49 protein-coding genes and 1 other RNA gene (2 of these 50 running past the window's edge) are annotated in these 57,671 nt (G+C 35.1%); 39 read left to right on the top strand and 11 right to left on the bottom strand.

Annotated elements, in window-relative coordinates:
- The 6 genes from ACQ76T_RS17425 to rpoN form a co-directional block, all read left to right on the top strand.
- A protein-coding gene (locus ACQ76T_RS17425; protein ID WP_431344531.1) for an LA_2272 family surface repeat-containing protein crosses the window boundary here: on the top strand, positions 1-258 show its 3' end. 384 nt of this gene lie to the left of the window's left edge; the window shows 258 of its 642 coding nt (coding positions 385-642); its start codon lies beyond the left edge, outside the window; the stop codon is at positions 256-258.
- 6 nt (positions 259-264) lie between these two features.
- Entirely contained in the window at positions 265-804 is a 540-nt protein-coding gene (locus ACQ76T_RS17420) for a hypothetical protein (protein ID WP_431344530.1), read from the top strand.
- A gap of 6 nt (positions 805-810) precedes the next feature.
- The gene (locus tag ACQ76T_RS17415; protein WP_431344529.1) at positions 811-1,884 is read left to right on the top strand and encodes a fatty acid desaturase family protein; all 1,074 of its coding nucleotides are present in this window, start codon (positions 811-813) and stop codon (positions 1,882-1,884) included.
- A 144-nt stretch (positions 1,885-2,028) separates the two neighbouring features.
- The gene (locus ACQ76T_RS17410) at positions 2,029-3,747 is read left to right on the top strand and encodes a helix-turn-helix domain-containing protein (RefSeq protein ID WP_431344528.1); all 1,719 of its coding nucleotides are present in this window, start codon (positions 2,029-2,031) and stop codon (positions 3,745-3,747) included.
- 664 nt (positions 3,748-4,411) lie between these two features.
- Positions 4,412-5,860 (top strand): asparagine--tRNA ligase, encoded by a 1,449-nt coding sequence (asnS, locus tag ACQ76T_RS17405; RefSeq protein ID WP_431344527.1) that lies wholly within the window; start codon positions 4,412-4,414, stop codon positions 5,858-5,860.
- Positions 5,861-6,019: 159 nt separating this feature from the next.
- On the top strand, positions 6,020-7,483 hold the full coding sequence (gene rpoN, locus ACQ76T_RS17400) for an RNA polymerase factor sigma-54 (protein WP_431344526.1): 1,464 nt from the start codon (positions 6,020-6,022) through the stop codon (positions 7,481-7,483).
- 59 nt (positions 7,484-7,542) lie between these two features.
- Here rpoN and ACQ76T_RS17395 read toward each other — a convergent pair whose 3' ends face one another.
- From ACQ76T_RS17395 to ACQ76T_RS17385, 3 genes are read right to left on the bottom strand one after another with little or no spacing between them, the layout of a single operon-like run.
- Positions 7,543-9,162 (bottom strand): AMP-binding protein, encoded by a 1,620-nt coding sequence (locus ACQ76T_RS17395; RefSeq protein WP_431344525.1) that lies wholly within the window; start codon positions 9,160-9,162, stop codon positions 7,543-7,545.
- Between the two features lie 58 nt (positions 9,163-9,220).
- The gene (locus ACQ76T_RS17390) at positions 9,221-9,895 is read right to left on the bottom strand and encodes a beta-carotene 15,15'-monooxygenase (protein ID WP_431344524.1); all 675 of its coding nucleotides are present in this window, start codon (positions 9,893-9,895) and stop codon (positions 9,221-9,223) included.
- Positions 9,888-10,379, bottom strand: a complete 492-nt coding sequence (locus tag ACQ76T_RS17385; RefSeq protein WP_431344523.1) for an RNA polymerase sigma factor — start codon at positions 10,377-10,379, stop codon at positions 9,888-9,890. The genes ACQ76T_RS17390 and ACQ76T_RS17385 overlap by 8 nt, the downstream gene beginning before the upstream one ends.
- Before the next feature lie 176 nt (positions 10,380-10,555).
- Between ACQ76T_RS17385 and rnpB the strand changes: the two genes are divergently transcribed.
- An RNA gene (gene rnpB / locus ACQ76T_RS17380) (RNase P RNA component class A) lies at positions 10,556-10,880 on the top strand.
- A gap of 97 nt (positions 10,881-10,977) precedes the next feature.
- Here rnpB and ACQ76T_RS17375 read toward each other — a convergent pair.
- Both ACQ76T_RS17375 and ACQ76T_RS17370 read right to left on the bottom strand, forming a co-directional pair.
- Positions 10,978-11,847, bottom strand: coding sequence for a polyphosphate kinase 2 family protein (locus ACQ76T_RS17375; RefSeq protein WP_431344522.1), 870 nt, complete (start codon positions 11,845-11,847; stop codon positions 10,978-10,980).
- Between the two features lie 232 nt (positions 11,848-12,079).
- Positions 12,080-12,544, bottom strand: a complete 465-nt coding sequence (locus ACQ76T_RS17370) for a DUF1573 domain-containing protein (protein WP_422693795.1) — start codon at positions 12,542-12,544, stop codon at positions 12,080-12,082.
- A gap of 129 nt (positions 12,545-12,673) precedes the next feature.
- Here ACQ76T_RS17370 and ACQ76T_RS17365 point away from each other — a divergent pair, with 129 nt between their 5' ends.
- The 5 genes from ACQ76T_RS17365 (at position 12,674) to ACQ76T_RS17345 (ending at position 18,545) form a co-directional block, all read left to right on the top strand.
- Complete coding sequence (locus tag ACQ76T_RS17365) at positions 12,674-15,289, top strand: valine--tRNA ligase (protein ID WP_431344521.1); 2,616 nt, start codon at positions 12,674-12,676, stop codon at positions 15,287-15,289.
- Positions 15,290-15,375: 86 nt separating this feature from the next.
- Positions 15,376-16,011: a DUF4241 domain-containing protein gene (locus ACQ76T_RS17360; RefSeq protein WP_431344520.1), complete on the top strand. Its 636-nt coding sequence runs from the start codon at positions 15,376-15,378 to the stop codon at positions 16,009-16,011.
- 68 nt (positions 16,012-16,079) lie between these two features.
- Positions 16,080-16,970, top strand: coding sequence for a ribokinase (locus ACQ76T_RS17355; RefSeq protein WP_431344519.1), 891 nt, complete (start codon positions 16,080-16,082; stop codon positions 16,968-16,970).
- A gap of 88 nt (positions 16,971-17,058) precedes the next feature.
- On the top strand, positions 17,059-17,904 hold the full coding sequence (locus ACQ76T_RS17350) for an alpha/beta hydrolase family protein (RefSeq protein ID WP_431344518.1): 846 nt from the start codon (positions 17,059-17,061) through the stop codon (positions 17,902-17,904).
- On the top strand, positions 17,901-18,545 hold the full coding sequence (locus tag ACQ76T_RS17345; protein WP_431344517.1) for an HD domain-containing protein: 645 nt from the start codon (positions 17,901-17,903) through the stop codon (positions 18,543-18,545). The genes ACQ76T_RS17350 and ACQ76T_RS17345 overlap by 4 nt, the downstream gene beginning before the upstream one ends.
- On the opposite strand, the gene ACQ76T_RS17340 is transcribed toward ACQ76T_RS17345, so the two are convergent.
- Positions 18,542-19,774, bottom strand: a complete 1,233-nt coding sequence (locus ACQ76T_RS17340) for an outer membrane beta-barrel protein (RefSeq protein WP_431344516.1) — start codon at positions 19,772-19,774, stop codon at positions 18,542-18,544. The genes ACQ76T_RS17345 and ACQ76T_RS17340 overlap by 4 nt on opposite strands.
- Positions 19,775-19,842: 68 nt before the next feature.
- Here ACQ76T_RS17340 and ACQ76T_RS17335 point away from each other — a divergent pair, with 68 nt between their 5' ends.
- Complete coding sequence (locus ACQ76T_RS17335; RefSeq protein WP_431344515.1) at positions 19,843-20,442, top strand: hypothetical protein; 600 nt, start codon at positions 19,843-19,845, stop codon at positions 20,440-20,442.
- A 46-nt stretch (positions 20,443-20,488) separates the two neighbouring features.
- On the opposite strand, the gene ACQ76T_RS17330 is transcribed toward ACQ76T_RS17335, so the two are convergent.
- Both ACQ76T_RS17330 and ACQ76T_RS17325 read right to left on the bottom strand, forming a co-directional pair.
- Positions 20,489-20,719, bottom strand: coding sequence for a hypothetical protein (locus tag ACQ76T_RS17330; protein ID WP_431344514.1), 231 nt, complete (start codon positions 20,717-20,719; stop codon positions 20,489-20,491).
- Positions 20,720-20,837: 118 nt separating this feature from the next.
- Positions 20,838-21,728, bottom strand: coding sequence for a DUF72 domain-containing protein (locus ACQ76T_RS17325; protein ID WP_431344513.1), 891 nt, complete (start codon positions 21,726-21,728; stop codon positions 20,838-20,840).
- Between the two features lie 322 nt (positions 21,729-22,050).
- Between ACQ76T_RS17325 and ACQ76T_RS17320 the strand changes: the two genes are divergently transcribed.
- A complete protein-coding gene (locus tag ACQ76T_RS17320; RefSeq protein ID WP_431344512.1) occupies positions 22,051-25,236 on the top strand; it encodes a TonB-dependent receptor in 3,186 nt (1,061 codons plus the stop codon).
- A 255-nt stretch (positions 25,237-25,491) separates the two neighbouring features.
- Here the strand turns inward: ACQ76T_RS17320 and ACQ76T_RS17315 are convergent, their stop codons facing one another.
- From ACQ76T_RS17315 to ACQ76T_RS17305, 3 genes are all read right to left on the bottom strand, one after another.
- The gene (locus ACQ76T_RS17315) at positions 25,492-27,159 is read right to left on the bottom strand and encodes a ribonucleoside-diphosphate reductase subunit alpha (RefSeq protein WP_431344818.1); all 1,668 of its coding nucleotides are present in this window, start codon (positions 27,157-27,159) and stop codon (positions 25,492-25,494) included.
- Between the two features lie 46 nt (positions 27,160-27,205).
- Complete coding sequence (locus tag ACQ76T_RS17310; protein WP_431344511.1) at positions 27,206-27,496, bottom strand: hypothetical protein; 291 nt, start codon at positions 27,494-27,496, stop codon at positions 27,206-27,208.
- A 169-nt stretch (positions 27,497-27,665) separates the two neighbouring features.
- Positions 27,666-28,640 (bottom strand): ribonucleotide-diphosphate reductase subunit beta, encoded by a 975-nt coding sequence (locus ACQ76T_RS17305; RefSeq protein WP_431344510.1) that lies wholly within the window; start codon positions 28,638-28,640, stop codon positions 27,666-27,668.
- 424 nt (positions 28,641-29,064) lie between these two features.
- Here ACQ76T_RS17305 and ACQ76T_RS17300 point away from each other — a divergent pair, with 424 nt between their 5' ends.
- The 25 genes from ACQ76T_RS17300 to ACQ76T_RS17180 form a co-directional block, all read left to right on the top strand.
- Positions 29,065-29,754 carry an ABC transporter ATP-binding protein gene (locus ACQ76T_RS17300; protein WP_431344509.1) on the top strand — a complete coding sequence of 230 codons (690 nt, stop codon included), beginning with the start codon at positions 29,065-29,067 and terminating at the stop codon, positions 29,752-29,754.
- A gap of 93 nt (positions 29,755-29,847) precedes the next feature.
- Complete coding sequence (locus tag ACQ76T_RS17295; protein WP_431344508.1) at positions 29,848-31,077, top strand: ABC transporter permease; 1,230 nt, start codon at positions 29,848-29,850, stop codon at positions 31,075-31,077.
- Between the two features lie 59 nt (positions 31,078-31,136).
- Positions 31,137-32,408 (top strand): ABC transporter permease, encoded by a 1,272-nt coding sequence (locus tag ACQ76T_RS17290; RefSeq protein WP_431344507.1) that lies wholly within the window; start codon positions 31,137-31,139, stop codon positions 32,406-32,408.
- Between the two features lie 77 nt (positions 32,409-32,485).
- Positions 32,486-33,697 (top strand): efflux RND transporter periplasmic adaptor subunit, encoded by a 1,212-nt coding sequence (locus ACQ76T_RS17285; protein ID WP_431344506.1) that lies wholly within the window; start codon positions 32,486-32,488, stop codon positions 33,695-33,697.
- Between the two features lie 142 nt (positions 33,698-33,839).
- Positions 33,840-35,354 (top strand): glycosyltransferase family 39 protein, encoded by a 1,515-nt coding sequence (locus ACQ76T_RS17280; protein ID WP_431344505.1) that lies wholly within the window; start codon positions 33,840-33,842, stop codon positions 35,352-35,354.
- Between the two features lie 112 nt (positions 35,355-35,466).
- Positions 35,467-36,372, top strand: a complete 906-nt coding sequence (locus ACQ76T_RS17275) for an NAD(P)/FAD-dependent oxidoreductase (RefSeq protein WP_431344504.1) — start codon at positions 35,467-35,469, stop codon at positions 36,370-36,372.
- 151 nt (positions 36,373-36,523) lie between these two features.
- Complete coding sequence (glyA, locus tag ACQ76T_RS17270) at positions 36,524-37,789, top strand: serine hydroxymethyltransferase (RefSeq protein WP_431344503.1); 1,266 nt, start codon at positions 36,524-36,526, stop codon at positions 37,787-37,789.
- A 57-nt stretch (positions 37,790-37,846) separates the two neighbouring features.
- Positions 37,847-38,305, top strand: coding sequence for a regulatory protein RecX (locus ACQ76T_RS17265; RefSeq protein WP_431344502.1), 459 nt, complete (start codon positions 37,847-37,849; stop codon positions 38,303-38,305).
- A gap of 353 nt (positions 38,306-38,658) precedes the next feature.
- Positions 38,659-40,587, top strand: coding sequence for a polysaccharide biosynthesis protein (locus ACQ76T_RS17260; protein ID WP_431344501.1), 1,929 nt, complete (start codon positions 38,659-38,661; stop codon positions 40,585-40,587).
- A 35-nt stretch (positions 40,588-40,622) separates the two neighbouring features.
- The gene (locus tag ACQ76T_RS17255; RefSeq protein WP_431344500.1) at positions 40,623-41,444 is read left to right on the top strand and encodes a polysaccharide biosynthesis/export family protein; all 822 of its coding nucleotides are present in this window, start codon (positions 40,623-40,625) and stop codon (positions 41,442-41,444) included.
- Between the two features lie 6 nt (positions 41,445-41,450).
- Complete coding sequence (locus ACQ76T_RS17250) at positions 41,451-43,847, top strand: GumC family protein (RefSeq protein ID WP_431344499.1); 2,397 nt, start codon at positions 41,451-41,453, stop codon at positions 43,845-43,847.
- Positions 43,847-45,142, top strand: coding sequence for a nucleotide sugar dehydrogenase (locus ACQ76T_RS17245; RefSeq protein ID WP_431344498.1), 1,296 nt, complete (start codon positions 43,847-43,849; stop codon positions 45,140-45,142). Before ACQ76T_RS17250 ends, ACQ76T_RS17245 begins: the two co-directional genes overlap by 1 nt.
- A 6-nt stretch (positions 45,143-45,148) precedes the next feature.
- The gene (gene lhgO / locus ACQ76T_RS17240; RefSeq protein ID WP_431344497.1) at positions 45,149-46,339 is read left to right on the top strand and encodes an L-2-hydroxyglutarate oxidase; all 1,191 of its coding nucleotides are present in this window, start codon (positions 45,149-45,151) and stop codon (positions 46,337-46,339) included.
- 40 nt (positions 46,340-46,379) lie between these two features.
- Positions 46,380-47,507, top strand: coding sequence for a DegT/DnrJ/EryC1/StrS family aminotransferase (locus tag ACQ76T_RS17235; RefSeq protein WP_431344496.1), 1,128 nt, complete (start codon positions 46,380-46,382; stop codon positions 47,505-47,507).
- A 13-nt stretch (positions 47,508-47,520) separates the two neighbouring features.
- Entirely contained in the window at positions 47,521-48,093 is a 573-nt protein-coding gene (locus ACQ76T_RS17230) for an acyltransferase (RefSeq protein ID WP_422693766.1), read from the top strand.
- A gap of 6 nt (positions 48,094-48,099) precedes the next feature.
- Positions 48,100-49,137 carry a Gfo/Idh/MocA family protein gene (locus tag ACQ76T_RS17225; protein WP_431344495.1) on the top strand — a complete coding sequence of 346 codons (1,038 nt, stop codon included), beginning with the start codon at positions 48,100-48,102 and terminating at the stop codon, positions 49,135-49,137.
- Positions 49,127-49,762, top strand: coding sequence for a PIG-L deacetylase family protein (locus tag ACQ76T_RS17220; protein WP_431344494.1), 636 nt, complete (start codon positions 49,127-49,129; stop codon positions 49,760-49,762). The genes ACQ76T_RS17225 and ACQ76T_RS17220 overlap by 11 nt, the downstream gene beginning before the upstream one ends.
- A 7-nt stretch (positions 49,763-49,769) precedes the next feature.
- Positions 49,770-50,696, top strand: a complete 927-nt coding sequence (locus ACQ76T_RS17215) for a hypothetical protein (RefSeq protein WP_431344493.1) — start codon at positions 49,770-49,772, stop codon at positions 50,694-50,696.
- 2 nt (positions 50,697-50,698) lie between these two features.
- Complete coding sequence (locus tag ACQ76T_RS17210; protein ID WP_431344492.1) at positions 50,699-51,976, top strand: lipopolysaccharide biosynthesis protein; 1,278 nt, start codon at positions 50,699-50,701, stop codon at positions 51,974-51,976.
- Between the two features lie 10 nt (positions 51,977-51,986).
- A complete protein-coding gene (locus tag ACQ76T_RS17205; RefSeq protein ID WP_431344491.1) occupies positions 51,987-53,312 on the top strand; it encodes a hypothetical protein in 1,326 nt (441 codons plus the stop codon).
- Positions 53,312-54,484 (top strand): glycosyltransferase family 4 protein, encoded by a 1,173-nt coding sequence (locus tag ACQ76T_RS17200; protein ID WP_431344490.1) that lies wholly within the window; start codon positions 53,312-53,314, stop codon positions 54,482-54,484. The genes ACQ76T_RS17205 and ACQ76T_RS17200 overlap by 1 nt, the downstream gene beginning before the upstream one ends.
- Positions 54,485-54,513: 29 nt before the next feature.
- Positions 54,514-55,662, top strand: a complete 1,149-nt coding sequence (locus ACQ76T_RS17195; protein ID WP_431344489.1) for an N-acetyl sugar amidotransferase — start codon at positions 54,514-54,516, stop codon at positions 55,660-55,662.
- Positions 55,659-56,273 carry an imidazole glycerol phosphate synthase subunit HisH gene (gene hisH / locus ACQ76T_RS17190; RefSeq protein ID WP_431344488.1) on the top strand — a complete coding sequence of 205 codons (615 nt, stop codon included), beginning with the start codon at positions 55,659-55,661 and terminating at the stop codon, positions 56,271-56,273. The genes ACQ76T_RS17195 and hisH overlap by 4 nt, the downstream gene beginning before the upstream one ends.
- A 6-nt stretch (positions 56,274-56,279) precedes the next feature.
- Entirely contained in the window at positions 56,280-57,041 is a 762-nt protein-coding gene (locus ACQ76T_RS17185; protein WP_431344487.1) for an AglZ/HisF2 family acetamidino modification protein, read from the top strand.
- A gap of 54 nt (positions 57,042-57,095) precedes the next feature.
- On the top strand, positions 57,096-57,671 hold the 5' portion of the coding sequence (locus ACQ76T_RS17180; protein ID WP_431344486.1) for a polysaccharide biosynthesis protein. It continues 459 nt past the right edge of the window; the window shows 576 of its 1,035 coding nt (coding positions 1-576); it begins with the start codon at positions 57,096-57,098; its stop codon lies beyond the right edge, outside the window.

Below are 57,671 nucleotides of genomic sequence, written 5' to 3'. Positions count from 1 at the left end.
AGTCTTTCAAGTAATATCAGCACATATGCTGTAACCAATGGAATGTCTGTTTCTCCTTTTTTCAATTTACATCATGAGATGAATGGAGTTTCTGTAGCACCTTTTGCAAATGTAGGGCAGAAGTGCAGAGGAATTCAGATCGGCTTGTACAATAAATGTGAGGACTTCCGGGGAATACAGATCGGGATGTGGAATGAGAACGGGAGAAGAAAATTTCCTCTGATCAATTGGAATTTCAAAAAACAAAAAAATACATAAAACATTATGAAAAAGCTTACCGGGATACTTTTTACATGGGTTTTGATGCTCAATTCATGCATCAGTTTTAGTGGCGGGATGATAAAGCATGATGTATCGGTGATCGGAAAAGGAAATGCTGTCAGCATTGATGGAAATTATGAATGTAAAGGATATGACGGACTAGGAGAGATGACTACTTCTTTTACCTTACGAAACTTTAGTAGAAATGGTTATCATAAGTTCACCGTAAAGTCAATTCCTTTGGATAACAAGGAAGCTTATGAACTTCAGTTCAAATTTTTGAAAGGTGATACTCTTGCATTTTCTGCAAAACACCAAGTTCGTCTTAAAAATGGTTTTTTCATGGTAGATAATTATAAATCGGGTTGTAGTGGAATTCCTTATTTATATGGAAGCTGTGAGAAATCTCAATCCCGCATCGGTTTAACAAAAGACGGAAATCTTTTAATCCAAAGTTATTATCACAGCAGTGGTGGAATCTTCCTGTTCTTATGGTCGGGACATACATCGCATACTGTAGAAAAGTACAGAAAAATTAAATAAAAAAACATGAAAGCGAAAATCAAATTTAAAAAAGCAACGTCTCCTTTTTATGCAGAACTGCGTGAAGAAGTGAAATTACTGCTTACCGAGAAGGTGATTAGGAAAGCCAACAGATTACTTATTATAAAATTTATATCATATACTGTTATTTTTCTGCTTTTGTATGGTAATCTTTTTAATCCTTATATGAAAGGTAAGACTTGGGCTGTCATTCTCAATTATACTTTATTGGGACTTACGGGAATACTGTTGGCTTTTAACTGTTCTCACGATTGTGTTCATAATACATTCTCGAAATATAAAAAAATGAACCAATTTATTTACTATATAACATTTAATTTACAAGGAGTGAATGCAAGGTTGTGGAGGAAAAGACATATTACCTCTCATCATGTTTTTCCCAATGTAGACGGATGTGATGCCGATATTGATGATAATATTTTTATCCGACTTTCTGCTCATCATCCTATAAGAAACATACATCAGTATCAGCACTTTTATGCCACTTTGCTGTATTGTTTTTATACGCTGCACTGGATTTTTATTAAAGATTTCATTTATTTGAGGAAGAAAGAATTGGGAAATCTGAGAAATCAGAACCATTCATGGAAGTCTGTAGTAGAAGTGGTTGTTCTGAAGCTTGCTTACTTTACTTATATGTTAGTCCTTCCTGCAATTTTTACGGGTATTCCTGGAACTACCATTATGATATCTTTTCTGATCATGCATCTTACAATTTCTTTATTTTTTGTATTGACTTTAATCATTTCTCACCTAAGTCTTGAGACCGATTTTCCAATAGCGGATGAAAATGGCTGCTTACCCTACGACTATTATGAGCATCAGCTTGCTGTATCTCTGGATTATCACCCAACCAACCCATTGGCAAACTGGATTTTCGGAGGGTTCAATTCCCATGCAGCTCATCATCTTTTTCCGGGTTTGCCTCATACTCTGTATACCATTATCACTCCTGCGATTAAAAAAGCGGCTGTCAGAAACAACTTTCCCTATCATGAAAAGAGTATTGCTGAGGCCGTAATCTCTCATTATCAGTATCTCTGGAAATTGAGTAAATGATTTTTTCTGTGGACTGTAGACTTTCAGCATGTAATTAAAACTAATTTTTAATATAAAAGACGCGTAATATCCATGAAAAAGAAGATAAGAAGCACAGATGTACTGAATAAAAATAATATTTTTGTAATATAGCCTGAATAAGTAATGAAAAAAAAATATCTGATACTATTATTAATTGTGTGTAACCTGTTTCGTGCACAAATCAATATCATAGAAAAAGGTATCTCAGAAAAACATTCTTATCAGGAACTGGAAAAAGAATTCTATAGTGGAAAACTTGAAGATGCCGCTAGCAGACAAAAATTAGCAAAGTATTACCTTAAGAAAGCTAAATCTGAGAAAAGTAATCAAAATATTGCAGAAGGATATGTAATGCTGCACTTTGATGAAACTTTACCTAATGCCTTAAAATACCTCGACAATTTACAACAGCTCACCAAAAATTCTAAAGAAAATACGTATCCTGCCAGAACTTACCTTCTAAGAGGGAATCTTTATTTCAGGACAGAGAATCTTCAATTGGCTCTTAATAATTATATCCTAGGACTGAAATATGCAAAAGAAAAAAAGAATAAACGACAGATTGCTTTGGCACACATCAGTCTCGCTTACCTGAATAATTATATAGGGAAACATGCAGAAGCAGCCAAAACGCTGAGACATTATGCGTATGATGCCGATTATATGCATAAGGATGAGAAAAATAATCTCAAACTGAGTTTGGCAGATGCCTACATAGAAATCAATAAAATGGATTCTGCCTATATTCTGATACAGGAAGCTCTGAAGGAGTCGAAAAAAGAAAACGACACTTACCGATACTACGAAAGTCTTGGACTGCTGGGAAATTATAATTTACAATCGAAAAACTATCAGAAAGCCATTGAAAACCTTCAGGAATGTAAAAAACACTTCTTTGCTGCTAAAGAGCAAAGCAGGAGAAGCGAACATTACACCCTCTTCAATATGGGAAAAGCCTATGATGGATTAAAAGAAAAAGAAAAGGCAACAGATTGTTTCAGAAAGATCGACTCTATGATTCTCAAAACATATTATATGTATCCGGAACTCAGAGAAGTATATACCTATCTTATTAAGTATTACAAAGAAAACAATGATATAGAAAAACAGCTGTATTATGTAGATCGATTTCTGGCAGTAGATAAAGTTCTGGATACCCAGTTCAGATATATCTCCCGAGAACTTCCCAGAAGGTACGATGCTTCGGAGTTGCAGCAGGAAAAAGAATCAATTACCCATGAACTTCAAAAAAGAAAGAACCTTTTCTATGTTGTTCTCAGTCTACTGCTGATATCGCATTTATTATTCATCAACGTTTATTTTAAGTATAAGAAATCTGAAAAGAAATACAAAAAAATTGCCCAGGATCTTATTCAGTCTGTCAATGAAAACAGAGTGAGTGAAAGAATGGAGTTGAAAAATGAAATCTCTGTTCAGGATATAACCACTTCAGAAGACAAAACAACAAAAGTAATTTCCGAAGATATCGTTCAGACGATTTTAAAAGAATTGGAAATCTTCGAGAGCAAAGATCAGTTCTTAAACAAGGGAATCACCTTAGGGAGTCTTGCTAAAAAGGTAAAAACCAATTCCAGATATTTATCCGAAATTATCAATACCTATAAAGGGAAAAATTTTGCAACTTATCTCAATGATCTCCGCATTGACTATGCCATCAACAGATTGGCCAATGATCGAAAATTCAGATCATATAAGCTGCCTTTTATTGCAGAAGAATTGGGATACAATAATGAGCAGGCTTTCACTTTAGCCTTCAAAAAAAGAACAGGAACACCTCTTTCTGTTTATTTAAAAGAAATTGAAAATATGGAAGTGATTTGATTTTAATGTGTTTATTATCAGTGTTTTGAATTATATAAATTCATGATTTTATGCCTATAGATTTATGAATTTATAGACCATTTGCTTGTTTCGTCATTCCCTTTTACCGCATCTTTGCTTCAGAGGTAAAAACACAATTATTGATATTTTGTAGATGCGCACTACAAGATCTTTACATCAAAAAATAATCAGTAAAACTTTCGGCCAGAAGAGATATTGATAAAAATTTGTAAGAAAATTATAAAGACAAAATCATGAAGTAAATAGTAAAAAAGTTAGAAACGTAAAAACGATAATCATTTAGTATAGTATAAATCGAGTAAAGAAAAACAGACTGTAAATATCCAGTTATCATTTAAAACTAATAACCATTTTTTTATACTAAAAACCATTTCCATGAAAACTCAAAGTAATTAATTTTTATCCTTTTCTTAAAGTGATGAAATGAATGTTTCAATTCAGATCAACGATTTTTTAAGAAACATTGATGTGAAATTCAACTTTAAAAATGAAGACGGAAGAGCAGAAAAATAGACAGTTTTTTTTAGCTGTAAGTTTAAATACTTGATAAATGATTTTTAAAGACAGCGTAACCATGAAGTTGCGCTGTTTTTTTGTAACTTTGCCCACATTAATTTTTATATAAAAAATTTATCATCAACAAATGAAAAAGCAAACGATCAAAGAAATCCTAAAGGATTACAAGAAAGTATTACATCATGACATTACAGTTTACGGATGGGTAAAATCATTCCGTGCTAATCGCTTTATTGCACTTAATGATGGATCTACGATTAATAATTTGCAGATAGTTGTTGATTTCGAAAATTTTGACGAGGCAATCATCAAAAATATCAGTACAGCTTCTTCCCTTAAAATAGTAGGAGAAGTGGTAGAAAGCCAGGGAGCAGGACAGTCTGTTGAAATTATTGCTAAAAAGATCATCATTTTAGGAGATAACTTTACAGAAGAACTTCAAAGTACCATTCTTCAGCCTAAAAAACACAGTTTGGAAAAACTTCGTGAGCAGGCACACTTAAGATTCAGAACCAATTTGTTTGGGGCGGTTTTCAGAGTACGTCACGCAGTAAGCTTTGCCGTTCACTCATTCTTCAACCAGAACCAGTTTTTCTACATCAACACTCCGGTAATTACAGGAGCAGATGCAGAAGGAGCGGGAGAAATGTTCGGAGTAACCAACTTCGATCTGAACAATATGCCGAGAACTGAAGAAGGGGAAATTGATTTTGCACAGGATTTCTTCGGAAAGAAAACCAACCTTACCGTTTCCGGTCAGCTTGAAGGAGAAACTGCAGCGATGGGATTGGGAAGAATTTATACTTTCGGACCTACTTTCCGTGCTGAAAATTCAAACACAACAAGACACCTTGCTGAGTTCTGGATGATTGAGCCGGAAGTAGCTTTCAACAACCTTGAAGATAACATCGATCTTGCAGAAGATTTCCTTAAATATGTAATCCAGTATGTATTGGATCACTGTAAAGATGATCTTGCATTCCTAGACAACCGTTTTGCTGAAGAACAAAAGACAAAACCGGAAAAAGAAAGAGCAAAAGAAGGTCTTATTGAGAAACTTGAAAATGTAATTGCCAAACGTTTTAAACGCGTAAGCTATACAGAAGCTATTGAGATCCTAATGAACTCCAAGGAGAACAAAAAAGGAAAATTTGCTTACCCTGTTGAAAGTTGGGGAACAGACCTTCAGTCTGAGCATGAAAGATTTTTAGTTGAAAAACATTTCGAATGCCCGGTGGTATTGTTTGATTACCCAAAAGAAATCAAAGCTTTCTATATGAAACTGAACGATGACAACAAGACCGTTGCAGCAATGGACGTTCTTTTCCCAGGTATCGGAGAAATCATTGGAGGATCAGAAAGAGAGGCAAGATTGGATGTATTAAAACAGAAAATGGCGGAGATGCATGTAGATGAGCACGAACTTTGGTGGTATCTTGATACCCGAAAATTCGGTTCTGTACCGCATGCAGGCTTTGGATTAGGGCTGGAAAGACTGGTTCTTTTTGTAACCGGAATGACCAATATCAGAGACGTTATTCCTTTTCCAAGAACGCCGAAAAGCGCTGAATTCTAGAACAATAAAAAAAAGCCTTATCTACGGATTAAGGCTTTTTTTATTATTTAATAGTTTATTATATTTAATGTATAAAGCAAAAATCATGCTAAATGCGTTTTTTATCAAATAAATTTATTAAATTCGTAGAATATGTTATGTTAAAACGCAAATAAGAATATGCTTAAACAACACTTACAACTCAAATTAGGACAGAAGCTGGCCCCTCAGCAGATCCAGTTGATGAAGCTTATTCAGCTTCATACTCTTGAATTTGAAGAGGAGTTGGAGAGAGAGTTAGAAGAAAATCCTGCCTTGGAAATTGCCAAGGAAGATTCTAAAGAAGATGATTATTCTTCTTTGGAAGATGCTTATCAGGATGAGGGTACGGAAAGCATTGAAACAGATTTCGACGTCAATGAATATATCTATGACGATGAACCAAGCTATAAAACCGCATCCAGTAACTACTCTCCGGATGATGAAGAATTCGATAACGAGAGCCTTCTTACGGAAGGACAGTCATTATACGATTATCTGATGGAGCAAATCCATTTGGTAAATATCAGTGATGAAGATCTGAAGATTGCAGAGTACCTTATTGGTAATCTGGATACAGACGGATATCTGAGAAGAGAGATCAAGTCTATTGTAGATGATCTTGCTTTCTCTCAGGGAATTTATACCACCAAAGAAAGAGTGGAGGACATCCTTGAGAACTATATTCAAAAGTTAGATCCATCAGGAGTCGGTGCAAGAGGTCTTCAGGAATGTCTGTTGTTACAGATTGAAAAGAAAGTAAGCTCTGATAAAGCGGTTTCTCTGGCGGCGAATATTTTAAGACATCAGTTTGATGCTTTAACGAATAAGCATTATAACAAGATTATTCAGAAGTATGATATTGAAGAAGATGATCTTAAAGATGCACTGGATGAAATTTCCAAACTTTCACCTAAAGTAGGTGGCAATTTTGATACACAGACTATTACGATCAATCAGGAAATTATTCCGGATTTTGTAATTCAGGTGAAAGACGGGCAGGTGATTCCTATGCTAAACAGCAAAAATGCACCTACATTAAGAGTTTCCGAAGAATATAAAGATATCCTGACTACTTATTCTCATGATAAAAATTCATCCGAGCATAAGCAGGCTGCATTATTTATCAAACAAAAACTGGATGCTGCCAAATGGTATATAGACGCCATCAACCAACGTCAGAATACCTTATTGCAGACCATTACGGCAATTGTGAAGTTCCAGAAGGATTATTTCATCACAGGAGACGAAAAGTCGCTGAAACCAATGATCTTAAAAGATGTGGCAGATATTACCGGTTTTGATATTTCTACCATTTCAAGAGTGGTAAAAAGTAAATATGCCGATACTCCTAATGGTATTGTATATCTTAAAGATTTATTCTCAGACAGCTTAACGAATGATGATGGAGAAGAAGTTTCTACTAAAGAAATTAAAACCCATCTTCAGGAAGTAATCAGTAAAGAAAATAAAAGAAAACCACTTACAGATGACGCTTTGGTGGTGATCCTAAAAGAACAGGGCTATAATATTGCCAGAAGAACTATTGCAAAATACCGTGAACAGCTAAATATTCCGGTAGCAAGGTTAAGAAAAGAACTTTAAAATATCATAAAAAAGCATTTCAATTTGAAATGCTTTTTTATTTTTTCAAGAGTAAAGATCTAAACTCTGATCTCCAATCCAAGTTCTTTCATAGAAATTTCCCGCATTTCTACCTTTCTTATTTTTCCGGAAATAGTCATTGGGAATTCATCTACAAACTTCCAGTACTTCGGAACTTTATAGTGAGCGATTTTTCCTTTGCAGTATTCCAAAAGCTCTTCTTCTGTAATCGTAAATCCTTTCCTTACCTTTATCCAGGCCATTACTTCCTCTCCAAATTTTTCACTCGGAACTCCAATGATTTGTACATCCAGGATATGGGTATAGGTGTATAAGAAGTCTTCAATTTCTTTGGGAGATATATTTTCACCTCCACGAATAATAAGGTCTTTAATTCTTCCTGAAATGGTAATATAGCCGTCTTTATCCATTACAGCCATATCTCCGGTATGCATCCAGCGGGCGTCATCCAGTACTTTTCTGGTGTTTTCCGGGTCGTTCCAGTATTTCAACATCACGGAGTAGCCTCTTTTACAGAGTTCACCATGTTCACCACGTTTCAGGATTTTTCCGTTTTCATCTATAATTTTTATTTCAAGATGATCCTGAACAGTTCCTACGGTACTTACCTGCTTTTCAAGCGGAGTTCCAATCAATGTTTGGGTAGATACGGGGGATGTTTCTGTCATTCCATAGCAGATGCTCATTTCTTTGATATTCATAAGATTTTCCACTTTTTTCATGATCTCTGGTGGGCATACTGATCCTGCCATCACTCCGGTTCTTAAACTTGAAAAGTCGTAAGTTTCAAAATCTTTTACCGCCAGTTCTGCGATAAACATTGTGGGAACGCCATATAAAGAAGTGCATTTTTCGTCGGAAACGGCTTTTAAGGTAATCTCAGCATCAAAACTGTCATTAGGAATTACCATACAGGCGCCATGAGCAGTACAGCATATATTTCCGATAACCATTCCAAAGCAGTGATAGAAAGGAACGGGGATGCAGACACGGTCTTTTTCGGTATATTTCAGCCTTATCCCGATGAAATAACCGTTATTTAAAATATTATGATGGGAAAGGGTTACTCCTTTCGGGAAACCTGTCGTTCCTGAAGTATACTGAATGTTCACAGGGTCATCAAACTGTACGTGTTCTTCAAAGCTGTGAAGAACCTCATCAGAAATATTCTGGCCATTATTCACAAATTCTTCCCAGTTATCATCAAAGAATATCTCATGCTTTAGAGTGGGACATACTTCTTTAGCATATTCCACCATTTCTTTGTAGTTGCTGGTTTTAAAGCTTAAAGCAGAAAAAATAAACCGTACTTCGGACTGGTTGAGTACATAAGTAAGCTCATGAGTTCGGTAAGCAGGGTTGATATTTACTAAAATTGTTCCTATTCTGGCCGTAGCATATTGAAGAAGAACCCATTCGTAACGATTGGAAGACCATATTCCAATTCTGTCACCGGCTTTTGCTCCCAAAAACAGCAGGGCTTTGGCAACAGCAGTGGTCTGATTATAAAATTCCTGATAAGTAGCTCTGTAATTCTGATGAACAGAGACTAAAGCTTCTTGGCGGGGATATTTTTCGACAGTCTTTTTCAGATTACCTCCGATGGTCTGTCCTAATAATGGAACTTCAGAAGCTCCATACACATAAGATAAGGGCATAGTTTAAGATTTGGTGGAATAAAATTAATAATTATATCCCGAACTATGCCTATGTATACTAATTTTCCTGAGAATCTATTTCTTTCAGCTGATGTAGATTTTTATCAAGTTTTTTAATGATTGTACCATATACAAGTCTGTAATACAGCCAGATCAGAGAAATCCCAAGCAAAGTACTTACGGTAAGCCCAACAATGGTAATGGTAAGATCAGCATTGCTTGGCTGTACATTTTGAGAATTTAATGTATAAAATATAAAAGCAGCCAATACAAATGTAAAGGAAATAAGCAGCACAATACTGATTAAAATAAATGCATTAACCGTTGTTTTAAATTTGATAATTCTTGTAATGAGTCCTTTCAGGTTTTCCTCAATCTTTATTTTGCGGTAATTGCTGTAAAACTTCAGTACAAAATATGCCGTAATCAATAAGCTTATAATTTTTATTGCTAAATAAGCATGGCCAAAATTATTTTCCACTTCCGGGGCTTCCTGTGCTCCAAGTCTTTCCAGCATTTTTCGGAAACTGTCAGATTCTTCTTCCTGAAAGAAATAGAATAATCCTAATACAGAAAAGAATAAAAATTCTACAACACTGATCCAGAAAATATACTTTACATAATTGCGTGACTTTCTATTCAACATCTGAAGAATCTCACGGTTGTCATATTTTGGCTGTACAGGTTGTTCCTGCCATGTCTTTTTAAAGCTGTCTAAATCAAATTCAGGCATATTTTTCCATCTGTTCTTTAAGGGTTTTCTTTAATCTGTTCATTTTTACTCGGGCATTCACTTCAGTGATTCCGAGGTTTTCCGCAATATCCTTATAAGGTAGATCATCAAGATACATCATGACAATAGCCCTTTCAACATTCGGAAGAGTCTTGATTACAGTATACAAAAGCGATATCTGCTGCTGCTTTTCATCATCATCTTCCACGAAGTCTTTGTGGTTGATGTCCAGTTCATTGGTCGGAAGGCTTTTGCTTTTTTTTCTAAAGAGGGTAATGGCTGTATTAAGCGCTACACGATACATCCATGTGGAAATTTTTGAGTTTCCTTTAAATGAGTCGTAACTTCTCCAGAGTTGTAACACGATTTCCTGAAAAAGATCTTCTTCATCTTCCAGAGAATTTGTATACAGGCGAGATACCTTAATAATCAGACCCTGATTATCTTTGATAAGCTGTGCAAATTCTTTTTCTCTGGGATTCATAGATATATAATGCACGAAGATAATAATAAAGTGGTAATTGGAGAAAAGGAATTATGGTAAAATCATAAATAAGTTAAAAGAATAAGGTGAATTGGGAGAACAAATGATGTATTCACTTTCCTTGCTTTAAAGGATTCCCCAGTCTCTTCACAAAAAAATACGTATCTTTGCCGCTGCGAGAAAATCGGCTTGTTGATTTCCCGATTTCGGGAGGTAGGAAAGTCCGGACACCAAAGAGCAGCAAAGCGGATAACATCCGTCACCCGCGAGGGTAGGACAAGTGCAACAGAAAGCAAGTACAGTTCGGCTGTAGTGAAACCAGGTAAACTCTTTGCGGTGCAATGGTAAGTATATCGGTTCTTTTCAGTAATTGAAGATAGGGGCGGCTCGTCCTGAAAGCCGAGGGGTAATCAGCTCAAGTTTTGCAGCAATGTAAAACGTAGATAAATAACAGGCACTTCTTCGGAAGTACAAAATCCGGCTTATAGATTTTCTCGTAATTTTTTCACTGTAAGCAAAAGGAAGGAAGCTCAAGGCCGAAGAAAACAAGAAACTTGCGCCCTCGAACTATGAACTTCCACTTTCATCCTTTATAAGATTATTCGCTTTCCAACTGTTTTTTTGCGTTTTGTAATTCTTCTTTATCCTTATCTGAAAGGGTTGGATATTTTAGATTCATTTTTTCCAGAGCATCAATAATGATCTGAATGGCAGCAACTCTAGCAAACCATTTATTGTCTGCAGGAAGTACGTACCAAGGGGCATGATCTTTAGAAGTTTCATTGATTGCCGTTTCATAAGCCTCCATATATTTGCTGAATAAAGCTCTCTCCGGAAGATCACTTGCTGAAAATTTCCAGTTTTTTTCCTGCTCGTTGATTCTGTCCAGAAGTCTTTTTTTCTGTTCATCCTCTGATACATTTAAGAATATTTTGACAATAGTTGTACCGTTTTGGGCAAGATGCTTCTCAAAATTTCGGATACTTTCATATCGGTTTTCCCAGAATTTATCATCGAAATCCTTTACCGAAGACCATGTTTTTTCGCTTAAATTATATTCAGGATGTACTTTACAGACCAATACACTTTCATAGTGCGAGCGGTTGAAAATTCCAATCATCCCCTTTTGAGGCAGTGCAAGATAGTGTCTCCATAAAAAATCATGGGAATATTCTTTGGAACTTGGTGTTTTAAAGCTGGTTACATTACAACCCTGTGGATTTACACCTCCAAAAACGTGCTCAATCATACTGTCTTTACCTGCAGCATCCATCGCTTGAAGAACCACCAAAAGAGACTGGCTGCCGTCAGCATATAATTTTTCCTGTAGTTCACGAAGCTTTTCTTTTTCCTGAATTAATAATGCTGCGCCTTCATCTTTGGTAAGTTTTCCTTTGTATGAAGTATTGGCTTTCTTGATTGAAAATTTTCCGTTTACTTTAAAGTCATCTGAGAAATTGGTGTCCATATATTTTTAAAGATTAAAAGATGTTGTTATTAAAATTCATTACGAGTGGGCTTTAGTCCAGCTATTTTAAAGGAAAAATAAATCAAAATGTCAGCCAAAACCTAAATATATATGATAGATTTTAATACTATTTTCTGCCACCTATCACCTATCATCTACAGCCTAATCAAACATAAATGTAATAAAAAAACCGCCTCTATAGAGACGGTTCCTTTATTTTTTTGAGTAAAGATTAATTTGCAGCAGCCTTTTTAGCAAGTTTTGCAGCTTTTTTCTCAGCCTTAGCAGCTTCTTTTTGCTCTTCTGGAGTCAATACTTTTGGTTCAGGAGCTTTAGCATCTACATTTCCTTTGATGTAAATTACACTTCTGCTGTTTGCAGGGTCGTTAGAGAAAACTTCAATCATTTTGTTGAAACCTCCAGGAATAGAAGTATTGTAGCCTACTTTGATTTTAGCAGATTTTCCTGGCATGATCGGATCTTGGCTAAACTCAGGAGTAGTACATCCGCAAGAAGGTTTTACGTTTGAAATAATCAAAGGTTTATCCCCTGAATTCGTTACAGTAAAGAATCTTGTACCGTCTGAGCTTGGCTTGATAGTACCGTAGTCAAAAGTTGTTTTATCAAATGTAATAGTTTGTGCAGATGCAAGTGCAAATGTTCCGAACAATGCAATTCCTGCGATTAATTTCTTCATATTCTTGAATGTTAGATATATTTGTTAGATAAATTTTGTGAAACAAAGTTAAAAATTATTTTAATTCATGCTTAAAATTTTTTTTCTTTAGACTATTTTTGCAAATTGTAAGTCAAAGAAATAGAATTTATGCAGATTTCAGAAAAGTATAATCCACAGGAAACAGAACAGAAATGGTATAACTTCTGGATGGAAAACAAGTATTTTCATTCAGAACCTAATAACAAGCCGCCATACACCGTGGTCATCCCTCCGCCAAATGTAACGGGGATTTTGCACATGGGGCATATGCTGAACAATACTATTCAAGATGTTCTGGTCCGTCGTGCAAGAATGCGCGGGTTTAATGCCTGTTGGATTCCGGGAACAGATCACGCTTCAATCGCTACTGAAGCTAAAGTTGTTGCTAAATTGAAGTCTGAAGGGGTCAATAAATCTGATATTACCCGTGAACAATTCCTGGAGCATGCCTGGGAATGGACTGATAAATATGGAGGAACAATCCTGGAACAGTTGAAAAAACTGGGATGTTCATGTGATTGGGACAGAACCCGTTTTACTATGGAAGATAAACTGTCTCAGCAGGTGATCAAAAGTTTTGTAGATCTATACAATAAAGGGTTGATCTACAGAGGTTACCGTATGGTGAACTGGGATCCGGAAGCGAAAACCAATATTTCAGACGAAGAAGTAATTTTTAAAGAACAGAACGGAAAATTATACTTCCTTAAATATAAAATTGAAGGTTCAGAAGAATTTCTTTCAGTGGCTACTACGCGTCCTGAAACTATTTTCGGGGATACAGCGGTGTGTATCAATCCAAATGATGAAAGATATGCTCACCTGAAAGGTAAAAATGTAATCGTACCGATCGTTGACAGAGTAATCCCGATTATTGAGGATGAATATGTTGATATTGAATTTGGAACAGGAGCTCTAAAAATTACTCCTGCACACGATACCAATGACTATGAAATCGGACAAAAACATCAGTTGAAAATGATTGATGCTTTAGATGATGATGGAAACCTTAACGAGCATGGACTTCACTATGCAGGAAAAAACAGATTTGAAGTAAGAAAGCTGGTTGCAAAAGAACTGGAAGAGAAAGATCTTTTGTTGAAAGCTGAAGACTATGTAAATAAAGTTGGAACTTCAGAAAGAACAGGGGCCGTTATTGAGCCTAAAGTTTCTGTACAGTGGTTCCTGAAAATGTCTGAAATTGCTAAACCTGCTTTGGATGTAGTAATGGATGATGAGGTGAAATTTTACCCGGAAAAGTTCAAAAATACCTACAAACACTGGATGGAAAACATCCGTGACTGGAATATCTCACGCCAGCTTTGGTGGGGACAGCAGATTCCTGCATATTATTACGGAGAAGGAGAAAATGATTTCGTAGTTGCAGAAACTAAAGAAGATGCTTTAGAACTGGCAAAACAAAAAACAGGAAATTCAGGTCTGACTGTAGAAAACCTTAGACAGGATGACGATGCATTAGATACGTGGTTCTCTTCATGGTTGTGGCCAATGTCCGTATTTGACGGATTGCTTGATCCTGAAAATAAAGATATCAACTATTACTATCCAACATCTGATCTTGTTACCGGTCCGGATATCATCTTCTTCTGGGTAGCCAGAATGATTATGGCAGGATTGGAATACAGAAAAGAAGTTCCGTTTAAAAATGTTTATTTCACAGGAATTGTAAGAGACAGCCAAAGAAGAAAGATGTCTAAATCTCTGGGGAATTCACCAGATCCTTTGGAGTTGATCTCTGAATTTGGAGCTGATGGAGTTCGTGTAGGTATTCTGTTGAGTTCTGCAGCAGGAAATGACCTTCTTTTTGATAAGGATTTAATGCTTCAGGGAAGAAACTTTGCCACTAAGATCTGGAATGCTTTCCGTTTGATCAATATGTGGAATCATGAAGATAAACCTGCAAATGCAACAGAAATTCAGACTATAGAATGGTTTGAAAATAAACTGAATAAAACAATTGTTGAAATTAACGATCAGTTTGAGAAGTTCAGAATCTCTGATGCTTTACATTTAATCTACAAATTAATTTGGGACGATTTTTGCGGTTGGTATCTTGAAGCTATTAAACCGAATTATGGTGAAGGAATTTCAAAAGATGTTTATAACAAAACAATTGAGCTATTTGAAGAATTGATGAAGTTACTTCATCCGTTCATGCCTTTCTTAACAGAGGAATTGTGGCAGACTATTTCGGAAAGAAGCATTGAAGAAGCTCTAATGATTTCTCAGCAGAAAAACGGCGGAGAATTTAATGAAGCCATCATTAAAAACTTTGAAACAGCATCAGAATTGATTTCCGGAGTAAGAAACTATCGCCAGACAAAAGGAATTTCACCAAGAGAAACCGTTGAAATATATACCAATGCCTCAGAATTTGCCAACGAAGCGGTAGTAAGAAAATTGGCCAATGTTTCTGATATCCATTTCGGGCAGAAAACTGATAAACCAAGCTTTACATTCCTGGTAGGAGCTACTGAAGTTTCTATACCTTTGAGTGAAAATCTTGATCTGGGAGAAGAAAAAGAGAAAACTGAAGAAGAATTGAAATACTTAAAAGGATTCTTAATTTCAGTAGAAAAGAAGCTTTCCAATGAGAAGTTTGTTGCCAACGCAAAACCTGAAGTAGTAGAGGTAGAGCGTAAGAAACAGAAAGACGCTTTGGATAAGATTGCGATCCTTGAAGAAAAACTGAAAAGTTTATAAAATACAGACAATTAACGTTGTCGAAATCTCAGGCTGGATACAGGTGAATAATTGTATCCAGCCTGATGATTTAAAGAATAAATAGAATGACACACTTAGAAAACATAAAAAAACTATTTTCAAAGGACTTTGTAGAGAGCCCCTTATTGGAAAGTTTTGAAGTAGGGAAGATTTATCTTTCCAGTGGAAAGCTCGTCGCTTGTGACCCATTGATCACAAATGATATGCTTCCTTTTACAACCCAATTTCCGAAAGGAGATTTTTCTGTAATGCTACATAAAGAAAGAGAAAGCAACTGTGTGGCCTACGTAGAAATTATATTCACAAATTCAGACATCAAAGAATGGAAGCTTGCCACCACAACAGGACAGAATATTAAGGATCTGGCTGAAGAAGAAGTTTTCGGATACCCTGTGGAGAGTGGAATGGGATGCTTCATGGATGTAGATACTCAAAGCAGTCTCAACGATCTGGAGCAAAAACTATATCAAAATAAAGGAGGAGATTTTATGGGAATCTACGAAGAATTTTTCCACGATTATTTCTTTGATGAAAACGGTGCGATAGATCAATATGCATTTCTGAAGCCTTCTGAGAAACATCCGGGGACAATTTTTGCTTTCGAAACAGGATACGGTGAAGGTTTTTATGCCAGTTATATTGCCTACGATAAGGATCAGAAGCCTGTAAAGATAATTACTGAATTTATTGAGATAAGTTAATTTAAATTAGCTATTTTTGAAGTACCTTTTTATAAAATATTAAACTTTAAAGCCCAATATAAAACACAATGTATTTCTCATCAGAACAACCCAGAATTATCGTTGTAGGAAGCTCATCAATAGATTTAGTGCTGGAAACCGAGAAACTTCCTCAGCCCAACGAAACGGTTTTGGCCGTTAATTCGGAAAGCTATTTTGGAGGTAAAGGGGCCAATCAGGCAGTAGGTACAGCCAGATTGGGTGCCAGTGTATATTTTGTAGGATGTGTAGGTATGGATCCTCTTGGTCAACAGATTATGAGAAATCTGGTGAGTGAAAATGTGAATGTGGGTTTTGTACATGAAACAGACAAAGAAGCAACAGGTACAGCCTATGTAACCACTTCCCATGGGCATGCTGCAATTGTAGTGGTGCCGGCAGCCAATAAATATCTTAAAACGAGTCATATTGACGAGGCCGACCGGTATTTCCATACTGTAGACCTTGTTCTTATACAGCTTGAAGTATCTATGGAAGTCGTAGAACATACAGTGAAAAAAGCAAAGAAATATGGTAAAATGGTGGGGTTGTATGCTTCACCCGCTCTGAGAATCAGTGAAGATATTTTAGAAAACGTTGATTTTATTGTGGCCAAAAGCAATGAGCTGTATACTATTTTTGGAGAAGAAAAGAGAGAGGAAGTTCTTAAAAAATACTACAATAAAGTATTTGTGAGGGACGATACTAACTCGACCATTTATTTTGACGGTAACGAAATGAAGTATTATAGAAATGATAAAGATGAAACCGTCTACAAAATGGGAATGGGTGATGCTTTCACTTCCGGATTCGCCATAGCACTTTGTCACGGTAATTCTATTGAAGAATGCGTGAAGTTTGGAAATGAAGTTTCATCAAGGGTTTCAGGAGGAAAAGGATCTCAAACAGGATTGCCAAGAATGGCAGATTTTCTTTCTTAAACTATTTAAGGCATATCAAAAGTCTAAAACTTAACATAAAAATATAGGTAAAATGTCCACTTTTATAGTGGATTTTTTCTTTTATAATATGGAAAAACTAATATTGACCACAGAAAACGATACTTCCCTTAGCGTTCATCTTTTCAACCCTGAAAAAAGTAATGGGAAATTATTACTCATTAATTCAGCCACAGGAGTGAAGCAACAGGTTTATTTTTCCTTTGCCAATTACTTTTCTGAAAAAGGATTTACTGTGATTACTTATGATTACAGCGGGATCGGCCTTTCGAAGCCGAAAAATATGAAAGGATTTCATAGTTCCATGAGAATTTGGGGCTCAAAGGATTTTAAAACGGTAACAGATTATATCATCAATACATTTCCGCAATACAGAAAATATTGCCTTGGACATTCCGTGGGAGCATTGATTTTGGGGATGAATGAAGATTCAAAGATATTTGAAGAATTCATCTTTGTTGGAACCCAAAATGCCTTCGTTGGAAATCTCCGCACAAAAACAAAAATAGAAGCGTATTTGGGTTTTGGAATTGCTCAGCCGCTAACCACTTCACTGCTAGGATATTTCCCGGCAAATTGGTTCGGACTTGGAGAAAGTCTTCCAAAAAATTGTGCATATGACTGGAGAACCTTAATTTTAAACAGGAAATCAACCAACAGATTGTTGGAAAAAATTGATGACTATTCTAAAAAATTAACACAGAATGTATTCGTCATTCGTGCTGAAGATGATGTCTGGCTAACAGAAAAAGGAGTGCTGAGTTTATTGAATGATACCTATCCTAACCTCAAGCCGACTTACCGGCTGGTAAAAACTTCCGAATCTGATAAAAATGAAATCGGGCACGTCAACTTTTTTAGAAGCTACAACAGCAAACTTTGGGATATTATTTTAAATGAATTGATAGATAAATGAAAAGTACGATCGACAAAACCGTAGAATTTGTAAAAGAAAAATTAGAAGGAGCAGAAGCAGGACACGACTGGTTCCACATTGAAAGAGTATGGAAACTTGCCGGAAAAATTGCAGATACAGAAGACTGCAACAAAGAAGTGGTAGAATTATCCGCCCTGTTACATGATATTGCCGATCCTAAATTTCATAACGGAGACGAAACCATTGCACCAAGAATAGCAAGAGAATTTCTTGAGAGTCAGAATGTTTCAGAAGAGGTGATTCAGAATGTTTTATTTGTAATTGAGAATATTTCATTCAAAAACAGAAGTCAGGCTCCGGAAAACCCATCTATTGAGCTTAAAATAGTACAAGATGCGGATCGTATTGATGCGATAGGCGCCATTGGAATTGCCCGAACATTCAACTTTGGAGGATTTAAAAATAATCTGATGTATGATCCTGCATTAAAGCCTAACTTAGGAATGTCTAAAGAAGAATATAAAAAATCCAACGGTACAACCATCAATCATTTTTACGAAAAATTATTACTTCTGAAAGACCTGATGAACACACAGAAAGGAAAAATAATGGCCGAAGAAAGACATCAATATATGCTGAATTTCCTCGACCAGTTTTATAAAGAATGGAATGTTGATTAGAAAATATTATATCCCAGAATTAAAGAGAAAGATTTAAGATCTGCATGAGGTAAGTCCTTATAAAGAACATTTGTATTGCCATTAAGTCTTGCCTCAACGCTGAATTTGTTATTATAAGTAAACCCTGCTCCTATAGAAGAACCTCTAAAACTTTGAGTGGAAGCAAGAGCAATCTTATCAAATACAGTGTTATCATAATCTACGTCTATGGATGATGCAGAGCTTGTTCTTACATTCAAAACACTGATTGAAGCATTAACGAAGATTCTTGATTTTTCATTCAAAAACATAGAATATCTTATTCCTACAGGAACGCTAATAGAAGAATAACTATCCATTGTAATATTATACAGGTTGTCATCTGTTCGGATAGTTGTTTTTTTATTGGTATACTGGGAGTAAGTTGGTTCAACGATCACAGACCATTTATTCTTATTAAACGGTAAAACCAATTCTGCTTCTACTCCCACTCTGAAATTAGATTTAGAAGAAAATCCTGGATTGCGGTACGATTCTTCCAATTTCAAAGGAGCATAGAAATTAATTCCCGGTCGGATGTTAAGGTTGAATTTGACCTTCTTTTTACTTTCAGTGAAAGATTGGTCAGTGGAACCGTCAGTACTTTTCCCATTATAAGTCTTAAATATTTTCGATAAGCTGGAAGCTGTATATTGCGTTCTGTCTACTAACGCCTGGGCACTGCTGTTATCGGCAAAAATAGTTTTTAACTGGTCAAGATACTGTTCGTTGGTGGCAACCTGAGAACTGTTTCCGTTAAATAAATACTTTTTATAGATTAAAGGTTGAATAGCGGAATCTGACTCAGAATAAAAATATCGGGTAATATGACCTTTATAGGTATATAAATTCTTATTTCCTGCTACGAGTTCTTTCAGGAATACTGAACTTTTAACAAACTTGGGTTCTTTAGTGTGAGAGAAATTGGAAATGTCATCAGATGAATAGTCGATATCCCCATTATAAGTAACATATTTGGAATCGTTATATATTCCGAATTCTTTGATGGTAGCAGGAGTTCCTTTATCCTCTGTTGAATTCTCGTCTGTTTTATAAATGAAATTGTCTGGATTGCTCACCCATCCTTTGTTTTTGATCAGAACCTCTTTTTTTGTATCATTTTGATCGATAATATAGCCTTTTTCGAATTTGACCTGAGCGTAAAAAGAAGCAATACTAAAAAAAAGAAGTGCCGAAAGCGTTTTTTTCATGGTTTATTAGAGTTAAAATTTGCCGGCAAATATAAATAAAATACAGAGAAGAAGTATCTTTGTAAAATATGACACTCATTATTTTTATCATTTTTCTTGCTTGCATCATTTCTCTGGTTCTATTTAAGGTGAAATCGGGGAGGATGGCAAAATGGGCCAAACTGTTTCGCATTGTAACCGTTGTTTTTTCGATCTCTGTTTTTACCTATTGGTTTATCAAGAAAAGTGCTGTTGCATTTGTGGCTAATTCAGTGGGGTTGCAGGTCGTTAACAAACTTCCGCAAACATTGGATTTTTATCTGATCAATGTAAAGAAAACAGACAAGAATACAACCCTTGAACCTAAACATATTGGAAAGATCCGTCCTGAATACTACAGAATAGAATACCTGAAAATGGATCAGTCTGATGAATACTGGATTGCAGGATATCTTGGAAAAAAGAATCTTGTTTATTTTTCACAACATTCTGTACCCAATAAAAATATTGACCAGATTGTAGAAGTACAAAACTATATCAACCAGAGCATGAAACTTTCTGATGCTGCCAAAAAGCAGGTTGATGCCTATAATTATGAAAATACAAAACTAGGAATATGGATCACACTGGATTTTCTGCTTTTATTCCTGAATCTTGTTCTTCTGTTGAAAAAAAATAAGACGAAATAATATATCGATAATGATTGGTTTGATGCTATTATTACCATTGAAATAGTTAAGGGTAATCTAAGATCTGCATGATCTGCTCCTTAAATTCTTCCGGGCAGGCTTTTATCAATTTGTCCTTATTTTGTTTACTGATCTGTGAGGGTTCAAGCCATTCAACTCTGTTGGAGTTCAAGCTGTGGTTGTCAAATATTCTTTTTATCATATGATTATCATAAAAGATATATTCGTCACCAAGCCAGTTGCTGGCAATACTGATTTTACAAATTTCCTTTTCCATGACCTATAATTTAAAAAGTACCTCATATTACCAGGAATACGAGATACTCTAATTTACAAATTTTTCTGCTATGAAAAAGATTTTCTCTGTTTTTGGCAGATCAGCTAAAGGAAGATATTTAGAAAAGTGTTCCTGTGCTTTCAGTTGCCATCTGCGGAATATGAATCTCCGTTTTCCATTCTTCGTTCAGCTTTTTGATGAAGTAAGCGGACAATAGAGGAGACGCTTTTTCTATATTTTGATGTACGAAGAAATACAGATTCTGAAGGCCTTCCTTTTTCCATTTTGTCAAATGTTGCAACCAGTCATCCAGTCTTTCATAATCACTTTCTGCATTGGCTCCTACATAGCGGATGAATGCATTTGGAGTCGTAAGGCGCATATGAAGCATATCTCTTCTTCCGGCGGTATCTACAATAATGTTGGTGATGTTGTGAGCTTCAAAAAGTTCGCAGGTTGTATTAAGGATTTCCTCATTGGTAAACCATTCGGTATTTCTAAGCTCTATAGCCAGAGGAACTTCTTTAGGCCATTCTTTAACAAATTTTTCCAGCCTGTCATAATCTTTAGGTTTAAAATTATCGTGAAGCTGTAGAAAAGCCATTCCCAGTTTTTCATCAAAATTCATAACAGCTGATGCAAAATGTGTCACGGGATCTGTTACATCAATCAGCCTTTTGAAATGGGAGACGGTATTGGTAATCTTGGGAAAGAATTTGAAATTTTCCGGTGTTTTTTCTTTCCATGTTTTTACCTGATCCGGAGTAGGCATTCCGTAGAAAGTAGCATTCAGCTCAATAGAATTAAACTGGGTTGCATAATAGGTCAATTCATCCTTTGTTCCTTTAGGATAAAACCCTTTAAGATCGGTTTTGTTCCATTTGGCGCATCCTATAGAAATATTTTCAAGTCCTTTTTTATGGGTACTTAAAATTTCCTTGGTTCTGGAGTGGTCTTTAGGAAGGGCGAAATTTATTTTTGATGGGTCTTCAACTTGTCCGAATTTCATATCTGTCGTTTTATGGTATTAAACAATAAACACAAATATAAACCAAAAAAAGAAAGGGATTTTATTTTTTGCTGAGTTCCGTTTTGTATGAATTTTTTATACCTCATCAGAATTACTTTTAAGTGCTTTTATAAAGGGATTTATAATGTATTTTACTTGATCAGGTAGATTTTTATATAAAAATTATTAAGGTTTGTCCGATGTTCCCGATTAAGTTTTTTTTAAGGAAATGTTAAACATTCTGTTACGTAATGTTAATTTTATGTTACCATACTTCCTGTTTACTAGATCTAATTTTACGGCAAGTTTTTAGCAATAAAATATGAAGAAAAAAATCATCTGTGCTTTTGCTTTATTATCGTTTGGTTTTGCATTTTCACAGGAAACCAGTTCTAAGATTTTTGGAAGACTGAAAGGTATCTCTTCCGAAGTAACCGTAAAGGTAGTACATATTCCTACCAACAGTGTCTTTGAAACTAAGAGTAACAGTAAAGGGCAGTTTAGTTTGGACAATCTACAGCCAGGAGGTCCTTATAAAATTGAGATATCTGATGGATCACAGGTGATTTATGAGAATCCTAGTTTACAGCTTTCTTTGGGAAGCAATGATTTACCTGTGGTGGATCTTGGAAGCAAAGAAAAAACAATTGATGAAGTAAAAATTACCTCTAAAAGAACTACTGTAAAAAATGGAATAGGAATCAGCCAGGCGCAAATTTCCGGGCTTCCGAATATTAACAGAGGAATTCAGGATGTTACAAAACTGGTTCCTCAGAGTGCGAATAACTCTTTCAACGGAACCAATTTCAGGTATAATAACGTTACCATCGATGGTTCCATCAATAACGACGCTATTGGTTTCAGTCCTTCATTAGGCGGGCAGACAGGAACTTCCGGAATGCCGGGAAGTAGTACTCGTTCCAATTCTATAAGTTTGGATGCTATTCAGGATGTGCAGGTGTATATCGCTCCTTATGATGTGAAACTGGGGAATTTCCTTGGTGGAAGTATTAATGCTGTAACCCGAAGCGGTAGTAATGAAATTACAGGATCTCTATACTCATACGGAAGGAATGCTGCGATTACAGGAAGAAACAGAGTTGGAGATAACTCAAAAATGCCAAGTGACTTCCAGGATTTTATCTATGGTGGAAGAGTTGGTTTACCAATTGTAAAGGATAAAGTTTTCCTTTTTACCAATCTTGAATATACCAAAAGAACAGATCCTGTATTCTACAATGCCAATGATCCTAATGCTTTGGTGAACGAACAGACGGCTCAGCAGATCTCAGATTTTGTAAGAAATAAATATGGCTTCAATGTAGGAAGCTTTAACCAATATAATAACTTCTCTGAAAGTTCTAAACTTTTCAATAAGTTAGACTGGAAAATTAATGATAAGCATACTTTATCCATTAAAAACAATACTGTATTCTCTCAGGCCTCCAATCTTGAAAGAGACGGAGCGAATTTCAGATTCTCCAGCATGGATTTCATTCAGAAGAATACGGCTTCTACCACTACTTTAGAACTGAAGAGCCGCTTTAATGATAAATGGAGCAATAATTTAGTTCTTGGATATTCATCTATTCATGACTACAGAGATCCAACTTCAGGAAATGCAATGTTCCCGCAGGTTGAGATCAATTATAATGGAGGAACAATTTTGTTGGGTAATGACAGGGAAGCAACTGTTTTCAATATGAAACAGAAGACTTTTGAAATTACAGATAACCTGACCTATAAGACAGGAAACCATACTTTCTTATTAGGAACTCACAACGAGTTGTATAATATTGATTATGGATTTGTAAATGCTTTAAACGGAAGAATATCTTATAAATCTCTCAATGATTTTTACAACGGTTCTCCTTCCAGAATAAGAGGAACTTATCCTTTCAACGGAGACAGCAGACAGACTCTTTTTGATAATCCTTATGCTCAGTATAAAGTGAATCTTCTTTCCATGTATTTCCAGGATGAGATCAACTGGGGAAGAGTAAGATTGTCTCCGGGAGTAAGAGTGGATTATACAGATTTACCTAATAAACCACAGCTGAGTCCACTTGTTAACAATTCACCTCAAGATCCTAATTATGGAAACACCTATACTTATACTCCGCTAAGCCAGCTTACCAACAATTACCTTAATAAACCTACATTCTCTCCGAGATTAGGATTTACCATCGACGTTACTGAAGACAGATCAATGGTATTGAGAGGGGGATCAGGTATCTTTGTGGGAAGAATTCCATTTGCATGGCTTGGATATGCTTATTATAATGATGGTGTTGGTTTTGGAAGTTATGATTATAATGCTCCTACTGCTACTCAGCTGGCAACCAATGGAGACCCTTTGAACAGTGCTAATTTCCCGAAATGGCAAAACTCTTCAAAAGTACAGGTAGACCTTGTTGATAATAATTTTAAAATGCCGAGAGTTTGGAGAAGTTCTTTAGCTTTTGATTATACCCTTTCGGGATATAAACTTACTTTAGAAGGAATCTATACAAAAGTGCTTTACGATCTGAAGTTCCAGCAGGTTAACAAAACGGATAATGTGACGTATTACAGCTATGATGTGAATCATGAAATGCCGATTTATACAACCAATATCAACAACAACTTCTCGAACGCGTACATGTTATCAAATACTAAAGAAGGTTATCGATACAATTTAACAGCACAGCTTTCGAAATCGTATAACTTCGGATTCAACTTCTTTGTAGCCTATACGTATGGTGATGCTAAAGATATTACGAATGGTATCAGAAACTCTATGGAAAGTAACTGGCAGATGAACCAATCTCTGACGCCTAACGATCCTAAGCTTACCACTTCGAATTTTGCGATCAAAAATAGAATTGTAGCTAATCTTGGATATGGATTTAATGTTTCCAAACTGAACAGATTATCGGCCAATGTATACTTCAATGCACAGTCTGGAAATCCTTTCTCTTGGGGATTTATAAACAGTACGATTGCCAATACAGGACAGGCTGCCGGACTTGCTTATATCTTTAAAGATGCTGCCGAAGCTGCTAAATATATTGTTCCTATCAAAGATGGATCTGGAAACGTATTGGTAACCGCACAACAGCAGATTGCAGATTATGAAAACTTTGTTAACAATAATGATTATCTGAAATCCAGAAGAGGAAAATTCACAGAAAGAAACGGTGACTTCACTCCTTGGAATGTACAGGCGGATATCAAAATCATGGATGAAATCAGACTGAGTGAAAAGTCGAAGAGCAATATTCAGATTTCATTAAGCATTATCAATTTTACCAACTTATTGAACAAAGACTGGGGTAAAGTATATTTTGTACCGAATACCTTTAACTCTACAGCTAGCGTTGGTCTTACAAAAGTTGGAAACGTGGCAACAGGACAACCTGCAGCCGGAGACCCTACATATAACTTTAAAACCCCAGGATTGCCTTATACCATTGATCAGTTTGCATCAAGATTCCAGGCACAATTGGGAGTACGATATAATTTTTAATTATTTTATTAGACCATTTTACTTCAAAGAAGTTCTTTTTCATAAGTCCGGATTTTCTTTCCGGACTTTTTTTGTTTAATAGATGTTGATCATTGAATGATAAAGAAATTAAATGATTGGGTTTTGTCGATATTTTATATTAAAGGAATCACTTTTAATTGTCAACATGTCTCGATTACTTCAATGAATAAAGGGTATAAAAAAAGCATACCTTTCGGTATGCTTTCATAAATATAGCGTGTTTATTACTTGATTTTACGCTTCACAGCTTGAACAAGATACAAAGTTCACCATCATTTCTTTAGAAACGGAAGAACTTCTTTGGTAGTAAAGTGTTTTTACTCCTTTTTTCCAAGCTTCAATATAAAGGTAGTTTACATCTTTTACAGGCATTGTGGAAGGAATCTGTAGATTCAGAGATTGTGCCTGGTCAATGTATTGTTGTCTTTGTGCCGCCTGAGAAATAATTTCCATTGGAGAGATTTCTTTGAACGTCTTGAATACTGCTTTTTCTTCAGGAGTAAGCTCGTTCAGGTGTTGTACGGAACCGTGATTCAACATGATCGTTCTCCATGTTTCTTCGTTATCCAGTCCTTTTTCTTTCAATAGTTTTGCCAGGTATTTGTTTTTACGCATAAAGTTTCCTTTAGCAAGACCTGCTTTGTAATAGTTAGAAGAGAAAGGCTCAATTCCAGGAGATGTTTGTCCTAAGATTGCAGAACTTGAAGTGGTAGGAGCAATCGCCATGGTAGTGGTATTTCTTAGTCCATACCCTTTCAATACATCTGGTTCTCCATAGATGTTGGCAAGTTCTCTTGAAGCCTGCTCAGCCTGATCTTTAATATGTCTGAATGCTCTTGCGTTGAACTGAGTTGCTTCAAAGCTTTCAAACGGAATCATATTTTTCTGTAAATAAGAGTGGTATCCTAAAACTCCCAATCCAAGAGCTCTGTGACGCATTGCGAAGTTTCTTGCACCCTGTAGGTAATAGTTACCTTCAGTTTTATCGATAAATTCAGATAATACGGCATCCAGGAAGTATACTGCTAATTTTACAGCATCTGTATCTTTCCACTCATCATATAATTCAAGGTTCATAGAAGACAGACAGCAGATGAATGATTCTTCCATTGTTGAAGGAAGCATGATCTCAGAGCAAAGGTTACTTGCATTGATTGTCATTCCCTGGTCTTTATAAACCTGAGGTTTGTTTCTGTTAACATTATCGGTGAAGAAAATATAAGGAAGACCTTTTTGCTGACGGCTTTCCAATACTCTTGCCCATACTTTACGTTTTTCCATATCACCGTCTATCATATCCTGCATCCAGTAATCTGGAACACAAACTCCAGTGAACAGGTTTTGAATGGGGCTACCGATATCTTTAATTGATAAAAATTCTTCAATATCTCCGTGGTCAATATCCAGGTAGGCAGCAAAAGCACCTCTTCTTACTCCTCCCTGAGAAACAACATCCATTGCCGTATCAAAAAGCTTCATGAATGAAACTGCTCCTGAAGACTTTCCGTTATCAGTAACTGCAGTTCCTCTGTTTCTCAATTCTCCGAAATATCCTGAAGTTCCGCCTCCGATTTTAGTCTGCATGATCACTTCACCCATTTTATGGGTAATTCCTTCAATGCTGTCCGGGATGTGAGCATTGAAACACGAAATAGGAAGCCCTCTTTCTGTACCCATATTAGCCCATACAGGAGAAGAGAAGCTGATCCACCCTTTAGTGATCATTTCTTTGAATGCCGGCTGAAGTTCTGGCTTGTACAACCTTTTTGCAGCAGCGGTAGTGATTCTGTCGATGGCTCCGTCTACTGTTTCGCCTTTCAACAGATATCCTCTGTTCAGCATTTGCTCAGACTCTTCATTGAGCCACCATATATTTGAATTTTGCTCTTCCATAGATGTTATATTTTCGAATTCCGGGGTGATTATCTCACCTCGGAATTTTGTTTTTTTATATTATTGATTGTAAAAATTCTACTTTGTGGGAGTCGTTCAGCCCGCTTTCATCTCTTAATTTCTGAAATTCTTTAAAAGAAGGTACATTCAAAACCTCATGCTGAACTTCTTCATTGGTATAGTTTGAATAATGTAGAAAAGTAACTCCATCTTCCTTCAGATATACTTTATATTCAAATGTTGATTGATCTAAATTTTTAAAATCATCCAAAAACTTTTGAATATTAGCTTTGTTTTCTGGAACAAATTCCGGATTTACCGTGTAAGTTACTATTACATTAATCATTTTGTGTTTGATATTTATTTAAACATATTATCATTCCAAGTATAAGAAATCCTGGTGTGAGATTCTTTATTACGTTTCTGATGTATTGCTGTACATCGTCTACAGATTTTTAGAATGACGTTAATCTAATACTATCTGCTATGACGCTCGCTTCGCTCGCGCCTCTGTATTAAAACAAATCGTTTGCTGTAATACTTTTATCGTGCTTGGTATAATCAACCGGTCTTTTCGCAAAGAAATCATCTAATGAATTGGCAAACACTTCTTCCTCGAACCATACCATTGGTTTGTATTGCTCAGGAGTAATGTTGTATTTTGTTTTCATATTGATTTTCTTCAAGCTGTCATCTACTCTGTATTTCATGAAGTTCAAAAGATCCTCTTTAGATACGTTGTCTATTTCACCCAATTCGAAGATCCAGCTAAGAATATCTCCTTCTTTTTCGATAGACTCGTCTACCAGCGTGTAGATGTCTTCGATATCGCTTTCTGTTAACAGATCAGGTTGTTCCTCACGGATTTTGTTGATCAGGTAGATTCCTGCGTTGGCGTGAATTTGCTCATCTACGGATGTCCATGCAATAATGTTGGAAACATTCTTCATAAATCCTTTGAATCTGGTGAAAGAAAGGATAATGGCAAACTGAGAGAAAAGAGAAACGTTTTCTACTAAGATACTAAATAATAATAACGCTGAAACGTACTCTTTGGGAGTTGCAGAATTGGCGTGCTTTAAAGCGTTCCCAAGAAATTCAATTCTTCCTTTTACAGCAGGAATTTCAATTACGTTCAAGAATTCGTCATTATATCCTAATACCTCCAACAGACGGGAATATGCTTCCGAATGACGGAACTCGCATTCTGCAAAAGTAGATCCTAATCCATTGAATTCCGGCTTTGGTAGGTGGTTGTATAGATTTCCCCAGAATGTCTTTACAGACACCTCGATCTGTGCAATGGCTAACAGCGCATTTTTCACAGCGTGCTTTTCATGTGGTTCCAACTGCGAATGAAAATCCTGAACATCTGCAGTAAAGTCCACTTCGGAATGTACCCAGAACGATTTGTTGATTGCCTCTACAAATTGAAGAACCTCCGGGTATTCAAATGGCTTATAACTTACTCTTTTATCAAAAATTCCCATATTAAATATCTTTATAATTAAATAATTTAGATCTCTGTGGATAACGTTCCGGAAATACTTAACTTTTTGTGTTTCTGATTATTGTGAATCTCAGTTATTCACTTTCACAATTCCATATTTCTTGTAAAGAACTAGATACAAAGTTCGAAAAAAAGAACTGATTTTAAAAGGGGTAAATACTAATAGGCTGACTTTTAGCTTCAAAAGTTTTCCACATTTACATGAAACTGGCTAGAACAATAGGCTAGACCGTAATATTGCTGATAAATGGGGGTAAAACCCAAGTTACGATTAAACAATATTTAGTAAATGTTTACGAATAAAGGGATAAACTGTTAAACAAAAAAATATTTGAATAAATTTCCTTTCTTGTAACAATTTGAAAATATCATCTACTTATTGGGTATAAAACATACATCACTTAATGTTAGTAATTCAGAATTTAAATAAGTCATACGATACAGGGAAAAGCAAGCTTCATGTTCTCAAAGGAATTAATCTGAATATTTCTGAGGGCGAGTTTGTTTCTATTATGGGAAGTTCCGGCTCCGGGAAATCTACACTTCTTAATATTATTGGGATTCTGGATGAAAAAGATTCGGGAATCTATGAGTTGGATGGAGTTCCTATCGAACATTTATCTGAAGTAAAAGCAGCAGAATATAGAAGTAAATTTCTAGGATTTATTTTTCAGTCTTTCAACCTGATCAATTATAAAACCGCTCTGGAAAACGTTGCCCTTCCTTTATACTATCAAAACGTACCTAGAAAAGAACGTAATCAGAAAGCATTGGAATATCTTGAGAAAGTAGGATTGGCACAATGGGCCGGTCACCTTCCCAGTGAACTTTCAGGAGGACAGAAGCAAAGAGTAGCTATTGCAAGAGCTTTGATTACTGATCCTAAAGTCGTATTGGCGGATGAACCGACCGGAGCATTAGATTCCAAGACGACCCATGATATTATGAAGCTTCTTCAGGATATTAACAACGAAGGAAAAACAATCATTGTGGTAACCCACGAACCGGATGTTGCTGCACAAACCAAAAGAAACGTAGTTCTGAAGGACGGAATCATTGAAAGTGATGAGTTTATTAAGCAGATTGTGCTTTAGGAATTTGATAATTTGAAAATGAGATAATTTGAAAATTTATTGATTCATTTTTTTTAATCTTTAAATTTTTCAATCTTTAAATACCAATAAAAAATGTTTGACCTAGATCGTTGGCAGGAAATATTCAGTTCTATCCGCAGTAATGTACTTCGGACGGTACTTTCGGGGTTCACGGTAGCCTTGGGACTGTTTATTTTTATTGTTCTTTTTGGAATTGGAAAGGGTCTTCAGAATGCTTTCTCTGAAGGATTTTCTGGAGATGCTAAAAACCTTATTACCATTGTTACAGGAAAAACAACTTTGGCTTATAAAGGGCTGCAGTCAGATCGAACTGTGACAATGAATAACGGCGATTACGATTTCCTGATCAATACAGAGAAACAAAATGTAGGAGCATCCAGTCCAAGATATAATGCCAGTTTAATGGTAAAATATGGAAAGGAAAGCGGAATCTATCAGGTACACGGAGCTGAACCGGGAGAACAGGTCATTGAAAACCGAAAAATGATCGATGGCCGATATATTACCCCACGCGATCTTGAAGGCAAGCAAAATGTTGCCGTTATAGGAAGAATGGTTCAGAGAGATTTGATTAAGAATGGAAGTCCTGTAGGAAAGGAACTGGATATCAATGGAACGATGTTTAAAGTGGTAGGAGTATTTTCTGATGATGGCGGTGACTGGGACGAAAGACATATTACGGTTCCTATTACCACTTTACAGCAGATGAAAAAAGGTTCGGATACGATCAATATTGCTTACATTTCATATAGTGATAAACTGACTCCCGACCAGGCTATTAAATACGGAGACGAATTAAAAGATAAACTGAAAGCAAGAAAAAGCGTTTCTCCCGATGACGAAAACGGAATCCGGGTTTGGAATAATGCTAAAAACATGAACGATACCTTCGCCTTTATGGCGGTACTTACTGCTATTGTAGGGTTTATTGGGATGGGAACATTATTGGCCGGGATTATCGGCATCAGTAATATCATGGTATACATTGTAAAAGAAAGAACCAAAGAAATTGGAGTAAGAAAAGCCATTGGAGCCAAACCAAGTGGAATTGTTGGTTTGATTGTTCAGGAAAGTGTTGTTATTACCGTTGTTTCCGGGCTCGTGGGAGTAGCAGTTGGGGTTTTGGCACTCAGCCTTATCGGAGACAGTCTTGAGGAGTTCTTTATCAAAAGCCCGAGTGTAGGATGGGGAGCAATCTTGATGGCATTTGTTGCTTTGATTTTCTCTGGTCTTGTAGCAGGATTTGTTCCCGCTTACAGAGCTTCAAGAATTAAACCGATTGAAGCATTAAGAACTGAATAATCAGACAAAAAAGACAATAGAAAAAACGATTAGAATTTATAACTCAATAATTCAAAAAGGTGAATATCATATTTAAAAAAGACACTTGGCAGGAGATCTATTATTCATTAAGGAATAATAAACTTCGTACGTTTCTTACCATGATTGGAGTAGGATGGGGGATGTTTTTATATGTAAGCCTTCTTGGTGCAGCCAAAGGAATGGAGAACGGTTTCGATAAACTGTTTTCAGGCTTTGCTACCAATTCCATCTTTCTATGGGCACAGAAAACCTCTATTCCTTACGAAGGATTTCCCAAAGGCAGAGAAGTTCACTTGAACTTATCCGATATGGAAATGCTGAAAAGAAAAGTAACACAGGTAGACTATATATCACCTCAGAATGCAAGAGGAAGCTTTACAGGAACCCCGGGAGAAGCAATGTCCAGAAATGGTAAAAGTGCTACCTATTCTCTGACAGGGGATTATTCTGTAGGAAATAAAATTTCAGAAAAGAAACTTATTTTCGGACGATACATCAACGATGCCGATGTTTCAGGAAATAAAAATGTAGTGGTGATAGGGGAAGAAATTTATAAAAACTTCTTCGATTCTAAGAAAAAAGAAAACCCAATCGGTCAGTCTATTAATATCAAAGGATTGTTCTTTAATGTTATTGGAGTATTTAGAGTGAAAAAAGGAGGTGGTTTTGAAAACGACCAGACAGCATTTATTCCCCTTTCTACTTATACTAAAATGTACAATGCCGGAGATCAGATTGATATGTTTGCCATTGTAAGTAAACCAAACGCCAACGTTAATGATGTAGAAGAAGATGTAAAGCAGGTTTTAAAAACAAAAAATAAAGTATCTCCGGAAGATACCAATGCTTTTGGAAGCTTTAACCTGGGAAAAGAATTTAAAAAACTGACAGGTTTTCTTACCGGAATGCAATTACTGACTATTATTGTAGGGACACTTACGATTCTTGCCGGAGTAATAGCCATTTCAAATATCCTGTTGATTACCGTAAAAGAAAGAACCAAAGAAATAGGAATCAGAAGAGCTTTAGGAGCGAAGCCATCCGAAGTAAGAAATCAAATTTTGCTGGAAAGTGTTGTTATTACACTCTCCTCGGGGCTGTTGGGTTTTATGTCTGGAATTTTTGTTTTGATGATCTTAAATACGCTTACCCAAGGTCAGGATTCCTTCCCATTCTATAATCCGACAGTGAATTATGGAAATGTTTTTGCCGCAATGGGAGTAATGGTAGTCTTGGGATTGGTAATAGGAATGATTCCTGCGCAGAGAGCTGTAAAGATAAGACCTATTGAAGCTTTAAGAACAGAATAAATAATTAACAAATGATCAACTCATTCATCTTTTCATTTTTAAATCATTCAATTTTTAATAAAAAATAAACTATACATATGAAAAAGAAATTCACTTGGAAAAAAGCCATTTATATTGTGTTGGGGCTTTTCTTTGCAGTGGCATTGTTCTCAGGGATTAGCTATTTTGTGAAATCAAACTCAAAAGAAGGAGAAGCTTTTCTTACTCGTAAACCTACCGTGCAGAATATGGATGACAAGGTGATGGCAACAGGAAAAATTGTTCCCAAAGAGGAAATTGAAATTAAGCCCAACATCGCTGGGATTATAGACAAGATTTTGGTGAAAGAAGGAGATAAAGTAGAAGCAGGACAGCTTATTGCTACAGTAAAAATTGTTCCAAGTATCTCTGAAGTGAATGCTGCACAGCAGGAAGTTCAGAATGCGCAGATCCAGATCAATAATGCGCAGATGAATGTAGGTAATATGCAGAAGCAGTTTGAAATGCAGGAAAAACTTTACAAACAGGGAGTTGCCTCCAAGCAGGAGTTTCTTAATTCCCAGCAGCAGTTATTCTCTCAGCAGCAAACTTTGAAAAATGCTCAACAGCAATTGAATACTGCACAAAAAAGATTACAGATTGCTAAAACAGGAGCTACTCCTGAACTTCAGGGACAAGGATTAGCCACTACCGAGATCCGTTCCAAAGCTTCAGGTACCGTACTTGAAGTTCCTGTGAAACCGGGAAGCCAGGTGATCGAAGCGAATAACTTTAATGCAGGAACTACCATCTGCTCAGTAGCAGATTTGAATGCGTTGATCTTTAAAGGAGAAATTGACGAGGCGCAAGCAGGAAAACTAAGCCAAGGAATGGATATGAATATCGTAATCGGAGCTTTACAAAACAAAACTTTCCCTGGTAAACTGACGATGATTGCACCTAAAGGAAAAGATAATGCAGGGACAATCAAGTTTCCGGTAGAAGGTAATGTAAGCAATCCTAATAACGAATACATCAGAGCTGGTTTCTCTGCCAACGGAGAAATCGTTTTAAGTTCTCAGAAAAATGCACTTCTTCTGGATGAGTCTTTGGTACAGTACGAAAAGAAACAAGGTAAAGATGTTCCTTTTGTAGAAGTAAAACAAAAAGATGGAAAATTCAAGAAAGTGTATGTTAAACTTGGAGCAAGCGATGGTATCAATGTTCAGGTTCTTCCAGGATCAGAGGTTACAAAAGATTCTGAAGTAAAAGTTTGGAACCCATCAGATAAAGACAAAGAAGAATTAAAAGAAAAGTCAAAAGCAAAATAATAAACGACACTATATACTTTTAAACTGTTACATCCTGAAGAGCTTTCTTCAGGATTTTTTTATGCATAATAAAAATTTTAAAGAAAATATGTAACGAAAAGCCGCAATAAAATGTCTTACATTTAATTATTAATTATAACATATGAAAAAACGGTACCTGATACTTTTGCTTTTTATTGTTGCAAAATTTGTTCTTCAATATATCCTGATCAACCCGGAGTATGAATTGCAGAGAGATGAATACCTGCATTTGGATCAGGCGAATCATCTGGCATGGGGATATTTATCGGTTCCACCCGTGAGCTCGTGGTTGGCATGGCTCATCAAAGCATTGGGTAACTCTGAATTTTGGGTGAAGTTTTTTCCCGCTTTATTGGGGGCTTTCACAATGGTTATCGTCTGGAAAACTATTGAAGAATTAAAAGGAAGCCTTTTTGCACTTGTACTGGCTTCTTTAGGACTACTGTTTTCCGTCTTACTTCGCATCAATATGCTGTTTCAGCCTAATTCGATGGATATACTTTTTTGGACTCTTTTCTTTTATATTCTGATATTATACGTAAATACAGAGAAAATCAAGTGGCTTTACTGGGGAGGGCTCGTTTTTGGAATAGGGATTTTGAGCAAATATAATATTGCATTTCTTGCATTAGGTTTTGCCCCGGCACTCTTGATGACAAAACAAAGAAAAATTTTTGCCAATCCTCATCTGTATGGTGCTGCGCTTTTAGCTCTTATAATTATTTTACCTAATCTTCTTTGGCAGTACAACAATGGTTTTCCGGTTATTCATCATATGAAGGAACTTGCAGACACGCAATTGGTGAATGTAAACAGATTTGATTTTTTCAAATCTCAACTTCTTTTCTTTATAGGTGTCACTTTTGTGATTCTTTTTGGTTTTTATGCTCTGTTGTTTTACAAACCATTTGAAAAATTGAGTTTTTTCTTCTGGGGATTTGTTATAACAATTGGATTGTTTGTCTTTTTTAAAGCAAAAAACTACTATGCAATTGGACTTTATCCTATTTATATAGCTTTTGGCTCTGTTTACCTTGGGCATCTTCTTAAGAATGGATGGAAACGTTTTCTTCAACCCGTTTGCCTTCTGCATCCGGTAATTTTGTTTATTCCTATGTATAATGTTTCATTTCCTAATAAAAGTCCGGAATTTATTGCGAGCCATCCGGAAATCTATTCGAGATTTGGTGACTTGCGTTGGGAAGACGGAAAAGATCATGCTTTACCTCAGGATTTTGCTGATATGCTTGGCTGGAAAGAATTGGCTCAAAAAGTAGATAATGAATATGCCAGCTTGTCAAAAACAGGAAATACACTCGTGCTTTGTGATAATTACGGACAGGCAGGAGCTATTAATTATTACTCAACCAAAGGAATAAAGGCAGTTTCATTCAATGCAGATTATATCAATTGGTTTGATTTAAGTAAAAATTATAAAAACCTGATCAGAGTAAAAGATCGTCCCGAAGATGAACTGCAAAAAACAGGAGCTTTTTTTGAACATTCTAAGATAGTAGGTTTTGTTGATAATAAGTTTGCAAGAGAAAAGGGAACTGTAGTTTTCAGCTTTGAAGGAGCAAAAATAGATATACGGAAAAGACTGCAAGATGAAATGATAAAAATTAGAAGCAGATAGTATAAGAGTTATTTTTAAATTCCTTAAAACAAAATAGAAAATCACTATTGCAATTTTGTTGCAATAGTGATTTTTGTTTTAACTTTGCAGCAGTAACGATCAATTATCAACTATGCAAAATAAAAACTTCGATGTCATCATTATAGGAGGAAGCTATGCCGGATTATCTGCAGGAATGGCTTTAGGAAGATCTCTAAGAAACGTTTTAATGATCAATGACAATAAGCCTTGCAACAGGCAGACTCCACATTCTCATAACTTTATTACCCACGACGGAAAAACACCGAAAGAAATAGGCGAGCTTGCGAAAAAAGATGTTGAAAAATATAATACCATCCATTTTTACGAAGGAACAGCTTTAAAAGCTATAAAAAAAGAAAACGGTTTTGAGGTGGAAACAGTATCCGGAGACAAGTTTGGGGCAAAAAAAATAATTCTTGCCTCAGGAGTTAAAGATGTGATGCCGGATATTCCGGGATTTGCTGAATGTTGGGGGATATCAGTCATACATTGTCCGTACTGTCATGGCTACGAAGTAAAGAACGAAATAACAGGGATTCTTGCCAATGGAGAAATGGCCTATGAATTTTCCAAACTGGTTTTTAACCTGACGAAAAACCTGACTCTCTTCACCAATGGAAAATCGGCTCTTACAACAGGGCAGTCCGATAAATTTGCTCAGAACAATATCAGTATCAATGAGGATGAAATTGAACGTATCGAACATGAGAAAGGAAACCTTAAAACCATTGTCTTCAAAAACGGAGCTTCTGTTCCATTGAAAGCATTGTATGCTAAAATTCCATTTCAGCAAAATTTTGATGCTTCAGAAAATCTGGGTTGTGAACTTACAGAGCAAGGGTTCATTAAAGTGGATTTTATGCATAAAACAACAGTTGCCGGTGTTTTTGCCTGTGGAGACAACGTGACCATGATGAGGTCTGTAGCGAATGCAACAGCTCAGGGTAATTTTGCAGGAGCAATGGTAAATAAAGAACTCTCTGAAGAAGAATTTTGAAATTTTCTTTGATAGGATAATTTTTTTTAAATAGGATAATTATCTTTTTACTTTTCCTATAGATTGCGTTAAAAAATCATTTTTTTTAATATCATAATCTCACTGAAAATTCCGTACATTTGGGGAGGAAATTTCAAAAACTAAAAGTAAAATGGACATTATTTTCGACCTGATTGAAAAAGAAAGACAAAGACAAACCCATGGATTAGAGCTTATTGCATCAGAAAACTTTGTTTCTGAAAACGTAATGAAAGCGATGGGAAGTGTACTGACAAACAAATATGCTGAAGGATATCCCGGAAAAAGATATTATGGAGGTTGTGAAGTAGTAGATGAGGTTGAAACATTAGCGATCAACAGAGCAAAAGAGCTTTTTGGTGTTGACTATGTGAATGTTCAGCCGCATTCTGGCTCTCAGGCGAATGCTGCTATTTACCTTGCTGTTTTGAAACCAGGCGATAAGATCATGGGAATGGACCTTTCCATGGGAGGTCACCTTACTCACGGTTCTGCTGTGAATTTCTCAGGAATTCAATATCAGGTAGTTTCTTATGGAGTAGAAAAAGAAACAGGTCTTATCGACTACAATCAGATGAGAGAGGTCGCATTGAGAGAAAGACCAAAAATGTTGATCGCTGGTTTCTCTGCTTATTCAAGAGATCTTGATTATGCTAAATATAGAGAAATTGCTGATGAGATTGGAGCTACACTTTGGGCAGACATTGCACACCCTGCAGGGTTAGTTGCCAAAGGATTACTAAACTCACCTTTTGAGCACTGCCACGTAGTAACTACAACTACCCACAAAACGTTAAGAGGACCAAGAGGAGGAATGATCATGATGGGGAAAGACTTCGAAAATACGTACGGTCACAAAACTCCAAAAGGAGAAACAAAAATGATGAGTCAGGTGTTGGATGGAGCTGTATTCCCAGGAATTCAGGGAGGTCCGCTTGAGCACGTAATTGCAGGTAAAGCAGTAGCTTTCGGAGAAGCTTTGGACGGACAGTTCGAAACGTATGCAAAACAGGTGAGAGCTAATGCCCAGGCATTGTCAAAAGCAATGATCAATAAAGGATTTGATATCGTAAGCGGAGGTACAGATAACCACCTTATGCTGGTAGACCTTAGAAATAAGGGGGTAAACGGTAAAGAAACTGAAAAAGCTTTGGTACTTGCTGATATCACTTGTAACAAAAATATGGTTCCTTTTGACGATAAATCACCTTTCACAACGTCTGGTATCAGATTGGGAACAGCTGCGATTACGACAAGAGGACTTAAAGAAAATGATATGGACACTATTGCAGGATTAATTTCTGATGTGGTAGATAATATCAAAAATGAAGAAGTACTTGCATCTGTAAGAAAGCAGGTTAACGAATTAATGGAAGGTAAAGCTTTGTTTAACTATTAATGCGCTTTACAATATAATACAAAGAATGGGCGTTAGCTCATTCTTTTTTTATACCGAATGGAAAGAAAAACTTTGACCTTTGACGAAATCAAACAAAAACTAGTTAACTACTGTGTTTATCAGGATCGCTGCCATTACGAAGTGGAACAGAAAATGAGAGAATTCCTACTGATAGATGAAGCCAAAGAAGAAATCATGCTCTATCTCCTCAAAGAGAATTTTTTAAATGAGGAAAGATTCACACGAAGCTACATCAGAGGTAAGTTTTACATTAAACACTGGGGGAAAAACAAAATCAAAATGAATCTGAAACAAAAACAGATTTCTGAAAGGCTCATCAGCTCCTGTTTTGATGAGATATTTGATGAGGATTATACCAATACAATCCGAAAAATCTTTGAGGATTACTACGCTAGACAATCTGGTTTGAAAGAGTATCAAAAAAAAACTAAGACGATAAAGTATTTGATGAGTAAAGGTTTTGAGTATGAAAAAATTATTAATATTTTTGAATAAATATTAATAATTTTTAAAATGTGAATAATGTTTTTTTTATATAATTTTATCAATTATTAAAGGGATTGATAAATAGTGATTTAATGGATTTTTTATAAAAAAAAATTGATATAGGCTGCTCTTCATAAACACATATCACCTTACAAGGAGTTTTTATGGTATGATTTTTGTCGCTGCACTATGCTGTATCAGATGAAATTGTTGAATTTTAAAAAGAGACATTAAATTTATTTTTGAATTTCAACATATTGAGATAAATTTATTTACTTTTGCATGATTGTATCAGAATTATCGCTGGTGGGCGGGTTGATTAGATATTTTATTTTAATTAAATATGGACACAAATAAAGACAATGTATAATTCTCTTAGGAAAAAAATATTTGGAGGGGATAATGTTGTCAATCTCTCAGACGTAAGATATCTTCCTAGATGGATAGTACTCGTAATAGATATTATTATTCTGGTTATATCTCTGTTTCTTTCTACTTACATTATCGAGAAAATTACTCAGCGGGAATTTATTTATCATGAAGATAAAAGTATCGTATTTGTCTTTATGATCGCAATGAATACGGCTTTTATGTATCTCTTTAAAACATATGCCGGTATCATCCGACATTCTACATTTATAGACCTGTTCAAACTTCTTATCTCCTGTTTTTGCACGATGCTGGCGGTGGGAACCATCAATATGTTTTATTTCTGGATTACCGGGAGTAAATTTATAATGACTCCTTATCTGATCCTATATTTTGTCATTTCATTCATGGGGCTTTTTCTTTTCAGGCTTTATGTTAAAGAATTCTTCCATGTCGTAAGAGAGTACAGAAGAAGTGCACTGAAAAAAAGAATACTGGTTTTAGGAATTGATGAACAATCGATAGCGATTGCTCGTGCTATTTTGGATAATCCAAGCCTTCCTTATCAGGTGGTAGGATTTCTGACTCAACGTACGGATTCTAAAAGAGCATCTTTATTAGGGAAACCTATTTATGAAAAGAAAAAAATTGAAGAACACTCGAAAGATGAACTCATCATAGATGGGGTACTTATTGTAAAAGAAATGATGGCAAGAGACGAGGTGAATTCCTGGGTGAACCTATTCCTGGAAAAAGACCTGAATGTTTTCAAAGCCCCGTCTGTACAGAAACTGAGAGACAGTGATCTTGGTGGATCTATTCGAAATCTTCAGATTGAAGATTTACTGAATAGAAAACCTATTAAAATTCAAAACGAAAAAGTAAGAAGCAGACATTCTGAAAAAACAGTTTTGGTAACCGGTGGAGCAGGCTCTATTGGCAGCGAAATTGTAAGACAGGTTGCTCTTTTCAATCCTTCACTGATTGTCGTTCTGGATCAGGCTGAAACCCCACTTTACGATATTGAGTTGGAAATGAGAGATAAATTCCCTCACATTGCTTTCAAATTTGTTTTGGGAGATGTTTCCAACCAGCACAGAATGGAGTCTCTGTTTCAGCACTATAATTTCTCAATGGTATATCATGCTGCGGCATACAAACATGTACCTTTGGTGGAAGAAAATCCACATGAAGCCATTTTTGTTAATATTCTGGGTTCTAAAATTGTTGCAAGATTATCCAGTAAATATAAAGTAAACAGATTTGTAATGGTATCTACAGATAAAGCTGTAAATCCTACCAATGTAATGGGTGCTTCTAAGCGTGCTGCCGAACTTTTTGTACAATCTCTTCAGAATGTAGAAGGGAACGTTACCAAGTTTATTACAACAAGATTTGGAAACGTATTAGGATCCAATGGTTCTGTTATTCCTCACTTTAAAAAGCAGATTGAAGCGGGAGGTCCGGTGACGATTACCCATCCTGATATTGTCAGATACTTTATGACCATTCCCGAAGCCTGTGAGCTTGTTCTTCAGGCAGGAACAATGGGGGAAGGAGGAGAAATCTTTGTATTTGATATGGGAGAACCTGTTAAGATTCTTGATTTGGCGAGAAGAATGATCAAGTTATCAGGATTTGAACCTAATATAGATATTAAAATTATCTATACAGGATTAAGACCTGGTGAGAAGTTGTATGAAGAGCTTTTAAGTGATGACGCGAAAACGCTTCCAACCCATAATGAAAAGATTATGATCTCAAAAGATCCTTCCATGGGATTTGAGGAAATAGATACACTTACTAAACAAATTACGAAGGCTTCTTTAAGAAGAGATAAGGTGGAAGTAGTTAAAATATTGAAAACAATTGTCCCTGAATTTAGAAGCAATAATTCTATTTATGAGGCACTAGACAAGTAAAAAATATAAATGTATATTTGTACAATTTTTAAAATATGAAGGGTAAAGCATTAGCAATATTTCTGGCATTTTTGTTGGTTTCTTGTAAGACTAACCAGAAAGCTCAAAATGATTTGAACTATATGCAGAATATAGAAAACGTAGCTTTGGAAGCTTCTGCAAAAAATTCAAAATCGACAATCCAAACCGGAGATCAGTTAGTAATTCTGGTTACTGCAAAAGATATGGACGTTGTAAAATCGTTCAATCAAAATTATTCTGCTTCTGAATTGATACAGACAAATACCTTAGCGGGAGGTAATACTCCTAATCAAGGAGCAACAACACTTAGTGGGCCTACTTATATTGTAGATGCTAATGGTAATATAGATTTTCCCATATTAGGAAAACTAAATACAACTGATAAATCATTAACTGAATTTAAGGATGAACTAAGGGAAAGAATGACAAAATATGTTATTAACCCAACAGTAAATGTAAGGCTTGCCAATTTCAAAGTTACAGTACTAGGAGAAGTAAACAGACAAGGCGATTATACTATATCAAATGGTCAGGCTACTATATGGAATGCTTTAGGACTTGCTGGTGATTTGACGGTATATGGGAAAAGAGAAGAAGTATTAGTTATTAGAACTGAGAATGGAGTTGTTACACATGGCCGTGTAAACCTACATGATGCAAACCTTATTAATTCTCCGTATTATAATCTAAAACAAGGAGATGCAATTATTGTTTCTTCTAATAATACAAAAGACCTTATCGCAAAACAAAACCCAAACACAGGACTTTACTTAACAGCAATTTCCATAGGTGTTACCGCCATAGCAGTAGTAGTAAGTTTATTTAATAAGAAATAAAAATTGATGGATAACCAGCAATCTTCGCAATTTTCAGAAACAGAAAACAGCTCAAACAATATTAATATCAATGAAATCATAAAACCATTTATCCGAAGATGGCCGTGGTTTATTCTCAGTGCATTTACCGCTTTGATTATAGGATATATTTCACTGAAATTTATGGTTCCTGTATATGATGTACAGTCTACGATATTAATCAAAGATGCAAAGAATTCTTCTTCGCCAATGATGGCAAATGATTTAGGCATTTTACCTGATTTATCAGGAATTGGAGGTCTTAAAACAAACAGTATTGCCAATGAAATAGAAATTTTGAAGTCGAAAAAGATGATGCGTGAAGTTATTCTTAATCAAAACCTTCAAACTAATATTATTGCAAAAGGAAGAATTTCGACTTTAGAGCTGTATAAAGAGACTTCACCTATTGAAGTAAAAGTAATTTCAGAAAAACCGAGTAAATTTCAGACAAATAATGTTAAAATTTCTATAGATGGAGAAAAGCTTACATTAAGTTCTGAGAACCTTAAAAAAGATATTATTACAACTTATGGAAAGACAATCAGTTTACCATATGCAAATATAATTATAACAAAAAATCTTAAATTTAATCCAGCAGAAGTTAAAGGAGTAGATACAAAGAATCTTGACATTCAGATTTCTTCTCTGGAAGCTAAAGTAAACAGTCTTCAGGGACCTCTTACTGTAGCATTGGTTAATAAGGAAACTACGGTTTTGAAGTTAGCTTACAAATACCCTCAGGTATTAAAAGCAAAAGATATTATCAATAGCCTTGTAGTGGCTTATAATAGTGATGCTATTTCAGATAAGAACTCCGAATCAAGAAAGACTCTAGATTTTATTGAAGACAGAATCAAAAAATTATCTGGAGAACTTGGTGAGGTAGAGAATCAGAAAGAAAGTTTCAAATCAAAAAATAATCTTACAGATTTAGAAACAGAAGCTAAGATTAATTTGGAAAGCTCTGCAGCAGCAAGAGCTAAACAATTGGATGTTGATGCTCAATTGGAACTTACAAATGCATTAATAGGTTATGTTTCTAAACAAGGGCAATATCAGGTTTTACCTGCAAATGTTGGATTGAATAATCCTGACGCAACCTCTGGTATTTCTACATACAACCAACTTGTTCTACAAAGAAATAGATTGTTAGAATCTGCTACAGCAGAAAACCCAGCGGTAGTGGATGTTACAAAACAAATAAATGGAATGCGTAATTCTATTATGCAGAGCCTTCAAAGAAATAAAATAGGTCTTGAACTTGCCAGAAATGAATATCTAGGAGAACAAAATAAAGTTTCAGGGAAGATATCAAAGCTGCCTTCTATTGAAAAAATGTTCAGAAGTATAGAAAGACAGCAACAAATTAAAGAGAATTTGTACCTGCTTTTACTTCAGAAAAGAGAAGAAACAGCTATCGGGCAATCTATTACAGCTCCAAAAGCGAAAATTATTGATGCCGCTTATGCTTCCGCAGTACCTATTTCTCCTAAAAGTAATATTATCTTTATTGCAGCATTAGTGTTAGGATTGTTGGTGCCTTTCATTATTATTTATGTATCTCAGCTTCTAAATAATAAAGTTGTTACGAAATATGATTTAGAGAAACTAGTACATGCACCTATTATAGCAGAACTTCCTAGCCTGGAAAAAGGAGATTCAGATATTGTAAAAGTAAATGATATTACCCCAATGGCTGAAGCATTTAGAATTCTTATCACAAATATGAATTTTATGCTTCCTAAAGATAAAAAGGGTAAAACTGTATTTGTAACATCCACAGTAAAAGGAGAAGGGAAGACTTTTACTTCTGTTAATTTAGCTTTAACATTAGCTAATCCTAAAAAAAAGGCAATTATTATAGGTTCAGATATTAGAAACCCACAACTTCAAAGATATAATCCAGCGAGAAAAGGGCTTACAGGTCTGACCGAATTTCTTTACTCTGATCATACTAGACTTGAAGATATTATTCATGTATCATCTTTTAATCCTCATTTGGATGTAATCTACTCAGGGATGATCCCACCTAATCCAACAGAATTATTATCCAATGGACGTTTTGAAATACTTTTGGATGAGTTGAAAGGAAAATATGATTATATCATTCTGGATACTGCTCCATTGCTTCTGGTTACAGATACATTCCTTATTGCTGATCTAGCAGATGTTACAATCTACGTATCAAGATCTAAATATACAGAGAAGACATTGCTTGATTTTGCAAATATTAACACTGATCAAAAGAAGATCAAGAATGTTGGATTTGTTTTAAATGATGTACATAGAGAAAACTTTGGCTATAGTAATAAATATGGTTACGGATATAATAATCATGTTGAAAAATCTTGGTTTGAAAAATTAAAAAATAAACTTAGTTAATGATGAAAACATATAAAATAGCAGTTATTGGACAAGGCTATGTAGGACTTCCATTGTCACTGGAGTTTGCTGCTCACTATCCTGTATTAGGATTTGATATCAACGCACAACGTGTGGAGCAGCTTAATGATGGACAGGATATCACTCTTGAAGCTGACCTTGACAAATTGAACAGTGGCCTTGAAAGATTTAAAGAATCAAACGGAACTATAGGATATAGATCTACAAGCCAGCTTTCTGAAATTTCGGATGCTAATGTTTTTATTGTAACAGTTCCTACACCTATTGACAAATACAATGCACCAGATCTAAACCCTTTGATTTCTGCTTCAAAAATGTTGGGAGAAATTATTAAAAAAGGAGATATCATTATCTATGAATCTACTGTTTTTCCTGGATGTACAGAAGAAGAATGTGTTCCCGTTTTAGAAAAATATTCAAAACTGAAGTTCAATGAAGATTTCTTTGTAGGGTACTCTCCGGAAAGAATCAACCCGGGAGATAAAGTAAATACTCTTACAAGTGTTAAAAAAGTAACCTCTGGTTCTACCGAAGAAATTGCTGTAGAAGTAGATCAGCTTTATAAAAAAATTATTACTGCAGGTACTCACAAAGCACCGAGTATCAAAGTAGCTGAAGCATCAAAAGCTATTGAAAACGCACAAAGAGACGTCAACATTTCTTTTGTGAATGAGCTGGCTCTGATTTTCGATAGAGTAGGCATTGATACTAACGATGTACTGGAAGCTGCCGGAACAAAATATAACTTCCTTAAATATAAACCAGGATTAGTAGGAGGACACTGTATATCGGTAGATCCTTATTACCTTGCTCATAAAGCAGAACAGCTGGGATATCACCCGGATGTTATCTTATCAGGTAGACGTGTGAATGATTCTATCGCAAAATTCGTTGCTTCTAAAGTAGTGAAGCTTCTTATTGCAAAAGGAGGGGTGATCAAAGATTCAGAAGCTTTGATTTTGGGTGTTACTTTTAAAGAAAACTGTCCCGATGTAAGAAATACCAAAGTAGTAGACATCTACAAAGAGCTTTCAGATTATGGAGTGAATGTAGATATTTACGACCCTTGGGCAAGCAAAGATGAAGTGAATCATGAATATGGAATTAATATTCTGGATGCCCTTATTGAAGGTAAAAAATATGACTCTCTGATTATCGCAGTTTCTCACAACGAGTTCCTTGAAATGGATCTTAACACTCTGAAAAAAGACAATGCAGTGGTGTTTGATACCAAAGCGTGTTTAGACAGAAATTTGGTAGACGCAAGATTGTAAAAGACAATGAATTATGATATTGTAATCGTAGGTGCAGGTCTTGTAGGACTCGCCACTGCGTATCAGGCTAAACTTAAAAACCCTGACTCTAAAATTCTTGTTTTAGAAAAAGAAAAAGATGTAGCATTACACCAGTCTGGGCACAACAGTGGAGTAATTCATAGCGGGATATATTATAAGCCGGGAAGCCTTAAAGCAACCAACTGCATTGAAGGATATCATTCAGTGATTAATTTTGCTGAAAAATACGGAATCAAATATGACCTTTGTGGAAAAATTATCGTGGCCACTTCTCAGGAAGAACTTCCCTTATTAGATAACATCTATAAAAGAGGGGTAGAAAACGGTCTTCAGGATCTGAAATATCTTTCCAGAGAAGAATTCCGCGAAATAGAACCTCATTGCGAAGGAATAAAAGCCATTAAAGTTCCACAAACCGGGATTATAGATTACCCTGGCGTTGCCAAAAAAATAAAAGAACTCTTTGAAGAGCTGGGAGGTGAAGTGAAGTTCAGTAATGAAGTAAAAAACATTATTAATAAAGATTCTGAAGTGATCATAAAAACCGATCAGTCAGAATTTAAAGCAAAGAAACTCATTTCATGTGCCGGGCTTTACTCAGATAAAATCACAAAAATGACCAACGAAAAGAATGATGTCATTATCATTCCTTTCAGAGGAGAGTACTATAAAATAAAAGATGAGAAAAAGCATCTTGTAAAGCATCTTATCTATCCTGTACCGGATCCAAGCTTCCCTTTCCTGGGCGTTCATTTTACAAGAATGATCGACGGAAATATCGAAGCCGGCCCCAATGCCGTTTTAGCATTCAGAAAAGAAGGTTATCAATTTTTTGATTTTGATTTTAATGAAACCATGCAGACTTTAACATGGCCAGGTTTTAGAAAAATTGTAGCCAAATACGGAAAAACAGGAATGGGAGAAGTTCATCGTTCTCTTTCGAAATCTGCGTTTACAAAAGCTTTACAAAAACTAATGCCTGAAATACAGGAAAGCGACCTTGTGCCAGGAGGTTCCGGAGTAAGAGCACAGGCGTGTGACAGAAACGGCGCATTAATTGATGATTTTGATATCGTGAAAAACGGAAACATTATCCATGTCAGAAATGCACCTTCCCCTGCAGCAACCTCATGCTTTGCCATTGGAAACAAAATAAGTGAGCTTATCGAAAAATAAAGCCTGCGCTTTCTGTGTGATATCCAAAACAGATATAAATATGAAAATTCAAATGGTTGACCTTAAAGGTCAATATCAGAAAATAAAAAACGAAATTGATGCCGGTATTCAGGAATGTATTGATAATACAGCGTTCATCAATGGTCCTGCAGTAAAAGAATTTCAGCAGGATTTTGAAAAATATCTAGACGTAAAACACGTCATTCCTTGTGCCAATGGTACAGACGCATTACAGATCGCAATGATGGCACTTGACCTGAAGCCTGGTGATGAAGTTCTTTGCCCTGCCTTTACTTATGTAGCAACAGCAGAAGTTATTGGTCTTTTGGGATTAAAGCCTGTAATGGTAGATGTAGAGGAAAATACCTTTGATATTGAACTTAATGGATTAGAAAAATACATTACTTCCAATACTAAGGCTATTGTTCCCGTTCATTTATATGGGCAAAGTGCCAATATGGAAAACATCCTCGATTTTGCAGAGAAACACAACCTTTTTGTAATTGAAGATAACGCTCAGGCAATTGGTTCAGACTATACCTTTTCAGATGGTACAGTAAAGAAAACCGGAACGATAGGACACATCGGATGTACCTCTTTCTTCCCTTCCAAAAATTTAGGATGCTATGGAGATGGAGGAGCTTTGATGACCAATGATGATGAACTGGCAGTAAAGATAAGAATGATTGCCAACCACGGTCAGCAGAAAAAATATCATCACAAAGTTTTAGGATGTAACTCCAGATTAGATACCATTCAGGCCGCTGTTCTTAAAGTGAAACTTACAAAGCTTGATGAATATTCAGAAGCCAGAAATAAAATGGCCTCTTATTATGATGAAAACCTTGCGGGTATTGCTGACATTCAGATTCCTGAAAGAGCAAAACATTCTAACCATGTTTTTCATCAATATACATTAAGAGTAAAAAACGGAAAAAGAGATGAATTGCAACAATATCTTGGTGAAAAAAATATCCCAAGTATGATCTACTATCCGCTTCCGTTATATAAGCAGGAAGCTTTTCAGCAATATGTAGAAGAAGGATTCAGTCTTCCGGTTACAGAAATGCTATGTTCCGAGGTACTGTCACTTCCTGTACATACAGAATTTGATCAGGAATCTTCAGATTATATTATTGCTGAGATCAAAAACTTTTTTAATCAATAACAATCAATACAATATGTCGGATTTTTTTGCACACGAAACAGCTATTATAGATGAAGGATGTAAAATAGGAGCCGGAACTAAAATCTGGCACTTTTCACATATTATGCCTGATTGTATTCTAGGAGAAAAATGTAATATTGGCCAGAATGTAGTAGTGTCCCCTAAAGTTATTTTAGGAAAAAATGTAAAAGTACAGAACAATGTCTCCATCTACGAAGGCGTAATCTGTGATGATGATGTTTTTTTAGGACCTTCCATGGTTTTTACCAATGTGATCAATCCCAGAAGTGCAGTCAACAGAAAAAATGAATACTTAAAAACCCATGTAGGGAAAGGTGCTTCCATTGGAGCCAACGCAACAATTGTGTGTGGACACGATATCGGAAAGTATGCCTTTATTGGTGCAGGAGCCGTAGTCACAAAAGAAGTTCCAGACTATGCTTTAGTCGTAGGAAATCCGGCAAGACAAATGGGATGGATGAGCGAATTTGGACACCGTCTTAATTTCAATGAAGAAGGCATCGCTGTATGCGAAGAAAGTGGAGAACAATATCAACTTGACAATAATAAAGTTTCGAAAATTTAAACAAGGATGCAAATAGCTGAAAAAATAAAATTTGCAGTCGTAGGCTGCGGGCATATCGGAAAAAGACATGCCGAAATGATCTCAAGAAATGAAGAGTGTGAACTGGTTGCTCTGATTGATGTAAAAGATAAATCTGCACTGGGAATCGACAGTTATGATGTACCTTTCTTTGCATCACTAGATGAATTTTTAAAATCAGGAATTGAAGCGGATGTAATCAATATCGCTTCTCCAAACGGATTCCACTTTGAGCAATCGTACAAAGCAATTGATGCCGGAAAACATATTGTTGTAGAAAAGCCGATGGCTTTGAACAAGCAGGATGCAGAAAAACTGATCTTTCAGGCATTACACAAACATAAGCAGGTTTTTGCAGTAATGCAAAACCGTTATTCTCCACCTTCTGCATGGGTAAAAGAGATGGTAGAAAGCGGAAAGCTTGGTGAAATATATATGGTTCAGCTTAATTGCTACTGGAACCGTGATGACAGATATTATAAGCCGGAATCTTGGCATGGAAAACTTGATTTGGATGGAGGGACACTGTTCACACAGTTCTCTCACTTCATCGATATCATGTACTGGCTATTCGGTGATATTACCAATATTAAAGGGAAATTTGCAGATTTCAATCACAAAGACCTTACTGACTTTGAAGACTCTGGATTCATTAGCTTTGATTTTGTAAATGGAGGTATGGGAGCACTGAACTATTCTACTTCGGTATGGAATCAGAATCTTGAAAGCTCAATGACAATCATTGCAGAAAATGGGGCTATAAAAATCGGAGGACAATATATGGACAAAGTAGAGGTATGTAATGTGAAAGATTATGTAATGCCGGAACTTCCTCCTACAAACCCAGGGAATGACTATGGTGCTTATAAAGGTTCAGCAGCCAATCACCATTATATTATAGAAAACGTGGTAGATGTACTAAAAGGTAGAAATACTATTACAACAAACGCTTTGGAAGGGTTGAAAGTAGTAGATATTATAGAAAGAATTTATGCTCTAAAAAAAAATAACAATTATGAGCTTTAAAAAAGTTTTAGTGTTAGCCCCCCATACAGATGATGGTGAATTAGGGGCAGGTGGTTTTATTTCAAAGTTAGTTGATGAAGGAGCTGAGGTCTATTATATGGCTTTCTCTACAGCAGAAGAATCTGTACCAGAAGGATTTCCTAAAGATATTCTGAAGACTGAAGTTAAAGCGGCTACAAAGGTTCTTGGGATTAAAGAAGAAAATGTTATTATTTTTAATTATCAAGTACGTAAGCTTAACTACGCAAGACAGGAGATATTAGAGGAATTAATCAGATTTAAAAGAGTTCATTCGGATATTGACCTTATATTGATACCAAGTATCAATGATATTCATCAGGATCATTCTACTATTGCAAATGAAGGGATAAGAGCATTCAAAACTAAATCTATTTTTAGTTATGAACTTATTTGGAACAATCTTTCTTTTAATACCCAAAGCTATGTATCTCTTGAAGAAAAGCATATCAGTAGAAAAATCAATGCTTTAAAAGAATATAAATCGCAAGGGTTTAGAGATTATTTGAGTGCTGATTTTATCAGATCTTTAGCCGTTGCAAGAGGAGTACAGTTTGGAGTAAAATATGCTGAAACTTTTGAAGTTGTAAGACTTTCGATAAAATAATATATTTATGGTGATACTTAGAGAAATAGTTGAAAAGCTTAAACCTGTAGAGGTAATAGGAAATATTGATAGAAGTGTTATTAATGCTATTCAGTTAGATGAAGAAAATCAGAGGGATGACGTACTTATGTGGGTATCTGCCAAGTTTAGTGATAAACTTAACAATATTTCAAAAGGTATCATCATATGTGGTTGTTTGCCAGAGGTAATAAATAATGACTGTACATATTTACAGTTTGAAACCCCAAGATTAGCTTTTCAGAAGGTTCTTACTGAATTTTTTATGCCTGCAAAAAAAGTAGGAATTTCCAGAACAGCTGTTATAGGGAATAATGTTGAAATAGGAAAAGATGTTTATGTAGGAGAGTATGTTGTAATAGAAGATAACTCTATTATTGGAGCTTATACAACTATTGATCATCATACAACCATTAAGAATGATACTATTATTGGAGAAAATGTGATTATTGGAGCTAATAATACAATCGGAGGAGTGGGTTTTGGATATGAAAAGGATGAAGCAGGTGAATATGTCTTTATACCGCATATTGGTAATGTCGTTATTGGAAATAATGTAGAAATAGGAAATAACACTTGTATAGACAGGGCTGTATTAGGAAGTACAATTCTGATGGATAATGTAAAAGTTGATAATCTTGTTCACATTGCTCATGGAGTACAGATAGGAAGAAATAGTCTTGTTATTGCTAATGCAATGGTAGCAGGAAGTGTACAGATTGGTGAAAATACTTGGGTAGCTCCATCTTCATCAATTATCAATCAAAAAAAGATAGGAAATAATGTTACAATCGGATTATCTGCTGTTGTTGTAAAGAATGTTGAAGACGGACAGACTGTGATAGGAAGCCCTGCGGAAGAAATATCGAAAGCATTGGCTAAGAAAAAGATTATGAATGAAAAATTATTTAAATAATTTTGAATCTTAGATATATTATAGATAGAGTAAAATCTAATTCGTTTTTTAAGAACGTTGCGATTTTGGCTAGTGGAACTATTATTAGCCAGATTATTGTTATTGCTTTTTCTCCACTGCTTTCTAGGCTTTATTCAGTAGAAGCATTTGGATTACTATCTCTTTTTACAAGTTATATGGTAATTTCGGCGGTGGTTTCAACAGGAAGATTTGAGTTGGCAATAGGACTTCCTGAAAAAGATAACGATGCTAAAAAACTATTTCAGCTTATATTATTTATTGGATTTTTTGTTTCAATAATATATTTAGGGATCATATTTATATTAAAAGAGTTTTTCATTGACCGATTAGAATTACAGATTCTGAATTATTGGTGGATTTATCTGGCTCCTCTTTATATATTTTTTATAGCTGTTTTTTCAGGTTCAGTTTATTGGCTGCAGAGGAAAAAAAAATATAAGAAAATAACATTTGCTAATGCTCTTCAGGTTATTATTACAACAATTTGTAGCGTAGTTCTTGGCTTGATGAAGTTGAGCGAGGGAATGATATTCGCTTTGATTTTTGGAATGATTATTTCCAGTTTGTATATTATCCTTTCAGAATCGGATCTAAGGAAAGACTTTTTTATATTTAATGGTATAAAACAACTTGGAATAGAATATATTTCTTTTCCAAGATATATGCTTTTTTCTGATTTATCATTAACAGCTAGCCAGCAATTTATACCTATATTATTTTCTGTACTATATAGTACAACCATTGTAGGTTTTTTTTCAATGGCGAATAGAATGCTTAGACTTCCTAATATAGTCATTACGACTGCTATTGGAAATGTTTTTAGAAATGAAGCTATAGATGAAATCCGGAAGAATGGAAATTGTGTAGACTTGTATAAGTCAACATTTAAAAAACTGATTGTAATGTCTTTACCAATATACCTATTTTTATTTTTGGTTTCTCCTTATCTCTTTGTTGTAGTATTTGGAGAAAAATGGTACGAAGCAGGAATATTTGCAAGAGTTTTATCAGTTTTGTTACTTGTTGAATTTATTGCAACCCCATTGAATGTTTTATTTAATATCAGAGAGAGACAAAAAATACTTATGAGGCTTCAGTTTTTGAATGCCGTTATGGGGGGAGTGATGATTTTCTTAGGGTTTAAAATTTTTAATAATGCTTCCATATCTTTAATTTTATTTACTATAAACGCTCTGATTTTTAATATTGTTTTTATAGCATTATCCTATAGAATTGCAAGACAAAAAAATTCTAATTAATTTTAAATTGATGAATGTAAAAACTATAAATTTTGAATCCAGATATAAATTAATTTTTTCTTCTCTGATATTTAGTATCTTAGTAGGAATAGGTTACTATTCTTATCTTGTGCCTACTTGGGGTTATTTTGGATTGGAAAGTGATGAGCCGTCAATAGGAATTTGGAGCTTTTATATTATTTTTGCAATACTGCCTTCCATATTCTTACCAAAAGAAATTACCAGACCAAGTATGTTTGGTGTTTGGGTACTTTATATACTCACTTATGTACCTATGATTACCGGTACTTTTTTTGATAAACAAATTATATTCGAACAAAAACTGATCATTTCATTCAGTTATTGCTTGGGTTTTTTATTTTTATGCTGCTTTTATAAAGTGAAGCTATTTAAACCTAAACCATTTAATGTGCCATATCGCCTGTTTTGGACTCTACTATATTTCTTGGTATTTACAATGTTGGCTTATATTGTTTTCTTATATCGAGATAACTTAACGTTTGTTAATATTCTTGCGTCAGACGAAGTTTATGAAACCCGCTTTGCTGGTCAAGAAATTCAAGAACAATCTGCGTTTGCTGGTCATATTATATTATGGTTGAGTAATGCCTTTTTTCCATTTATTTTAAGCGTAGGTTTTATTCAAAATGATAAAGTAAAAAAGATAATCGGTATTTCTGGTCTGATCATTCTTTATATGACCATGGCTAATAAACAGTATATTTTTTCTATTGTGTTTATTTATTTAATATTTAAATTATTTTCATCAACAAATAAAGTGAAGATTTTTAGGTTTTTTAAATTTATAATTATTCCTATGGCTGTTCTTTTATTTTGTAATGAATTTGTTGATATACCGATAGTGAATGATATTGTTTTTGCTTTTTCAGGTATTTTCTTATTTAGAACATTATATACAAGTACATTGATGACTGTATATTATAACGTTTTTTTGGAAAATCATCCTTATACTTATTTCAGTCATATTTCCATTATTAATAAACTTGTGGAATATCCATATAAAGATCAGTTAGGAATAGAAGTGGGTACTTATTTCATAGATATTGAAAAATTTAATGCTAATGCTAATTTTTTCATTACTGACGGACTATCTTCGCTAGGCTGTATAGGGGTGATCATCATTGGGATTTTTTGTTCTTTTGTATTTTATTTATATGATTCTTTTTCATCTAATAGCAATAAGATATTAGGTATTTTACTTATAAGCGTTGCCTGTGTTGCTCTAATGAACGTATCTCTTTTTACAACTTTGATTTCTGGAGGTCTACTGTTCTTTATGTTTTTACTTAATAATAACAATATAATAAAAAAATAATGAAGATCCTTATGCTCTGTGAGCTATATATAGAAAATTTAGAATATCAGGAAAATCTTTTAGTAAAGTATTACAGAAAGCATGGACATGAGGTAACGGTAATTACTTCAACTTATGATAATGTATTTGATTATTATAATAACAAGCATGATAATTCTAAACCGAAAAGGATCTACTATGATCATGGAGCAAAGATTATAAAGCTACCGTTTAAGTTTAATTTTGCTGGAAAAATAAAAAAGTATCTTAATATTACCTCCATAGTAGAAGAATTTAAGCCAGATTTACTATATATTCATGATATCATGCCTAATATGCTTGAAATGCTTGATTATAAAAAAAGAAATCCTCAAGTTAAAATGATTATGGATTATCACGCGGATTATAGTAATTCAGGAAATAACTGGATTTCTGTACAAGTATTACATAAAATCATAAGAAGAAAAATATATTTAGATCCTGTTAGAAAACATATCTCTAAATTCTTTCCAATTATACCAGGTAGTGCAACTTTTTTGACAGATTTATATGGTGTCCATAAAGACGAGATGGAGATTTTGCCATTAGGAGCAGATGTAGATCTTGTAGAAGAGATCAAAAAAAGTGGCAAGAGAGAAATTATAAGAAATAAATTGGGGCTAAGAGATAACCAAAAAGTAATATTCTCTGGAGGAAAATTTGCACCATTAAAGAGAATTGATCTTTTACTTGAAGTATTTAATGAAATTAATGATCCTAATCTTCATTTGATTGTGGTAGGAGATTCTGATACAAATAATCAAAAATATAAGGAAGAATTATTCGAATTGGCTGCTAACAATCCTAATATTCATTTTACAGGGTGGATAAATAATCAGCAGGTATATGAATATTTATCAGCCTCTGATTTGGCTGTTTTTCCTGCAAGTCAATCAATAGTATGGCTACAGGCCATAGCATCTGAGCTTCCATTAATAATTGGTGATTTTGGAGGACAGTCACTTGATTATATTAATGAATTTGGTGCAATATTGGAAATGAAACCTGATGGAATTAGTAAAGAAAACTTGAAAGCATATATTCAAAAAATTACATCAGATAATGATACTTACAATAAAATGAAGGAAGCAACCAAAAAAACGAGAGCTAAATATTTAGATTGGAATTATTTAATTAATCGAACTTTTGTATAATTTTATAAAATAAAGACAATAAATAATAAATGAAAAAACCAGATATTTCATACCAGATATGTACCAAAACAATTATGGATACTTCAGATCCTAATATTGTTTTTAATGAGAAAGGAGAAAGTGATTATTATATTAACTATACAGAAAGTATTTTACCAACCTGGCATACCGATGAAAGGGGGCTCAAAGAACTTGAACAGGAGGCTGAGAAGATAAAAAAAGATGGTAAGAATAGAGACTTTGACTGTATTATAGGACTTAGCGGGGGGCTAGACAGTTCATATGCCGCCTATGTAGCGAAAGAAGTAATGGGACTTAGACCTCTTATCTTTCACGTAGATGCTGGCTGGAACACAGACCGAGCGGTAAGTAATATTGAAAAATTAGTTAACGGACTTAATCTGGATTTATATACAGAGGTGATCAATTGGGAAGAAATGAAAGACCTTCAGGTTGCCTTCCTGAAATCACAGATTGCAGATCAGGATATGCCTCAGGATATTGCTTTCTTTTCGGGACTCTATAAATTCGCAAAAAAGAATAAAATTAAATACGTTCTTACTGGTGGGAATTTCTCAACGGAATGTTGTAGAGAACCCGAAGAATGGGGAGCTTATCCGGGGATAGACAAAACCTTGATCATGGATATTCATAAAAAATTCGGTAAAAGAGATCTTAAATCTTTTCCTATAGTCGATATAATGAGCTATAAACTTTACTATAAGTATGTCTTAGGAATGCAGGTTTATAAACCATTAAACTGTCTGCCTTATATTAAAAATGATGTAGAAAAATTATTGCTTGACAAGTATGGATGGGAGAGTTTCCAACATAAACACCACGAGTCAAGATTTACAAGATTTTTCGAAGATTATTGGCTACCTAGAAAATTCGGATATCAAAAAAGAAGAGCTCATTTTTCGAGTTTAATTCTGACAGGACAAATGACAAGAGAAGAAGCATTAGATAGAGTGTCAAGACCAGAACTATCTGAAGAATTTTTACAGAAAGAGTTTGAATATGTAGCCCATAAATTAGACCTTACTACGGACGAACTTCAGAAGTTATTTGAAGGTGAAAATAAAACCTATCATGATTATAAGAATAAAAGATCACTTATAGGAATTGGTGCACAGACTATGAGAAAACTTGGTCTTGAAAAAAGATTATTCAGATGATAACAATTATTGATTACGGTGTTGGAAATATCAATGCCTTCGTTAATGTATATAAAAGAGTAGATGTTCCCGTAAAGATTGCGAAAACAAAAGATGATCTTGAAGGAGCAGAAAAACTTATCCTTCCGGGAGTTGGTCACTTTGACCATGCAATGACCCAGTTGAACAATTCAGGAATGAGAGATAAACTGGACGAACTTGTACTAGGGCAGAAAGTCCCTGTTATTGGTATCTGTGTAGGAATGCAGATGATGGCTAATAACAGTGATGAAGGAAAACTTGATGGTTTGAAGTGGATCGATGCTACCGTTAAAAAATTCGATGAAACAAAAATTCATCAGGTAACCAGACTTCCGCATATGGGCTGGAATGATGTAAAGCCGGTAAAAGATATTGAATTATTTAAAGGTCTAGAAAACAACTCCATTTTTTATTTTCTTCACACCTACTATTTTCACTGTAATAATCGGGAGGATATTATGGCAATTACAGATTATGCTGGAGAATTTGCATCAGCAGCTCACCATGAAAATAAATATGGAATACAGTTTCATCCGGAAAAAAGCCACCATTATGGTGAAATCTTATTACACAACTTTGCAAAACTTTAAATATACATGCTAAGGCCAAGAATTATACCGAGTCTTCTGATCCAGGATAACGGACTTGTAAAAACTGTTAATTTCAAAAATCCCAAATATGTGGGAGATCCTATCAATGCGGTAAGAATTTTTAATGAAAAAGAAGTTGACGAACTTGCCATTTTTGATATTGATGCTACAGCAAAAGGTTTGGAACCCAATTATAGCTTAATAGAAAGAATTGCTAATCAGTCAAGAATGCCTTTATGCTATGGAGGAGGAGTAAAGACTTTAGAACAGGCTCAGAGAATTTTTGGATTGGGAATTGAAAAAATTGCATTATCATCCGCTGTACTCCAAAATCCGAAACTTATTACAGAGATTGCAGAAAGAGTGGGTTCACAAAGTGTAATCGTTGTTTTAGATGTTAAGAAAAAACTTTTTGGGGGATATGAAGTATATACCCATAATGGAAAAAAGGCTACAGGAATCAATCCTTTTAAATTTGTTGAGGAAGCACAGAAACTGGGTGCTGGAGAAATTGTTATCAATTCAATAGACCAGGATGGGGTGATGAAAGGATATGATATGGGACTTATTGATAAAATTAGAGAGCAGATTTCCCTTCCTCTCACTGTTTTAGGGGGTGCGGGTACATTGAATGACATCAAGCAGGTAATCAATAAGCACGGGATTATAGGTGTTGCTGCAGGAAGCCTTTTTGTATTCAAAGGAGTTTACAAAGCCGTTTTAATAAATTATCCTACTTTTGAAGAGAAGGAAAAACTAATAAAATAATAATGGAAGATTTTACCCTATTTAGAGTAAATAAACCATATACAACAAAAGCACATGCAAATAAAAGATAAAGTACTTCTTATCACCGGAGGAACAGGTTCATTTGGAACTGCTGTTTTAAGAAAGTTTATAAATACAGAGCATTTTAAAGAGATTCGAATCTTTTCCCGTGATGAAAAGAAGCAGGATGATATGAGAAACCAATTTAAAAATGATAAACTGAAATTTTATATTGGTGATGTAAGAGATTATAAAAGTCTAGAGCCCGCTATGAGAGGAGTAGACTATGTTTTTCATGCTGCTGCACTAAAACAAGTACCATCTTGTGAGTTTTTCCCAATGCAGGCTGTGAAAACAAATGTAGAAGGAACTCAAAATGTAATAGATGCAGCTGCTCAAAATAAAGTAAAAAAGGTAATCTGCCTTAGTACAGATAAAGCTGCATATCCTATTAATGCTATGGGTATTTCCAAAGCCATGATGGAAAAAGTAGCAGTTGCTGCTTCAAGAAATCTGGAAGAGACAGTGGTGTGCCTTACAAGATATGGAAATGTAATGGCGTCCAGGGGGTCTGTAATTCCATTATTTATAAAGCAGATCAAAAATGAAGATCCTATTACTATAACAGAT

The organism is Chryseobacterium sp. JK1, assembly GCF_050632815.1.
In the GTDB taxonomy this organism is placed as follows: Bacteria; Bacteroidota; Bacteroidia; order Flavobacteriales; family Weeksellaceae; genus Chryseobacterium.
This window is presented reverse-complemented; position numbering and strand designations above follow the sequence as displayed.

Bases quoted from the DNA above. Each gene is read 5' to 3' on its own strand.
- ACQ76T_RS17420 (WP_431344530.1), top strand. From the start codon at position 265: ATGAAAAAGCTTACCGGGATACTTTTTACATGGGTTTTGATGCTCAAT.
- ACQ76T_RS17415 (WP_431344529.1), top strand. From the start codon at position 811: ATGAAAGCGAAAATCAAATTTAAAAAAGCAACGTCTCCTTTTTATGCA.
- ACQ76T_RS17410 (WP_431344528.1), top strand. From the start codon at position 2,029: ATGAAAAAAAAATATCTGATACTATTATTAATTGTGTGTAACCTGTTT.
- asnS (WP_431344527.1), top strand. From the start codon at position 4,412: ATGAAAAAGCAAACGATCAAAGAAATCCTAAAGGATTACAAGAAAGTA.
- rpoN (WP_431344526.1), top strand. From the start codon at position 6,020: ATGCTTAAACAACACTTACAACTCAAATTAGGACAGAAGCTGGCCCCT.
- ACQ76T_RS17395 (WP_431344525.1), bottom strand. From the start codon at position 9,162: ATGCCCTTATCTTATGTGTATGGAGCTTCTGAAGTTCCATTATTAGGA.
- ACQ76T_RS17390 (WP_431344524.1), bottom strand. From the start codon at position 9,895: ATGCCTGAATTTGATTTAGACAGCTTTAAAAAGACATGGCAGGAACAA.
- ACQ76T_RS17385 (WP_431344523.1), bottom strand. From the start codon at position 10,379: ATGAATCCCAGAGAAAAAGAATTTGCACAGCTTATCAAAGATAATCAG.
- ACQ76T_RS17375 (WP_431344522.1), bottom strand. From the start codon at position 11,847: ATGGACACCAATTTCTCAGATGACTTTAAAGTAAACGGAAAATTTTCA.
- ACQ76T_RS17370 (WP_422693795.1), bottom strand. From the start codon at position 12,544: ATGAAGAAATTAATCGCAGGAATTGCATTGTTCGGAACATTTGCACTT.
- ACQ76T_RS17365 (WP_431344521.1), top strand. From the start codon at position 12,674: ATGCAGATTTCAGAAAAGTATAATCCACAGGAAACAGAACAGAAATGG.
- ACQ76T_RS17360 (WP_431344520.1), top strand. From the start codon at position 15,376: ATGACACACTTAGAAAACATAAAAAAACTATTTTCAAAGGACTTTGTA.
- ACQ76T_RS17355 (WP_431344519.1), top strand. From the start codon at position 16,080: ATGTATTTCTCATCAGAACAACCCAGAATTATCGTTGTAGGAAGCTCA.
- ACQ76T_RS17350 (WP_431344518.1), top strand. From the start codon at position 17,059: ATGGAAAAACTAATATTGACCACAGAAAACGATACTTCCCTTAGCGTT.
- ACQ76T_RS17345 (WP_431344517.1), top strand. From the start codon at position 17,901: ATGAAAAGTACGATCGACAAAACCGTAGAATTTGTAAAAGAAAAATTA.
- ACQ76T_RS17340 (WP_431344516.1), bottom strand. From the start codon at position 19,774: ATGAAAAAAACGCTTTCGGCACTTCTTTTTTTTAGTATTGCTTCTTTT.
- ACQ76T_RS17335 (WP_431344515.1), top strand. From the start codon at position 19,843: ATGACACTCATTATTTTTATCATTTTTCTTGCTTGCATCATTTCTCTG.
- ACQ76T_RS17330 (WP_431344514.1), bottom strand. From the start codon at position 20,719: ATGGAAAAGGAAATTTGTAAAATCAGTATTGCCAGCAACTGGCTTGGT.
- ACQ76T_RS17325 (WP_431344513.1), bottom strand. From the start codon at position 21,728: ATGAAATTCGGACAAGTTGAAGACCCATCAAAAATAAATTTCGCCCTT.
- ACQ76T_RS17320 (WP_431344512.1), top strand. From the start codon at position 22,051: ATGAAGAAAAAAATCATCTGTGCTTTTGCTTTATTATCGTTTGGTTTT.
- ACQ76T_RS17310 (WP_431344511.1), bottom strand. From the start codon at position 27,496: ATGATTAATGTAATAGTAACTTACACGGTAAATCCGGAATTTGTTCCA.
- ACQ76T_RS17305 (WP_431344510.1), bottom strand. From the start codon at position 28,640: ATGGGAATTTTTGATAAAAGAGTAAGTTATAAGCCATTTGAATACCCG.
- ACQ76T_RS17300 (WP_431344509.1), top strand. From the start codon at position 29,065: ATGTTAGTAATTCAGAATTTAAATAAGTCATACGATACAGGGAAAAGC.
- ACQ76T_RS17295 (WP_431344508.1), top strand. From the start codon at position 29,848: ATGTTTGACCTAGATCGTTGGCAGGAAATATTCAGTTCTATCCGCAGT.
- ACQ76T_RS17285 (WP_431344506.1), top strand. From the start codon at position 32,486: ATGAAAAAGAAATTCACTTGGAAAAAAGCCATTTATATTGTGTTGGGG.
- ACQ76T_RS17280 (WP_431344505.1), top strand. From the start codon at position 33,840: ATGAAAAAACGGTACCTGATACTTTTGCTTTTTATTGTTGCAAAATTT.
- ACQ76T_RS17275 (WP_431344504.1), top strand. From the start codon at position 35,467: ATGCAAAATAAAAACTTCGATGTCATCATTATAGGAGGAAGCTATGCC.
- glyA (WP_431344503.1), top strand. From the start codon at position 36,524: ATGGACATTATTTTCGACCTGATTGAAAAAGAAAGACAAAGACAAACC.
- ACQ76T_RS17265 (WP_431344502.1), top strand. From the start codon at position 37,847: ATGGAAAGAAAAACTTTGACCTTTGACGAAATCAAACAAAAACTAGTT.
- ACQ76T_RS17260 (WP_431344501.1), top strand. From the start codon at position 38,659: ATGTATAATTCTCTTAGGAAAAAAATATTTGGAGGGGATAATGTTGTC.
- ACQ76T_RS17255 (WP_431344500.1), top strand. From the start codon at position 40,623: ATGAAGGGTAAAGCATTAGCAATATTTCTGGCATTTTTGTTGGTTTCT.
- ACQ76T_RS17250 (WP_431344499.1), top strand. From the start codon at position 41,451: ATGGATAACCAGCAATCTTCGCAATTTTCAGAAACAGAAAACAGCTCA.
- ACQ76T_RS17245 (WP_431344498.1), top strand. From the start codon at position 43,847: ATGATGAAAACATATAAAATAGCAGTTATTGGACAAGGCTATGTAGGA.
- lhgO (WP_431344497.1), top strand. From the start codon at position 45,149: ATGAATTATGATATTGTAATCGTAGGTGCAGGTCTTGTAGGACTCGCC.
- ACQ76T_RS17235 (WP_431344496.1), top strand. From the start codon at position 46,380: ATGAAAATTCAAATGGTTGACCTTAAAGGTCAATATCAGAAAATAAAA.
- ACQ76T_RS17230 (WP_422693766.1), top strand. From the start codon at position 47,521: ATGTCGGATTTTTTTGCACACGAAACAGCTATTATAGATGAAGGATGT.
- ACQ76T_RS17225 (WP_431344495.1), top strand. From the start codon at position 48,100: ATGCAAATAGCTGAAAAAATAAAATTTGCAGTCGTAGGCTGCGGGCAT.
- ACQ76T_RS17220 (WP_431344494.1), top strand. From the start codon at position 49,127: ATGAGCTTTAAAAAAGTTTTAGTGTTAGCCCCCCATACAGATGATGGT.
- ACQ76T_RS17215 (WP_431344493.1), top strand. From the start codon at position 49,770: ATGGTGATACTTAGAGAAATAGTTGAAAAGCTTAAACCTGTAGAGGTA.
- ACQ76T_RS17205 (WP_431344491.1), top strand. From the start codon at position 51,987: ATGAATGTAAAAACTATAAATTTTGAATCCAGATATAAATTAATTTTT.
- ACQ76T_RS17200 (WP_431344490.1), top strand. From the start codon at position 53,312: ATGAAGATCCTTATGCTCTGTGAGCTATATATAGAAAATTTAGAATAT.
- ACQ76T_RS17195 (WP_431344489.1), top strand. From the start codon at position 54,514: ATGAAAAAACCAGATATTTCATACCAGATATGTACCAAAACAATTATG.
- hisH (WP_431344488.1), top strand. From the start codon at position 55,659: ATGATAACAATTATTGATTACGGTGTTGGAAATATCAATGCCTTCGTT.
- ACQ76T_RS17185 (WP_431344487.1), top strand. From the start codon at position 56,280: ATGCTAAGGCCAAGAATTATACCGAGTCTTCTGATCCAGGATAACGGA.